The organism is Pseudalkalibacillus salsuginis (assembly GCF_021646685.1).
Classification (GTDB): domain Bacteria; phylum Bacillota; class Bacilli; order Bacillales; family Fictibacillaceae; genus Pseudalkalibacillus; species Pseudalkalibacillus salsuginis.
Genome location: NZ_JAKJHW010000013.1, coordinates 1 through 57,671 on the forward strand (window position 1 = coordinate 1; position 57,671 = coordinate 57,671).

At 42.5% G+C, this 57,671-nt stretch carries 58 protein-coding genes and 2 tRNA genes; 1 reads left to right on the forward strand and 59 read right to left on the reverse strand.

Translation table 11 applies throughout. The features are described from left to right. Window positions 1–375: 375 nt before the first annotated feature. From lysS to metG, 49 genes are all read right to left on the reverse strand, one after another. A complete protein-coding gene (gene lysS / locus L1611_RS19485) occupies window positions 376–1,863 on the reverse strand; it encodes a lysine--tRNA ligase (protein WP_236315346.1) in 1,488 nt (495 codons plus the stop codon). 21 nt (window positions 1,864–1,884) lie between these two features. Continuing rightward, entirely contained in the window at window positions 1,885–2,310 is a 426-nt protein-coding gene (locus L1611_RS19490; protein ID WP_236315347.1) for a GreA/GreB family elongation factor, read from the reverse strand. A 77-nt stretch (window positions 2,311–2,387) separates the two neighbouring features. After that, entirely contained in the window at window positions 2,388–3,380 is a 993-nt protein-coding gene (dusB, locus tag L1611_RS19495) for a tRNA dihydrouridine synthase DusB (RefSeq protein WP_236315348.1), read from the reverse strand. Window positions 3,381–3,393: 13 nt separating this feature from the next. After that, entirely contained in the window at window positions 3,394–3,615 is a 222-nt protein-coding gene (locus L1611_RS19500; protein WP_225066924.1) for a helix-turn-helix domain-containing protein, read from the reverse strand. Continuing rightward, complete coding sequence (gene folK, locus L1611_RS19505) at window positions 3,567–4,094, reverse strand: 2-amino-4-hydroxy-6-hydroxymethyldihydropteridine diphosphokinase (RefSeq protein ID WP_236315349.1); 528 nt, start codon at window positions 4,092–4,094, stop codon at window positions 3,567–3,569. Before folK ends, L1611_RS19500 begins: the two co-directional genes overlap by 49 nt. After that, on the reverse strand, window positions 4,091–4,450 hold the full coding sequence (gene folB, locus L1611_RS19510; RefSeq protein ID WP_236315350.1) for a dihydroneopterin aldolase: 360 nt from the start codon (window positions 4,448–4,450) through the stop codon (window positions 4,091–4,093). Before folB ends, folK begins: the two co-directional genes overlap by 4 nt. After that, window positions 4,443–5,291 carry a dihydropteroate synthase gene (gene folP / locus L1611_RS19515; RefSeq protein WP_236315396.1) on the reverse strand — a complete coding sequence of 283 codons (849 nt, stop codon included), beginning with the start codon at window positions 5,289–5,291 and terminating at the stop codon, window positions 4,443–4,445. Before folP ends, folB begins: the two co-directional genes overlap by 8 nt. Before the next feature lie 387 nt (window positions 5,292–5,678). Next, entirely contained in the window at window positions 5,679–6,518 is an 840-nt protein-coding gene (gene pabC, locus L1611_RS19520) for an aminodeoxychorismate lyase (RefSeq protein ID WP_236315351.1), read from the reverse strand. After that, entirely contained in the window at window positions 6,503–7,096 is a 594-nt protein-coding gene (pabA, locus tag L1611_RS19525) for an aminodeoxychorismate/anthranilate synthase component II (protein WP_236315352.1), read from the reverse strand. Before pabA ends, pabC begins: the two co-directional genes overlap by 16 nt. Window positions 7,097–7,100: 4 nt before the next feature. Beyond that, entirely contained in the window at window positions 7,101–8,534 is a 1,434-nt protein-coding gene (pabB, locus tag L1611_RS19530) for an aminodeoxychorismate synthase, component I (protein ID WP_236315353.1), read from the reverse strand. A 194-nt stretch (window positions 8,535–8,728) separates the two neighbouring features. Then, on the reverse strand, window positions 8,729–9,655 hold the full coding sequence (cysK, locus tag L1611_RS19535; protein ID WP_236315354.1) for a cysteine synthase A: 927 nt from the start codon (window positions 9,653–9,655) through the stop codon (window positions 8,729–8,731). A 98-nt stretch (window positions 9,656–9,753) separates the two neighbouring features. After that, window positions 9,754–10,671 (reverse strand): peptidyl-prolyl cis-trans isomerase, encoded by a 918-nt coding sequence (locus L1611_RS19540; protein WP_236315355.1) that lies wholly within the window; start codon window positions 10,669–10,671, stop codon window positions 9,754–9,756. Continuing rightward, window positions 10,668–11,564 carry an Hsp33 family molecular chaperone HslO gene (hslO, locus tag L1611_RS19545; protein ID WP_236315356.1) on the reverse strand — a complete coding sequence of 299 codons (897 nt, stop codon included), beginning with the start codon at window positions 11,562–11,564 and terminating at the stop codon, window positions 10,668–10,670. Before hslO ends, L1611_RS19540 begins: the two co-directional genes overlap by 4 nt. 15 nt (window positions 11,565–11,579) lie before the next feature. After that, a complete protein-coding gene (locus L1611_RS19550) occupies window positions 11,580–12,353 on the reverse strand; it encodes a type III pantothenate kinase (protein ID WP_236315357.1) in 774 nt (257 codons plus the stop codon). Window positions 12,354–12,677: 324 nt separating this feature from the next. Continuing rightward, entirely contained in the window at window positions 12,678–14,621 is a 1,944-nt protein-coding gene (ftsH, locus tag L1611_RS19555) for an ATP-dependent zinc metalloprotease FtsH (protein ID WP_236315358.1), read from the reverse strand. Between the two features lie 68 nt (window positions 14,622–14,689). Further along, entirely contained in the window at window positions 14,690–15,232 is a 543-nt protein-coding gene (gene hpt, locus L1611_RS19560) for a hypoxanthine phosphoribosyltransferase (protein WP_225066935.1), read from the reverse strand. 15 nt (window positions 15,233–15,247) lie between these two features. Beyond that, window positions 15,248–16,648 carry a tRNA lysidine(34) synthetase TilS gene (tilS, locus tag L1611_RS19565; protein ID WP_236315359.1) on the reverse strand — a complete coding sequence of 467 codons (1,401 nt, stop codon included), beginning with the start codon at window positions 16,646–16,648 and terminating at the stop codon, window positions 15,248–15,250. Window positions 16,649–16,761: 113 nt separating this feature from the next. After that, window positions 16,762–17,754 (reverse strand): protein kinase domain-containing protein, encoded by a 993-nt coding sequence (locus tag L1611_RS19570; RefSeq protein ID WP_322972587.1) that lies wholly within the window; start codon window positions 17,752–17,754, stop codon window positions 16,762–16,764. Further along, window positions 17,726–18,466 carry a VWA domain-containing protein gene (locus tag L1611_RS19575; RefSeq protein ID WP_236315360.1) on the reverse strand — a complete coding sequence of 247 codons (741 nt, stop codon included), beginning with the start codon at window positions 18,464–18,466 and terminating at the stop codon, window positions 17,726–17,728. Before L1611_RS19575 ends, L1611_RS19570 begins: the two co-directional genes overlap by 29 nt. Before the next feature lie 75 nt (window positions 18,467–18,541). After that, on the reverse strand, window positions 18,542–21,028 hold the full coding sequence (gene spoIIE, locus L1611_RS19580) for a stage II sporulation protein E (protein WP_236315361.1): 2,487 nt from the start codon (window positions 21,026–21,028) through the stop codon (window positions 18,542–18,544). A 714-nt stretch (window positions 21,029–21,742) separates the two neighbouring features. Beyond that, window positions 21,743–21,817 (reverse strand) — tRNA-Glu (locus tag L1611_RS19585). Between the two features lie 185 nt (window positions 21,818–22,002). Then, window positions 22,003–22,079, reverse strand: a tRNA-Met gene (locus L1611_RS19590). Between the two features lie 306 nt (window positions 22,080–22,385). Next, window positions 22,386–22,805, reverse strand: a complete 420-nt coding sequence (locus L1611_RS19595; protein WP_236315362.1) for a S1 domain-containing RNA-binding protein — start codon at window positions 22,803–22,805, stop codon at window positions 22,386–22,388. Between the two features lie 70 nt (window positions 22,806–22,875). Next, a complete protein-coding gene (locus L1611_RS20850) occupies window positions 22,876–23,256 on the reverse strand; it encodes an FtsB family cell division protein (RefSeq protein ID WP_236315363.1) in 381 nt (126 codons plus the stop codon). A gap of 14 nt (window positions 23,257–23,270) precedes the next feature. Then, window positions 23,271–23,864 carry a spore cortex biosynthesis protein YabQ gene (gene yabQ, locus L1611_RS19605; protein WP_236315364.1) on the reverse strand — a complete coding sequence of 198 codons (594 nt, stop codon included), beginning with the start codon at window positions 23,862–23,864 and terminating at the stop codon, window positions 23,271–23,273. After that, window positions 23,861–24,178, reverse strand: a complete 318-nt coding sequence (gene yabP / locus L1611_RS19610) for a sporulation protein YabP (protein WP_225066943.1) — start codon at window positions 24,176–24,178, stop codon at window positions 23,861–23,863. The genes yabQ and yabP overlap by 4 nt, the downstream gene beginning before the upstream one ends. A 461-nt stretch (window positions 24,179–24,639) precedes the next feature. Then, window positions 24,640–24,903 carry an RNA-binding S4 domain-containing protein gene (locus L1611_RS19615; RefSeq protein WP_236315365.1) on the reverse strand — a complete coding sequence of 88 codons (264 nt, stop codon included), beginning with the start codon at window positions 24,901–24,903 and terminating at the stop codon, window positions 24,640–24,642. Then, window positions 24,904–25,176 (reverse strand): HU family DNA-binding protein, encoded by a 273-nt coding sequence (locus L1611_RS19620; RefSeq protein ID WP_236315366.1) that lies wholly within the window; start codon window positions 25,174–25,176, stop codon window positions 24,904–24,906. 101 nt (window positions 25,177–25,277) lie between these two features. Next, window positions 25,278–26,762 (reverse strand): bifunctional methyltransferase/pyrophosphohydrolase YabN, encoded by a 1,485-nt coding sequence (gene yabN, locus L1611_RS19625; protein ID WP_236315367.1) that lies wholly within the window; start codon window positions 26,760–26,762, stop codon window positions 25,278–25,280. Beyond that, window positions 26,755–28,353 carry a putative polysaccharide biosynthesis protein gene (locus L1611_RS19630; protein WP_236315368.1) on the reverse strand — a complete coding sequence of 533 codons (1,599 nt, stop codon included), beginning with the start codon at window positions 28,351–28,353 and terminating at the stop codon, window positions 26,755–26,757. The genes yabN and L1611_RS19630 overlap by 8 nt, the downstream gene beginning before the upstream one ends. A gap of 258 nt (window positions 28,354–28,611) precedes the next feature. Beyond that, window positions 28,612–29,148, reverse strand: a complete 537-nt coding sequence (spoVT, locus tag L1611_RS19635; protein WP_236315369.1) for a stage V sporulation protein T — start codon at window positions 29,146–29,148, stop codon at window positions 28,612–28,614. 199 nt (window positions 29,149–29,347) lie between these two features. Continuing rightward, the gene (gene mfd, locus L1611_RS19640) at window positions 29,348–32,884 is read right to left on the reverse strand and encodes a transcription-repair coupling factor (RefSeq protein ID WP_236315370.1); all 3,537 of its coding nucleotides are present in this window, start codon (window positions 32,882–32,884) and stop codon (window positions 29,348–29,350) included. A 140-nt stretch (window positions 32,885–33,024) separates the two neighbouring features. Then, a complete protein-coding gene (gene fin, locus L1611_RS19645) occupies window positions 33,025–33,255 on the reverse strand; it encodes an anti-sigma-F factor Fin (protein ID WP_236315371.1) in 231 nt (76 codons plus the stop codon). A gap of 58 nt (window positions 33,256–33,313) precedes the next feature. Next, the gene (gene pth / locus L1611_RS19650; RefSeq protein ID WP_322972588.1) at window positions 33,314–33,922 is read right to left on the reverse strand and encodes an aminoacyl-tRNA hydrolase; all 609 of its coding nucleotides are present in this window, start codon (window positions 33,920–33,922) and stop codon (window positions 33,314–33,316) included. Between the two features lie 221 nt (window positions 33,923–34,143). Then, window positions 34,144–34,791: a 50S ribosomal protein L25/general stress protein Ctc gene (locus tag L1611_RS19655; protein ID WP_236315372.1), complete on the reverse strand. Its 648-nt coding sequence runs from the start codon at window positions 34,789–34,791 to the stop codon at window positions 34,144–34,146. 87 nt (window positions 34,792–34,878) lie between these two features. Continuing rightward, complete coding sequence (locus L1611_RS19660) at window positions 34,879–35,829, reverse strand: ribose-phosphate diphosphokinase (protein WP_236315373.1); 951 nt, start codon at window positions 35,827–35,829, stop codon at window positions 34,879–34,881. A 7-nt stretch (window positions 35,830–35,836) separates the two neighbouring features. Continuing rightward, on the reverse strand, window positions 35,837–37,225 hold the full coding sequence (gene glmU / locus L1611_RS19665) for a bifunctional UDP-N-acetylglucosamine diphosphorylase/glucosamine-1-phosphate N-acetyltransferase GlmU (RefSeq protein WP_236315374.1): 1,389 nt from the start codon (window positions 37,223–37,225) through the stop codon (window positions 35,837–35,839). A gap of 246 nt (window positions 37,226–37,471) precedes the next feature. After that, on the reverse strand, window positions 37,472–37,762 hold the full coding sequence (gene spoVG, locus L1611_RS19670; protein ID WP_221569249.1) for a septation regulator SpoVG: 291 nt from the start codon (window positions 37,760–37,762) through the stop codon (window positions 37,472–37,474). Window positions 37,763–38,256: 494 nt separating this feature from the next. Next, on the reverse strand, window positions 38,257–38,631 hold the full coding sequence (locus L1611_RS19675; protein WP_236315375.1) for a RidA family protein: 375 nt from the start codon (window positions 38,629–38,631) through the stop codon (window positions 38,257–38,259). Beyond that, on the reverse strand, window positions 38,628–39,464 hold the full coding sequence (purR, locus tag L1611_RS19680) for a pur operon repressor (protein WP_236315376.1): 837 nt from the start codon (window positions 39,462–39,464) through the stop codon (window positions 38,628–38,630). The genes L1611_RS19675 and purR overlap by 4 nt, the downstream gene beginning before the upstream one ends. 68 nt (window positions 39,465–39,532) lie before the next feature. After that, a complete protein-coding gene (ispE, locus tag L1611_RS19685; RefSeq protein WP_236315377.1) occupies window positions 39,533–40,393 on the reverse strand; it encodes a 4-(cytidine 5'-diphospho)-2-C-methyl-D-erythritol kinase in 861 nt (286 codons plus the stop codon). Window positions 40,394–40,529: 136 nt separating this feature from the next. Further along, complete coding sequence (locus L1611_RS19690) at window positions 40,530–40,700, reverse strand: small, acid-soluble spore protein, alpha/beta type (protein WP_225066957.1); 171 nt, start codon at window positions 40,698–40,700, stop codon at window positions 40,530–40,532. Window positions 40,701–40,857: 157 nt separating this feature from the next. Then, the gene (veg, locus tag L1611_RS19695) at window positions 40,858–41,127 is read right to left on the reverse strand and encodes a biofilm formation stimulator Veg (protein ID WP_236315378.1); all 270 of its coding nucleotides are present in this window, start codon (window positions 41,125–41,127) and stop codon (window positions 40,858–40,860) included. 243 nt (window positions 41,128–41,370) lie between these two features. Next, entirely contained in the window at window positions 41,371–42,270 is a 900-nt protein-coding gene (gene yabG, locus L1611_RS19700; RefSeq protein WP_236315379.1) for a sporulation peptidase YabG, read from the reverse strand. Between the two features lie 403 nt (window positions 42,271–42,673). Continuing rightward, a complete protein-coding gene (rsmA, locus tag L1611_RS19705) occupies window positions 42,674–43,552 on the reverse strand; it encodes a 16S rRNA (adenine(1518)-N(6)/adenine(1519)-N(6))-dimethyltransferase RsmA (protein WP_236315380.1) in 879 nt (292 codons plus the stop codon). Beyond that, window positions 43,549–44,109, reverse strand: a complete 561-nt coding sequence (gene rnmV, locus L1611_RS19710) for a ribonuclease M5 (RefSeq protein ID WP_236315381.1) — start codon at window positions 44,107–44,109, stop codon at window positions 43,549–43,551. The genes rsmA and rnmV overlap by 4 nt, the downstream gene beginning before the upstream one ends. A 195-nt stretch (window positions 44,110–44,304) precedes the next feature. Further along, window positions 44,305–45,492 carry a resuscitation-promoting factor gene (locus L1611_RS19715; RefSeq protein WP_407681756.1) on the reverse strand — a complete coding sequence of 396 codons (1,188 nt, stop codon included), beginning with the start codon at window positions 45,490–45,492 and terminating at the stop codon, window positions 44,305–44,307. A 212-nt stretch (window positions 45,493–45,704) separates the two neighbouring features. After that, a complete protein-coding gene (locus tag L1611_RS19720; RefSeq protein WP_236315383.1) occupies window positions 45,705–46,475 on the reverse strand; it encodes a TatD family hydrolase in 771 nt (256 codons plus the stop codon). A 593-nt stretch (window positions 46,476–47,068) separates the two neighbouring features. Next, entirely contained in the window at window positions 47,069–49,036 is a 1,968-nt protein-coding gene (gene metG, locus L1611_RS19725; RefSeq protein ID WP_236315384.1) for a methionine--tRNA ligase, read from the reverse strand. A 581-nt stretch (window positions 49,037–49,617) separates the two neighbouring features. On the opposite strand from metG, the gene abrB reads away from it, so the two are divergent. Then, window positions 49,618–49,902: a transition state genes transcriptional regulator AbrB gene (gene abrB, locus L1611_RS19730; RefSeq protein ID WP_236315385.1), complete on the forward strand. Its 285-nt coding sequence runs from the start codon at window positions 49,618–49,620 to the stop codon at window positions 49,900–49,902. 236 nt (window positions 49,903–50,138) lie between these two features. Here abrB and rsmI read toward each other — a convergent pair whose 3' ends face one another. From rsmI to L1611_RS19780, 10 genes are all read right to left on the reverse strand, one after another. Continuing rightward, a complete protein-coding gene (gene rsmI / locus L1611_RS19735) occupies window positions 50,139–51,014 on the reverse strand; it encodes a 16S rRNA (cytidine(1402)-2'-O)-methyltransferase (protein WP_236315386.1) in 876 nt (291 codons plus the stop codon). Beyond that, window positions 50,998–51,279 (reverse strand): GIY-YIG nuclease family protein, encoded by a 282-nt coding sequence (locus tag L1611_RS19740; protein WP_236315387.1) that lies wholly within the window; start codon window positions 51,277–51,279, stop codon window positions 50,998–51,000. The genes rsmI and L1611_RS19740 overlap by 17 nt, the downstream gene beginning before the upstream one ends. Beyond that, a complete protein-coding gene (locus L1611_RS19745) occupies window positions 51,272–52,006 on the reverse strand; it encodes a tRNA1(Val) (adenine(37)-N6)-methyltransferase (RefSeq protein WP_236315388.1) in 735 nt (244 codons plus the stop codon). Before L1611_RS19745 ends, L1611_RS19740 begins: the two co-directional genes overlap by 8 nt. Window positions 52,007–52,372: 366 nt before the next feature. After that, window positions 52,373–52,729: a DNA replication initiation control protein YabA gene (yabA, locus tag L1611_RS19750; RefSeq protein WP_236315389.1), complete on the reverse strand. Its 357-nt coding sequence runs from the start codon at window positions 52,727–52,729 to the stop codon at window positions 52,373–52,375. Between the two features lie 12 nt (window positions 52,730–52,741). Continuing rightward, entirely contained in the window at window positions 52,742–53,566 is an 825-nt protein-coding gene (locus L1611_RS19755) for a PSP1 domain-containing protein (protein ID WP_236315390.1), read from the reverse strand. Between the two features lie 5 nt (window positions 53,567–53,571). Continuing rightward, a complete protein-coding gene (holB, locus tag L1611_RS19760) occupies window positions 53,572–54,558 on the reverse strand; it encodes a DNA polymerase III subunit delta' (RefSeq protein WP_265738528.1) in 987 nt (328 codons plus the stop codon). 16 nt (window positions 54,559–54,574) lie between these two features. After that, window positions 54,575–55,015, reverse strand: coding sequence for a YaaR family protein (locus tag L1611_RS19765; protein WP_236315391.1), 441 nt, complete (start codon window positions 55,013–55,015; stop codon window positions 54,575–54,577). An 11-nt stretch (window positions 55,016–55,026) separates the two neighbouring features. Continuing rightward, window positions 55,027–55,356, reverse strand: coding sequence for a cyclic-di-AMP receptor (locus L1611_RS19770; RefSeq protein WP_236315392.1), 330 nt, complete (start codon window positions 55,354–55,356; stop codon window positions 55,027–55,029). Window positions 55,357–55,526: 170 nt separating this feature from the next. Next, window positions 55,527–56,162, reverse strand: a complete 636-nt coding sequence (gene tmk, locus L1611_RS19775; RefSeq protein ID WP_236315393.1) for a dTMP kinase — start codon at window positions 56,160–56,162, stop codon at window positions 55,527–55,529. A 28-nt stretch (window positions 56,163–56,190) separates the two neighbouring features. Further along, window positions 56,191–57,603, reverse strand: coding sequence for an aminotransferase class I/II-fold pyridoxal phosphate-dependent enzyme (locus L1611_RS19780; protein WP_236315394.1), 1,413 nt, complete (start codon window positions 57,601–57,603; stop codon window positions 56,191–56,193). Window positions 57,604–57,671 lie beyond the last annotated feature (68 nt).

The window sequence follows — 57,671 nt, forward strand, 5'->3', positions numbered from 1 at the left end:
TTGTTTGATTGCTCATTAAATGTAAATCGAAATTGATTTTGGGTTCTTTTTAAAAAAGACCCGTTTCACGCTTGGCTTTTGTTCAGTTTTCAAAGAGCTAATGGTTTGTTTTTATCCAACCATTTTTGTTTTTGTCGCTTATTGGCGACTTTATTAATGTACCACACCACTTTGCCGATGTCAACAAAGAGTTTTATCGTGTGTTGTCGCGAAAACAGTTTTTCCAACGACGAAAAATAATATACCATCTTTTTGAGTTTCATTCAATACATTTTTCAAAAATAACTTTATCGATTCATTTCAGAGCAATTGAAGAACAAAAATAAAAACAGGGTCCGATCCAATCGTAAAGATCAGCCCTGTCTAAAAAGCATTCTATTTATTTCTCATTTGAGGGAAAAGCAGAACATCCCTGATCGATGGCGAATTCGTCAACAACATCACGAGTCGATCGATCCCGATTCCAAGTCCGCCCGTCGGAGGAAGTCCATATTCTAGCGCCTCGATGAAATCCTCGTCCATCATATGTGCTTCATCGTTTCCTTCTTCACGTTCTTTCAATTGACCTTCAAACCGCTCCCGTTGATCGATCGGATCATTGAGTTCGGTAAAGGCATTAGCATGTTCACGCCCGACGATGAAGAGTTCGAAACGATCCGTAAATCGTGGGTCGTCAGCATTTTTCTTCGCCAACGGAGAAATCGCAACGGGATGACCATAAACGAAGGTAGGCTGGATAAGCTTCTCTTCAACGAAGTGTTCGAAGAATTCATTGACGACATGACCGACTGACATCGTTTCCTGAATCGGAACTTTATGTTCTTTAGCAAGGGCACGTGCTTCTTCGTCACTCATTTCCTTCCAGAAATCAACACCTGTGTGTTCTTTGACTGCGTCAACCATATGAAGACGTGTCCATTCTGGTTTGAGATCTACTTCATCGTCCCCGTAGGTGATCGTCGTTGTGCCGAGAACTTCTTGTGCAACATGGGCGATAAGATTCTCTGTCAACGTCATGATATCGTTATAATCCGCGTAAGCCTCATAAAGCTCCATCATCGTAAATTCCGGGTTATGGCGAGTGGATACACCTTCATTCCGGAATACACGACCGATTTCATATACTTTTTCCATTCCGCCGACAATTAATCGCTTTAAATGAAGTTCGATGGCAATACGCATATAAAGCTCCATATCAAGGGAGTTGTGGTGGGTGATGAATGGACGTGCCGATGCCCCACCAGGGATCGAGTGCATTGTCGGTGTTTCCACCTCCAGGTAGCCATTGTCATCAAGGTACCTTCTCATTGATTGAAGGATTTTGCTGCGAGTGATGAACGTATCCTTAACTTCTGGGTTCATGATCAGGTCGACATAACGCTGACGATAGCGCTGCTCGATATCTTTTAAACCATGGTGCTTGTCTGGCAGTGGACGGAGGGCTTTCGACAACAAGAAAAAGTCTGTCACTTTTACAGAAAGTTCCCCTACCTTCGTTTTGAACGCTACTCCTTTGACTCCAACAATATCACCGATGTCAATCGAGTTGAACAAGTCGTATTGTTCTTCTCCCACTGCGTCTTTCCGTACATAAAGTTGAATTTGCCCGGTCAAATCCTGGATATGGGCAAAGCCGGCTTTTCCTTTTCCGCGCTTTGTCATAATGCGACCTGCAAGGGTTACTTCGTGGTTTTGTTCTGTCAGGTCTTCCTTAGAAACCTCTCCGAAACTTTTTACCATCGATTCTGCAGTATGTGTACGATCGAACCGTTGTCCGAATGGATCAATCCCAAGGTTTCGTAATGTGTTCAATTTCTCTCGCCGAACGAGCAGCTGGTCATTTAATTCGACGTCTTGACTCATCTCTATCACTCCTAAAATTACCTATTTCACATCTAGAATGTTATAACGAATCGTATCCCCATATAGCGTTATACGAACATCATCGCCTTTTTTCCTTAAAAGAAGCTCTCTTCCCAGGATTGATTCGACGGAAATGTATTTTCGTAACGGTGAAGCTTCAACGGGGTGTACGAGTTTATATGTTTCAATTTCATCTAAAAAAGGATCGAAAAGCGTCACCATTGATCCGAGGGTGACCGTTTCGCTCATTTTGTTTTCCGGGATGGGTTCAGCAGAATATAAAAGTTGTTCCAGGTCGGTGATCCGTTGTTTGTAAAATCGCTCTTCCTCTTCATTCATTGAAGAAGCATTTCCGAAAGGGGTCTTCCTGCCTTCATAAACATCGATCAATTCCGTTGCTAACATCTTGATGCCTTCACTCGTGAGTCTGGTTCGTTCTTTACTCATACTCATCCTCCTAATCAATAGGTATTCATGTGCAGACACCAAGAGGTATGTAAACAGTATTCTCTAAGAGAACACTGTTATCCTACTTTAACTTGTTTAGCTTCTACTTCTTCTACATAATCCATAAGGACTTGTTCCATAAGATCACGGGATTCGAGTTCCATAATTTGGTTTCGGACTTTTGCGTTTTTCGGCAGTCCTTTTAAATACCACGCTGCATGTTTACGCATTTCTTTGATTGCGACGTCCTCACCTTTCAGGGAAATCAAGCGATCAAGGTGCAGCATACACACCTTCATTTTTTCACGTGGTGTCGGATCGCCATGCAGCTCTCCTGTTTCAAGGTACTGGACCGTACGATAAAGCATCCAAGGATTTCCAAGTGCGCCGCGTCCGATCATGACCGCATCACAACCAGTCGTTTCAAGCATACGTTTTGCATCCTGTGGTGTGGTTACATCGCCATTTCCGATGACCGGAACGGAGACAGACTCCTTCACATCACGGATGATATCCCAATTGGCTTTACCTTCATACATTTGTACCCTTGTACGGCCGTGCAGTGCAACGGCTTTACCGCCTGCTTCCTCGATCGCCTGCGCATTCTCGACAGCGAGGATATGATCCTCATCCCAACCCATACGCATTTTCACTGTAACAGGTTTTTTCACCTCAGGTACGACGGCCGAGACCATGTCGTAGATTTTTTGTGGATCCAACAACCATTTCGCTCCCGCATCACACTTAGTGATTTTAGGAACTGGACAACCCATGTTGATGTCAATGATATCTGCATTCGTATAATCATCAACATATTTGGCGGCTTCTACAAGGGATTCTTTCTCACCACCGAAGATTTGTAGACTGAGCGGCTTTTCCCGGTCATCTACATAGAGCATCCTCATCGTTTTATCATTTTTATGCAAAATTCCTTTGTCACTGACCATTTCTGCACAAACAAGGCCTGCACCAAATTCTTTTGCTATCAGACGAAAGGCTGGGTTACAGACACCTGCCATCGGGGCAAGCACGACACGATTATTCAGTTTGATGTCACCGATCTGAAACATCTTCTTCACCTCTTTACTTTAAATGTTGTACTTTCTCAGGAGAAAGTTCTTCTACTGATATATCAAGAGTCTCTGCGACTTTGTGGATTTGAGCTTGATCCGGTTTTCGGTTTCCACGTTCTATTTCACCGAGAATCGAAACGGATATGTTCATTTTTCCGGCGAGTCCTTCTTGTGTGTAGCCTTTCAATTTTCGAAAAGCCCGGATCCGCCTCCCCCATTGTTCCGCTTCCATACGTTTACTCCTTTTTTGTCAATTCGCTCTTCGATGATCGTCGAAAAGTTTTTATCCGTATGTGGAAAATGCAAATCTGGTTGCAGCTCATAAAGCGGAATCATCACAAATCCCCTATCGAGCATTCTTGGGTGTGGAATTTTTAGTTCTTCTGTTTGTATATTCTCTTGATTATACAATAAAATGTCAAGGTCTATTGTACGTGGACCCCAGTGTATCTCACGTGTACGCTTTAAAGCGTGTTCAATCGATTGGAGCTTGTCGAGTAATTCATTTGGTGACAGCACTGTCTGAACCTTTGCGACCATGTTCAAAAAGGCTTCCTGATCTTTATATCCTACTGGTTCTGTCTCATAAATGGAGGATATCTTTTCGACATGCGTTCCTTCAAGTCGGTCGATCTCTTTCAGGGCGCTATCCAAAAAGCTTTGACGATCCCCGATATTGGAGCCTAAGGCAACGTAAACATCATTCATCATCTGGACCTCTTGATTTCGATCGCAACAGAATCATAGTGACCCGGAATCGGCGGGTCCGGCTTAATGACTTTGACTGTGCACGTTAAAACCATCTCAAATTTTTCAAGGACCGCCTGTGCAATCTCTTCTGTCAGCTTTTCAACCAATTTCCTTGGTTCTCCTTCTACCAGTTCTTTTGTCAGTTCATATGCTTGTCCGTAATCGACGGTACTCTCGATGTCATCTGATTTTGCTGATTCTGTGAGGTCGCATTCAAGCACAAGATCGACATTGAAGCGTTGTCCAAGCTTTTGTTCTTCAGGATATACACCGTGATAACCGTAAAATTTCATGTTATTGATATAGATCTTATCCATTTTGAACCGCTCCCTTCTTCATTAACATCGCATCCATCATCATTGCCATTCGCTTATTTTCCAGCACATCATGCACACGTACAAGTTGGCAGCCTTTCTGAATACCAAGGCAAGTCGTGGCCCCGGTTCCTTCCATCCGTTCATTCGTTTCTGTCTGAAGAACGCGTCCAATGAATGATTTACGGGAGGTTCCTAGTATCACCGGGTAACCGAGTGTCGTTAACACCTCTAGATTCGACATGACATCGAGATTGTCCTCATAAGTTTTTGCAAAGCCTATGCCTGGGTCCAAGATGATGTTTTCATCTTTCACACCTGCCTCTTTCACAAGGTCAATACTCTCTCTCAAATCCCTGGCGATATCCGCCATCAAGTGCTCGTAATTCTTGTCCTCCCTGTTATGCATCAGAATGATCGGCACTTGATAGTCTGCTGCGACTTGCGCCATTTTCGAGTCTGCTTTTGCTCCCCATACATCATTGATGATATCCGCACCTGCTTCGATCGCTTGCTTTGCTACTTCCGCTTTATACGTATCAATGGAAATAGGCACATCAACCGCTTCTCTTACCGCCTTTATGATCGGAACCACTCGTTCCAATTCCTGTTCAACAGTCACTATGTCAGCTCCAGGGCGTGTAGATTCCCCTCCAATATCAATGATGTCAGTTCCAGCATCGACCATCGCTTTGGCGTGGTCTACTGCGCGATCGAGTGAATCATAGTTCCCTCCATCTGAAAAAGAATCCGGTGTAACGTTCAATATCCCCATGATCCTTGTCCGATCATTGAGGTCGACAGTTGTATCGCGGAATTGGATCATCCATGACTGATGTTTCATATCCTCTGACTTCAAGAGTTGATCGATCTCAGAACCTAACTGGACGATATCCTGCAAGTCACTATCAAGCAATTGCTTCACAGCACTCTCAATTCCATAAGGGTTGCCAAGGATAAGCGCATGGGTCTGTTCCACCTCGAGCTGTTCAGCGTCTTCATGGATGATACAATCCTGCCCATGCGATAACATCGTCTGCTTCATCTGCCAGGCCGTTTTCAAAGGCAGCTCTTCGACACGGATGACCGTTTTGCTTTCGATCAACCGTTTCCGTCGTACGCTTTCGATTTTCGCCCCAACAGACATCAGTTCGTTCATCGCCTCTGTTTCATTTTTCGGATATATGAAAATCGGGTTATGTTTCATTGATAAAAATCCTTTCTAGTGTGTTCATAACTTGTTACGATCCGCTTTGTAACGTTCGAACAATTCGTTCGTGGTCCTTCCGCTCTTCCCTCGATAAGATTTACCATCAATCTTACTGATGGCTATGACCTCTTGGACTGAATTCGTCATGAAGCATTCATCAGCCTCGAGTAAATGGTCAATTGTGAATTCGCCGGTTTGCACGCGGATCCCCAGCTTTTTGCAAATTGCAAGGACATATTGTCTTGTGATCCCGTTTAAAATGCCAGTATCCACTGAAGGTGTATAGAGAGTCTCATCCTTCTGCCAAAATAAGTTCGAGGTCACCCCTTCAGCAACATACCCTTCTTTCGTAAGGAAAATCCCTTCAATTCCATGGTTGTTCAATTCCTGTTTGCCAAGAAGGTTATTTAAAAAGTGATGGGATTTCCAGCGTATTGGACCTTCAGGTGTATTACGCGAAATCCTTAACACTTTCGCTTCTTTATCCTGTAACGTTTCAGGTGCATTAGACAACGCTCCGCCATATACCATGATCGTCGGTTCGACGAACTCGAGCGTCCCTAATGCCGGGGCACCTGGGCCAGCTGATATGTTAAGGCGGATTGACGCATTTGTCCATCCATTCAATTGGAGAAGCTTACTGAGGATGTTTTCCACTTCTGTTTTCCCGACTGTCTTCCGTATAGCAATATTACGTAATGCATTGTTCATTCTCTCCAAATGCTCTTCTAACAAAAAAGGACGTCCATTATAAATTCGAAAGGTTTCAAATACACCAATTCCATATAAGTACCCGTAATCGAAAGGTGAAATCACAGCATCTCTATCTCTTACATATTCCCCATTCAAGTAGATGTACATGCCATTTCACGTCCATAGCTATTCATAAAATTTCGCAAAAGCTGCTTCCCATCAGCCGTCATAATCGATTCAGGATGGAATTGAACCCCTTCGATCGGCAATGATTTATGGCGTATGCCCATTATTTCACCTTCCGCTGTTTCTGCCGTGATTTCGAGACAGTCGGGCAGCGTCTCGCGTTCAACGATCAAGGAATGATATCGGGTCGCGATAATTTCCTCACATAATCCTTCATAAAGGGTTTTGCCATCATGCCGGATCGGTGAGGTCTTGCCATGCATCAAGCGTTCAGCGCGGACGACGTTGCCTCCAAATACTTGCGCAATCGACTGATGCCCAAGGCAAACACCGAGGATCGGAATTTTACCGGCAAAATGTTCGATTGCTGCCAGGCTGATTCCTGCTTCATTTGGACTGCACGGGCCAGGGGATATCATCAAGTAACTCGGAACCAGGTCTTCAATTTCTTGTATCGTTATTTCATCATTACGCCTGACGATCAGTTCTTTCCCAAGTTCGCCTAAATATTGGACGAGATTATAGGTAAACGAGTCGTAATTATCAATCATGACTATCATGGGTTTACACCTTCTTCATTCTTTCTCGTTCGCTAAGTTCTTTTGCATGCCATAATGCTTTTGCTTTTTTCAGACTTTCCTTGAATTCCGCTTTCGGTTCAGAGTCGATGACAATTCCAGCACCAGCCTGGACATGAGCAATGCCATCCTTACAAATCATCGTACGGATCGCAATATTAAGCTCTGTATCTCCATCAAACCCGATCCATCCGATTGAGCCGGTATATACACCTCTTCTGACAGGTTCAAGCTCTTCAATGATTTCCATCGTCCGCACTTTCGGAGCCCCTGTGATCGTACCTCCTGGAAATGCCGCACGGATCAAGTCGACGGTATTCCGGTCAGGACGGATTTCTCCTTTTACATTCGAAACGATATGCATGACGTGGGAATACTTTTCAATCACCATGAATTCATCCACTTCGACTGTTCCATATCGGCATACCCGCCCCAAATCATTCCGTTCCAGATCTACGAGCATCACATGTTCTGCCCGCTCCTTTTCGTTCTCGATCAATGTCTTTGCAAGTGCCGCATCTTCTGCAGGATCTTTCCCTCTCGATCTCGTCCCGGCAATCGGTCTCGTACTGACACGGTCATTTTTCTTTTTGACAAGCAGTTCGGGTGATCCATTGACGAGCTGAAACCCCGGTGTATGGAAAAATCCCATATATGGCGATGGGTTAAAATCTCGTAAGTGCTTATAAATGTCGATTGGAGCAGATTGCAAAGGCTTCGATTGTCGAACCGATAAGTTCACCTGGAATACATCACCGCTGCGGATGTATTCCTGAATCTGACGCACAGCCGACTTGAACTGCTCTTCATCCATTGAATACCGTAATTCCTCAGATTCTAGCTTTTGGAAAGCCCCAGCAGCGGAATCCACCTGTTCACTCTCTACGATCCACCGTTTCTTCATCCCCTCAAGTTTAGTGAGACCAGCCTTGCGTTCCTCTTCAGGGACGTGTGTCACAAACGTAAGCTTGTTCAGCTTTTTATCGATTACAAGGAAGTCTTCAAAAATCATGAAATAGACATCGGGCATCTGTAAATCGTCAATCGTCCCGTTTGGCAGCTTTTCAATCTGGCGTGCGACGTCATAGCTGACATAGCCGATCGCTCCACCTTTAAAATCAGGCAGGTCTGTTTCTTCAGATCCGTTGACAACCTGGTATGTCTGCAAAAACTCGTGGACGAGGTTGAGCAAATCTCCCTCTTTAGTTTCTGTTCCGAGTTTTGATCGGATCACCAGTTCATGTCCTTTACCAGTCAACACTGCTGAAGGAGTAATACCGATTATATGGTATCTTCCACCTCGGCCGCTTTCCAAAAGGACATGGTGACATTCATTCGAACTTATATTTTTATATCGATCAAACCAATCTCTTGGATAATCGTTAATAGTCTTCGTAAACCGCACTCTTTTCTGTTGCATGGAAGTCCTCTCCTACCTTCAATTTCCTCTTTCATTGTACATGAACGAAGGTAGTATGACACGCAAAAACAGTCTCCAGTTCTTTACAATCCGCGGGGGATCCGGAGGACTTTTTGGGGGCCTTTAGCCTGACATCCAAAAACGCCTGAAAACGAAAAAAAGGCCGACAACTCGTCAGCCTTCAGTCCTGATCTCTATTCTTCTTCAAATTGGTAAAGCGGTGTGCTGAGGTAGCGTTCTCCATTACTCGGGATGATCGCAAGCACCTTTTTACCTTTTCCAAGTTCTTTCGCGACTTTTAATGCAGCTGCAATAGCTGCCCCAGAAGAAATCCCTCCTAGCAGACCTTCTTCTCTCGCTGCTTTCCGCGCAAACTCAAACGATTCCTCTGTTGAAATCGTCAATACTTCATCATAAAGGGAGGTATCCAAGATGGATGGCACAAACCCTGCACCGATTCCTTGAATTTTATGAGGTCCTGGTTTACCGCCTGATAGTACAGGTGAGTCCTTCGGTTCTACTGCATAAAGTTTGATTGATGGATATTTCTCTTTTAGGACTTGACCAGCGCCTGTGATCGTTCCTCCTGTTCCGATCCCGGAAACAAACGCATCTAACTGATCACCCATTTGTTCAACAATTTCTTTTCCAGTAGTATTTTTATGAACTTCTGGATTCGCTTTGTTCATAAATTGCTGTGGCATGAAATAGCCATGTTCTTTTGAAAGCTCTTCCGCTTTAGCGATTGCGCCCTTCATCCCTTCAGCTCCAGGTGTCAGGACGAGCTCTGCTCCATAAGCGCGAAGGAGATTTCGACGTTCCATGCTCATTGTGTCCGGCATGACAAGTATAGTGGGATATCCTTTAGCTGCCCCGACCATCGCAAGTCCGATTCCGGTATTTCCACTAGTTGGCTCGATGATCGTATCTCCAGCTTTCAGTGCACCGTCTTTCTCAGCCGCTTCAATCATCGCTTTTGCAATCCGATCTTTCACACTGCTTCCAGGATTCATGAATTCTAATTTTAAGTAAACGTCTGCATCATTCTCCCCTGTCAACCGGTTCAGTTTGACAATCGGTGTTTCTCCAATTAAATCAACAATGGAATTTCCTACTCTCATCCCTTTCACTCCTTTAAATCCTTTAATTCCTAGTATTTTCATAGGAATAACACTAAATCTATAATACCATTATCAGAATTTTAATTCAATTAATGAGATTAATCGTACTCCCATTTGACGCCCAGTTCCTTCCATAGCTGCTCTGGTTCGAAAGTCGTGTCCATTTGTTGGATGGCTAATTGTCTTCTAATCTGGCTTTTCACTTCATCAAATTCGTATTTGTTTCCAGGTTTCATATCATGCAGCAGCACGATTCCGTATCCATCCTCTGTTTGAATGGGGCCGCTCCATTTCCCTTTTTCGAGTTCCGTAATAACATCAAAATAGGCTGGTTCAACATAATTACTGGAAGTATCGACCCATCCCATCGCCCCTCCACTAGGACCTGAAAACTCATCGATCGACCTCTCTCTTGCAAGTGTTGAAAAAGAAGAACCATTTTCAAGCTCCTCTAGTACTTGTTTCGCCTCCTCTTCTGTCTTCACAATGATCTGAGAGATTTGATACAGCGGTTTAAGGTCGTAAAGATGTTGATTCTCTTGATAATATTTACGCAGATCATCCTCTTTAATGATGACATCTTTCGTGATCAATTCTTCCAAAAGGATGGCATGCTCGATTTCTTCCTTCAACTGTTTACCGTCCATTGCCTGGATGTCGGGGTGTTCATGGGCATCCGCTCCAGCCCCGACCATCCTTTGATACAGTTCGATTTCACGAGTCAGCTCCTCATCCGATACAGTAATACCATGTTTATCGGCAAGCTGCTCTACAACCTTTTTGTCGATCATTTGCTTCAATACATCTTTGCCATACCTTTTCTTCAGCATGTCGATCCACTCATTTTCAGAAATGGATTCATCCCCGATTTGAGCTACACTGCCTGAAAGATCCATAAGGAGGTTTCCCCCTTTACCACCTGAAGCATCACTACTGATTTTGGCAAAAAAAATGATCGATCCGATGTTCGTGATTAGAAGTAAAACAATCACACCGATTAAAATTTTTCGGTTCATCCATTCTTCACCCTACGAGCTTCCTCAAGAAGCGCTTCTAAATCCTCTTTCGTATAATGATACGTTTCATTGCAGAAATGACAATTGGCATCTGCTTTACCATCCTCGATGATCATATCTTGAATTTCCTCTTCACCAAGACTGACGATAGCATCTGCAAAACGCTCCCTCGAACAGCTGCAAGAAAATGAAACAGGTGATTTAGATAAGATTTGAACATTTTCTTCACCTAGCACGTTATATAACAATTGTTCAGGTGGATCACCTGCATCGATCATCTTCGAAACAGGATCGGTATTCTCCAATCTTTTTTCGATGAACGTGATCATTTCTTCCTGTGCACCAGGCATCACTTGGATGACGAACCCTCCAGAAGCGAGAATCGAATTATCAGGATTCACAAGGACACCAACGGCCACAGCAGAAGGAATTTGTTCAGAAGATACAAAATAGTACGTGAAATCTTCCCCCAATTCCCCTGATACTAAGGGGACTTGGCCGGTAAAGTTTTCCCGCATCCCTAGATCTTTAACGACGGATAGGTGTCCGTTTTTCCCGACGGCACGCGCTACATCCAGCTTTCCATGCTTGTTCAAGTCAAAATGGACGTTCGGATTTGAAACATAACCTCTTGTTTCCCCTTTGGCGTTCGAGTCCACAATTAGGGCTCCGATTGGTCCACCCCCTTCAATCTTTACGGTCAACTTGTTGCTGTCGCTTTTCAACATCGAAGCCATCATGGTAGAAGCGCTCATTGCACGCCCAAGTGCTGCAGAAGCTGTCGGCAAAGTTTTTTGGCGCCGTTGTGCTTCACTGACCATTTCTGTTGTATCCACTGCATATGCCCGGATATTCCCATCAAAGGCTAATGCTTTTACTAAGTAGTCGGACATGTAGAATCTCCTTCCTTAATGAAGTTCTGTATTCTTGTGATAAATCAATTGCAATCCTTTCAATGTAAGGAAAGGATCGACCAGATCGATGACGGAAGATTCCTCGCCGATCAGCCCGGCCAGGCCGCCTGTCGCTATAACCAATGGTTCCTCTTCAGCTTGCATTTTCATTCGATTGACAATGCCTTCTACTTGCCCGACATATCCATAAAAAATACCGGCTTGCATGGCACTTACTGTATTTTTCCCTATAATGTGGTCTGATTTCATGATCTCGATCCGAGGCAGCTTGGCTGCATGGGTATAAAGGGCTTCAGTAGAGATACTGATCCCTGGTGAAATCGCACCGCCTAAATAGTTTTTGTTTTTATCGATATAGCAATACGTGGTCGCGGTACCAAAATCGACAATGATCAGCGGTGTATCGTATTCATGTAATGCTGCAACAGCATTGACGATACGATCGGCACCAACTTCCCTCGGATTTTCAGTCTTTATGTTCAATCCGGTCTTGATTCCCGGTCCTATGATGAGCGGCTTTAGATTAAAGTACTTCTCACACATTTTTTCAAGTGGAAACATCAGTGGAGGTACAACTGATGAAAGGATGATCCCATCAATGTCATTAAAATCAAGCTCAACATGTGTCAATAAACTTGATATGAACATTCCATATTCATCTTCAGATTTTTTTCGGCTCGTACCAACACGCCAATGATATTTGAGGTCATCCCCTTCATAAATTCCAAGCACGATATTTGTATTCCCTACATCCATTACTAAAATCATGTCATTCCCCACTATCTATACAAATTCTATCTTTAGTTATAACACAATCACCCCATGAAAACACGCCAAAAAAGCCTGAGTGGAAATGCTTTCCCACCCAGGCTCATATCCTATTACTTTACTATGATTTTTTCGAAATTGACTCCTTATCCGAAAAGCGGAAGCGACCCGCTTAGTCACGCAGGCCACTGGAAGACGACGAGGAGGCCGTTGCCGCCGCAGGAGGTCTGAAGTGATTCAAGTGGTTAGGCGATAGGAAAGAATGAATGATTTTTTAGCAAAGAAAAAGATGCCCCTCGTTATGGGCATCTTTTCGATGATATATTATTCTTTATTCTCTGAATCAGAATCGTCCTCAGAAGCATTCTCATCCTTCTTTGTGATGTTGACTTTTACATCATCCTCAGAGGACTCGGTCTCCTCCTTCGGATATTCGAATCCCTCAGGCATTTGACCTGTTTTGAAAAGGGATTTGATTTGTTCGCTGTCAAGTGTCTCAACTTTTTTCAACGTCTCAGCAACCAAATTCAATTTATCCTGGTGTTGGACTAGGATTTCCTTACAGTGGTCATACGCTTCCTTGATGATCTTTTGAGTTTCAAGATCGATTTCATGAGCAATTGCATCACTGTAGTTTTGTTCATTTTGGATGTCACGGCCAAGGAATACATTTCCGCCTTGTCCCTGACCGAATTGCATTGGACCAAGCTTTTCACTCATTCCGAACTCAGTAACCATCCGGCGGGCAATGCTTGTCGCTCGCTGGAAGTCATTACTTGCTCCAGTACTTGATTCATTGAACGTGATTTCTTCTGCAACACGTCCCCCAAGCAATCCAGTGATTTTATCCACCAATTCTGGTTTCGTCATGAAATAACGATCTTCCTTCGGCAAGGTTACAGCATATCCGCCAGCCTGACCGCGAGGAACGATTGTGACTTTATGGACAACTTCTGCATTATCAAGCACTAGACCGATAATTGTATGCCCTGCTTCGTGATAAGCAACGATGTTTTTTTCCTTTTGAGAAATGACACGGCTTTTCTTAGCAGGACCAGCAATAACACGATCTGTTGCTTCATCAATATCTTCCATATCGATTTTCTTTTTATTTTGACGGGCAGCGACAAGGGCTGCTTCATTCAACAGGTTCTCAAGATCAGCACCGGAGAATCCTGGAGTTCGCATTGCGATCGTTTTTATGTCGACTGATTCTGCTAAAGGTTTGTTCCGAGCGTGTACTTTAAGTACTTCTTCACGGCCTTTGACATCAGGTCGGCCGACTGGAATTTGACGGTCAAAACGACCTGGTCGCAATAATGCAGGGTCTAGAATATCTGGTCTGTTCGTAGCCGCTACGATGATGATTCCTTCGTTTGCACTGAAACCATCCATTTCAACAAGCAACTGGTTCAAGGTTTGTTCACGCTCATCGTGACCTCCACCTAGTCCTGCACCACGCTGACGACCTACAGCATCAATTTCATCAATGAAAATGATACAAGGTGAGTTTTTCTTAGCGTTTTCAAATAAATCACGGACACGGGAAGCCCCGACACCGACAAACATCTCAACGAAATCAGAACCACTGATTGAGAAGAACGGAACCCCAGCTTCACCAGCTACAGCTTGAGCCAGCAATGTCTTACCTGTTCCTGGAGGTCCTACCAGCAGGACACCCTTAGGAATACGGGCACCGAGTGAAGCGAATTTACGAGGATCTTTCAAGAATTCGACGACCTCGATCAATTCTTGCTTCTCTTCATCTGCGCCGGCTACGTCTTTGAATGTGACTTTTTTCTTTTCTTCACTGTATAGCTTCGCCTTACTTTTACCAAAATTCATGACACGGCTGCCGCCGCCCTGAGCTTGATTAAGAAGGAAGAAGAATAAAATGAATATGATGACAAACGGAATAATGGAAGTAAAGAAGGTTACCCAACCGCTCGTTCCCTCTGCTTCTTTAACATCTATCTCAACATTAGCCTCTTCCAACTGAGTTAGGACATCCCTGCTCATCTCAGGCGGAATGTTCGTTGTAAATGACGTTTGATCGTTATAACCCGTCAGTTTACCTTGAAGGACCAGTACCTGGTTCTTTGGCTGCATTGTAAGAGACTCTACTTCACCTTTTTGTAGAGCTTCAGTGAATTGATCGTATCTTAATTGTTTAACGTCGTTGTTGTTGCCATTGAAAAAACTGACAATCCCGACAACGACAAGGAATATTAGCAAATAAAATATTGTATTTCTGAAGATGCGATTCATCCCTTACCTCCTCTCGCATACGAGCAAATCATAATTTATAGTATCATATGTGTTCACTAATTCACAACTCATTGGCCTTGGTAGATTTCTGGTTTTAATACACCGATGTAGGGCAGGTTCCGATATCGTTCCGCAAAGTCCAATCCATACCCTACTACGAACGCATCCGGTACGACAAATCCGGCGGTATCCGGTTTCAAATCGACTTTCCTTCCAGTCGGTTTATCCAGCAAAGTGACAATCTTGATCGACTTCGCTTTACGGTGCTTGAACAACTCTACTAAATAATTGAGAGTCAACCCGCTGTCTATGATGTCTTCTACGATCAAGATATCCCGGCCTTCAATCGAGGTATTCAAATCCTTGATGATCTTTACCTCACCAGAAGACACGGTAGAATTCCCATAGCTTGATACATCCATGAAATCAAGTTCCACATGGATATCCATACGTTTTACAAGATCAGCCATGAAAGGCAGTGCTCCTTTTAATACACCGATTACGAGTGGAAAACGGTCTCTGTATTCATCTGATAGTTGAGATGCGAGCTCATGCACCTTCGTTTGGATTTCATCTTCTGAAATCAAGATCTCCTGCATATCACTTCTCATAAGTATGTATTCCTCCTAGACCTCATGCCTGGTATTTTGAAAATATAGAGACATCCATTGATCGTCGGTACCATCAGCTGGCCCTATATCTGCATGCTTCACTCCTGGTATCCAGAGAATCTTTCCAGAAGAGTCAGTAACAATAGGCCAACTATCCCTCAGCTGCTTTGGCAATTTCGCATCAATGAACACATCTTTCACCTTCTTAGACCCCTTTATTCCAGCAGGATGGAGCCGGTCCCCTTCTTCTCGAGTTCGTACGAATAGTGGTAATTGAAGTTGAGAAGGTTGGAAGATGAACTGATTTTTACCCTCCCTATAGCCAGCGTTCCGATCTAAGGAACTGAAGATGAGTTTCCCTACAGGCAATTCATACATTCGGCCTAATTCCAATTGATATGAATATGAATGATCATCCTCTGGCTGCTGAAACGTGAATACACATTTGTCATACTCTCGTCTTGAGAACAGACCACCTGGTAAATGTATGGTTCCAGAAGGGTTTTCCGACTTCATCAATCGTATGCAATCCTTGATATGACTAGACGTAATATTGCTCGGATCCGATTGATAAAGATAGTTTAATATTAGATGAATCCCTCTTCTTTGTAAAGGAATTGCCATCTTCAGAAAGCCTGGTACAGACAATGTCAATTCTTTGTCACACTTTTGCAGAATAACGTTTACAAGTCCCTTTTCCGTTTGTTTATGAAGGTAATCCTCGTCCTCTTTCAAACGGTCACTCAGCTGTTGGAATTTTTCGTGTACAGCCGGGTTTTCTTCTTTCAAGAAAGGGAGGACATTTTCTCTGAAACGGTTCCGTTTATATTTGTCACTCATATTACTAGGATCGATCCGATAAGGAATATTTTCGTCTTTACAATAATGTACAAGTTCGTCCTTCGTTATTCCTAGAAATGGACGGATAATTCGACCAGTTGAGAAAAACCTTGCCACTGGAATGCCTGAAAGCCCTCCATGTCCTGCTCCTCTCACCATGTTCATCAACATCGTTTCAATTTGGTCATCCCCATGGTGTGCAAGGGCCAAACACTCAGCATCGTACTGCTGCATGACAGCTGCAAAGAATTCATAACGTACTCTTCGTGCTGCCTGTTGAGGCGACTCTCCAGTTCGCTCTATATATAACGGAAGGTTTTTTTGAATCCGTTCAATAGATATGCCATGTGATATACAGTATTGTTGCACAAAATCAGCATCCTCAGCCGATTCCTTCCCTCGGAACATATGATCCACGTGTGCAACAACGAGTTGCAAATCCATCCGGGTCCGCTTTTTCATGAAATAATCAAGCAAAGCCATCGAATCAGGACCTCCGGAAACGCCGATGACGACCGTAGCACCCTCAGTAAAAAGTTTGTTTTGTCGGACAAATTGATCAACTGCTTCGAACATGGAATGATCCCCTTCAATAGATAGGTGTAATTTAATGCAGCTTGAAAAAAGAAAATCACTGCCATCATAGAAGAAGGAGTTAAGGATGTCAATGTTTCCCTACTAGGGGAACTTTACAAAGTCTGCCCCATCAAGTAAACGACATAAAAGACAAACAGGAATATGAAAATAAGCACGGTTTCCATGAAATGACGGCGTTTTTTGATTTTCTTTTGCTGGGTACGCCCTGCACGTCCAGACTGCGATTGTTGATAGGCTTGTGCGGCTGGTTTTCCTGTGGGCGTATTGGTTGTTTTCGCTGCTGATTTCCCCGAATAAAGCTCCAGTAAATCCTGCCTCATGTCAATCGCATTTTGATATTGCCCATGGAAAACCTTATAGAGGATCGGTCGATATTTTCCTAATATACGATTCCGATCGATTAGTTTTTTTAATTGGGTCCATCCACCCTCTTTTTTATCAAAACGCTTCGGATAAGCATAGTTCATAATGATCATTCCAACTGCAAAAAGGTCGTAAGACGGCTCCGCCCGTCTAGAACCCATCCCCCAAAAACCCCGATCGAAAAACTCTGTATATTCTTTCACCGCCCTTCCTACCATCGTGGTTCCGCCAACATCGAGCCAACGAATTTTCGGAGGAGGACCTGAAATGAGCAAATTATCAGGTTTAAGGTCACCGAATACCCATCCGGCATTATGAAGCTCTGCCAGATCGCCCAAAAGCTGTAAAAGGAGGATGCCGAACCATTCATCTTTACGCTGTCTCATAAACACGAATAATGATTCACCTTGCACATATTCCATTACATAGAAAGGTACCGTCCCTGAAGACGTCACCCAATCATCCATCTCGATAAAAGAAGGTCCAAGTGTCTTCCCCTGGACCTTCGATAAATGTTTGAGCACATTCACTTCAGAGGTAATCGAAAGTGTATCGCGACTTACCTTGACAGCAACCTTACTTTGATCATATTTTGCAAGATAGACCGTTCCTGTCGCCCCCGATCCTAGTTCACGGAGGATTAAATATTGCTTCTGGTTCCATTTTCCAGAAATAATTGATCCGATCGGTACATTAACTTCCTGATTCTTCGACGTATTCATCATAATCACCTAGCAGTTTCCGCTTAGATCGTTTATCTGAAAAGAGCCCAAGAGCTTCTTTCAGTGCAGGCCCTGTTGGTGTGATCCCGCCTGTGGAAATTTTCTTGAAGGTCTTCGCCAATGTATCAAGCTGCGGCGTCCAATCCTGCAGTTTTTCAATGGACTGTTTTTTGCCAGGAAATGCATAAATCGAAAATTGATTGTTACCTGTCCTTGAATTTAAGGAGATAGATAAATCGATCAATGATTCTTGTACGGTCGGGAGTTTATCATCCATGCTTGCGGAAATATCGACCAGGATCAATACTTCAAGATTGACAGTCTCCCCGATTTCATCGACGACCTCCATGACCTGGCCACGTTTTTCAGGAGGCAAATCTTCCATTTGCTGCTCATCACCGAGAATCTGTGTCAGTTCCTTGTTGATCATCCCATGTATGGTTTGTGTCATCGCCTTCTGTGTCACCATTTTGACAGTTTGTGCGAGTTGGGTCGCGTACACGATTTGACTGACCCCTCCACCGCTCATCGCAATATCTTCAACTTCTTTCAAACCATGTTCGCCATAGGCCTCATTTTGAGATAGAATCCCGATAACATTGATTGCAATCCCTTTTTCTCTTGCCAGAGCGGCAATGGCGACTGGATCTTCACCGTGATTCGAACACCCGTCTGTTATTAATAGAATTTGCCGTAATGTACCCTTATTCATGCCAAAAATCCCCTCTCGAATTTTGTTATTACCATGATAGTCAAGGTAGAGGGGATTTATACTAGATTTGATAGACTACGCTTGCTTTCGTACCTTCTTCTGCTGATGTGGAATGGTCGACCATTTCGGGATGTTTCGATTGATCTTTGTTACGACAACGGTCATATCATCTTCAATCTGTCCGGAATCGGCTCTGATCACTTCTTCTAATAGAAGGTCGGCAATGATTTGCGGATCATCCGAATTGATTTCCCGTATTTTTCTCTTGATCCATGCATCTTTATTCTCAACATTCTTCGGCCCTTCATAGATTCCATCACTCATCATGATCAGATAATCACCCGCCTTCAACTGATCACTGACAACATCAACATCAAAATCTTCAATGATGCCCATCGGCAGGTTGCTTGCCTCGATCATCCTCACTTGATCACCTCGTTTTACGAAGCTTGGACTGGAACCGATTTTTAAAAAGCGTACTGTAGCATCCTGTAGATCGATCATAGCAAGGTCAAGTGTCGAAAAGATTTCGTCTGTCGTTCGCAGTGATAGAATTGAATTTACGGACTTGATCGCTGTCGTTTCATCTATACCGGATTGAAGGATTTTCTGAAGCAGTTTCAATGTTTCATTGCTTTCCGAATGGGCACGTTCCCCGTTACCCATTCCATCACTGATCGCAACTGCATGCTTTCCTGCTCCAAGCTCTATCGTGGAATGACTATCTCCGGAAAGCCATGCACCTCCCTTGGCAGCACTCGCCATCCCTGTTTCGATGACAAAGTTTTGCGAAGAACGGAATACGACATGGCAATAACCATTAGGATAGGCTGCACACTCTTCCTCTTTTACTACGATTGTTTCATCTAATATGTCCGACAATAATGGGGCGATAACTTTTTCTGATTCTCCACGTCCATTACAATACGGAATACTCATTTCGATATCGATACTACCTTTATCTAGAGAATAGATTTCTATATTTCCGACTTCAAGCCCGATATCATCAAGAGCTTGCTTTACGTTTTCTTCTTGGACTTGATGGTTTTCCCGCTCTCTTTGGATCTCCTTCGCGAAATTGTCCATCACTTGTGAAACACCATGAAGCTGTTCAGCAACAAGACGCCTGCTTTCCTTCACCTGCTGCTTCAACTTGATGTTTGCATGGTATTGACCAAGCTCGTATTGAATCGTATCAATCACTTTTTGAGAACGGACACAATGCTTTTCCCAATCCTTTTGCAGCCTGCGATCATTCAACTTGCCTTGCGGGTTCGTCTCCGCCATGATTTGGGCCATGAAATCATACGTCTTATCGAAATTATTCACCCAGCAATGTCGTTTTTTAAAGCAGTTTTGGCACGTCTTTTCTGTAACGTTGCCCAGGAACATATCCAGCTCTCTCTTATCTTCATCTTCGATCAGACTCGTCGCACTGACCGTGGAAAAACTGTTGGATAAAGCCTGGAACAGGTTGGAAAACTGCTCTACACGACTCGCTGTGACATCTCGGACTTTCCGCAGATACTGCTGTTGCTCTTGTGTATACTCTTTGGTTCCCGGTATATAGCGGGAGATTTTAGAGATCGCGTTATTCGGCGTCAGCAAGAATAATCCTACTGCTGCACAGGATTCCAACAGACTGGTTACAAGCAGGCCGTTCTCTGAACCATATAATCCCAAAAGCAGTGTTCCAATGAATAATCCGATACTCACCCCGATTTTTCTACCTTCTTTTAATAGGCCTCCTAATAGACCTGAGAATGCCAGGAGACTCATCTGATAAAGACTCGCAATATTTGCAAGACCAAGAATAAGGCCTGTAACTACCCCGACTGTCGATCCAATCGCTGCGCCACCTACGAAGGCGAATATTAAAACAAGGTACCGGGACAAAACATGTTCAATTGATAAATCATAGAGTTGCCAGCCTATCGTGCCTGTCATGACAGAAGCTAAAAGAATAATGAAGCATATAATCTCTTCATTTTTCAATGAATGCTGAATCTTTTTTAATGATAGAAGCGGAATACTTTGCAAGAAAATCAATGCTAAAATGCTGCTTAACCCAGATTCGATCACAACCATTAAAAGGTTTCCGGTTGTAATTGGTTCAGATGTGAAAGACAGAAGACTCATGCGGGTGACGAAACTAGCAACAAAAACCGTGATTGGTAGAATTTTATACGATTGTTTGATGAAATTCACAACAATTGAATGGATGACGAAGAAAACTGCCAGACCGATCGAAACGAACAATCCAGTTACCTCAAACGTTGTCAGCGCTCCTGCTAATAATGCAACGGCCGCCACACCAGCACGCTCACGTTTAAGAAATAATACCGCTCCAAAAAATGGAAGCGCAAATGGAGACAGCTCTGATAGTATAAGTGCCCTTCCTAACAGAAAGCCCGTACAAAACAATAGTACACTCCAATGAAGAAGAAACCGTTTAACACCTTGGAAAATTCCTTCCACTTGCAAAGAAACACCCTTCTTCAACCTTTCAACCATCGCAATTTTCCGAAGTAGATGGCCGCTTTCAGATCCTATCTTTTGCATGAACCCCACCCCACTCGTTAATAGTTTCGTGTTTTTCTATTAAAACATAGGGAATTTCAATTTTTTGTCAAACCATCAGATGCAGAGATAAAAACTTCTCGACGGGTTACGATGTCGAGCGCCAATAAGATTCAATTTTCAGATAACTGATGCGAGAATCATTTCTATAGGAAGAAGTACGCCTGTATGCTCGGTATGCTTTCTGGCTATTCGGTATCGAAAGTAAAATTATGGCGAAGTATCCATAACCAAGGTGAAAGATTTGAGGATTCTACATTAGTTGAGATGGGTGGAACTCGGATTGCATATAGGGAGATATTCTGAGTACCCCTTTTCTAGGCGGAAACCTCTGCTGAGTTCCTCAATATCCTTTTTTCGTTTTTTCAGGGTCTCATAAAGCTCTTATGAGTGCCTTATTTCCCGATTTTTGTGTCTAAACGTCCTCATTGAGCTTATATGAGTACCTTACTTCCCGGTTTTTGTTCTTAAACGTCTTCATAGAGCTTATATGAGTACCTTACTTCCCGGTTTTTGTGTCTAAACGTCCTCATTGAGCTTATATGAGTACCTTATTTCCAGATTTTCTCCTGAAACGGCCTCCTAAAGCTCTCAAGATACACTTAAACATTGTCGCTTTTTCGCATACTTAGGCCGGAAATCTTTACAAATTAAAAAACTGTCCATGCTTAAGCGGGACAGTTGTCGTTTGTCATATGGTGACCCCTACGGGATTCGAACCCGTGTTACCGCCGTGAAAGGGCGGTGTCTTAACCACTTGACCAAGGGGCCTTATTTTTGATTGTAGCAGTTGATCATTCGTCGTGTTTTTTAAAATCAGCGGATTGGAAAAAGTTCGAGGCACGACAGATTTGAGGATCGGAGTGTATGTCATTGATACATGAGAACCGCAAAATCCGTGTAACGAAGAAATCCTTAGTCGATTATCCGTCGTAGTTTTATAACATCCTATTAAATGGTAGCGGCGGAGGGGATCGAACCCCCGACCTCACGGGTATGAACCGTACGCTCTAGCCAGCTGAGCTACACCGCCAAAATTGAATAGCTTTTAAAGACACAACAAAAATAATACAAGATATCGAGAAATCCGTCAATAACTTTTTCGACATTTCTTTGGGTTGGTTGTATATGAGTTACAAATCATATCTTGAAGATAAAGATGCTAGTGAATATCTCTGACTCTAGAATACTCGCTAAACAAAAATTCTTATCGTATTATTCAAAACACATAAAAAAACACCCATTTTTGGTACAATAGGTGTTTTAAATATATAGGTTTGCTTGCGTTTTCCGATTTAAGGCAATTTTTACTTACAATCGGTAAGCAGCAGATATTTCACTATCCCCGGCGGGCTCCACGTCCTCCACGTTTAGATTCAGTCTGCCTTTTCAGTGTGGATAAACGGTCTTCACTGTCCTTCAGGAATCGGCTTAACTTATCTTCGAAAGAAACGAATTCATTGCTTGGTCGTCTGGGCTTACCTCCCCTTCCGCGCGGGCGGTCTTGCCTCGGACGGGATGGTTGATCTTTCGCTTTCTTTATTGAAAGTCCGATTTTTCCATCCGATTCTACATTGATGACTTTGACCTCAACTTCGTCTCCAACGGAAAGATGTTCGTTAATATCCTTCACGTAATTATCGGCAACTTCACTGATGTGGACTAAACCGGTGATACCATCTGGCAGCTCGACAAATGCTCCAAAATGGGTAATACCTGATACTTTTCCCTTTAATTTGCTGCCTACTTCAATTGTCATTGTAAAAATTGCTCCTCCTTAAAATATGAAAATCTAATTTACTTTATTATACATGCCCTAAAATCCAAGGTCAACGTGACTCTTCTTTGTTATCAGGGAGTTTGAAGATCGTTTCCCCCGGTTTAGACATATTATAATCCCTTCGCGCGACCTCACCAATATAATCCGGGTCTTGTAGTTTATTCACTTCATCACTTAATTGTGCCTTCTCAGCTTTGACTTCTTCCAGGCGCTGTTCGACTGCTTGTTTCTCTTCCTTCTTTTCAGCAATCTGGGCTGCTTGGGAAGTCAGGGTAGCAATCATGACGGTAAACATGATGACGACAAGTACACCAAAAACCGTTAAACGTCTCAATAGACCTTGCTTTCTCCGACGCGCTCGTTCTTGTTTCTTCTTTTCTTGAGTTACATAGTTTTCGTTTAAGGCTGTCACTTTGTCATGACGTTGCACCATCAGAACCTCCTTTACCTTCTAAGCTTTCCAATCCATCCTTTCACCTTATTCGTTGGCTTTTTTAAAATTCCTGCTTTTTCCTTTAGCTTTGTCATCATTTTGGTCCTTACTTTTTCAAATAAGGCCGTAATGCCAAAAACTTTAAGGGGAAAAAGAAAAATTCCGGCAATGAATAGGGGGATTGAAATAAGAAGTCTACCTATCATTTTACTCAAGGAAAGAAGGAGATTCAATATGAGTTTCACAGGTTGAATAAAAAAAGCATAAAATATGTTTTTGATCATTTTTCCGATCCAAACCACTACCGAAATTATGATTTCCAGCAATTTTTTGTAAGCAGACTGAAGCAGGCTTCGATAGCATGCGAATCCGCAAAGGAGGGCCAGGAAGATGATGACACGGAGTTCACCCTGGTTGATCTGGAGTAAAACATAGAAAATGATCAAAGCTTGGAGGAACCAGAAAATGATGTCATTGATGAACCTTAACCAATTCCATCGTTTCTTTCCCGTTTGGAATCTTTGATACGTATCGAGAGCTATCCCGATCCAGATGCCACCCCCTACCATGGTTAAAATCGTGTAAAGTTGTACATCCAGACTCATTTGAACAGCTTGCTAAAAAACCCTTTAGCCTTATCTCCCTGTTGCTGATCTAGATAAACAAGGTCGAATACTTTTCCTTCGATTGAAACCATACCTTGTTCAAGGTTCAGGTTCTTCATTTTCAAGTTATATCCCCGTACTGCAAGGAACCCCATTGAGGTTTCCAAAAGGAATTCCTCGTTGTCAAAACTCTCAACCTGCTTTACTCCTGTGATATCAAGGGATTTTCTTCCTCTCATCTTAATGTCATGGTCTGGTGCTGCAGGGGATTTATTATCGTATGATGATCCATTGTAATCGTAATATTGGTCCATAGAGACTCCTCCCATACATGGTTTGTACCAATGTATGAGCTGCTCGGCCTGTTTAGAACAAGCTTTATTTTGTCCTGCCTCCTACCAAGAAAAGCGAAAACGCCCTGATCAGCCACGAAGGTCACTGGAAGTCCGACGAGGAGGCTCGAACCAAACAAAGTTCGGTTCTGCGTTGGCAACACTTCGACCTGAATCAGTGTGTCGACCGCCGCAGGAGACTGAAGTGATCCAAGGGTTGGGCGGTGGAGCTGGACATTTCTTCAGCGTACCCAAAATTTTTATACTTTCTTATCCTTTAAAAAAAGATCGACCACGTATGTTCGGTTTCCCGGTGCTTACCCATTTCAAAAACTTGCTGGCCTTGAAATGAGATCCGGTCTCCCTCACAATTGGTGTGATCGATCTTTCTTATATGAACCCCTCGTAATAAATTACGGTCAGAAATGCTGTTCCGGCGGTGATTAAGCTTCGTCCACGCGCTTTTCATTGACGACTGTATACATGGATGCAGCATCTTCTTTTTTTGTTGTCTCTTTTAAGTCTTCTATTTTTACTGTAACGATTTTCTGTCCAAAACGGATCTGAAGTTCATCTCCAGGCTGGACGGTTGAGGACGCCTTCCCGGCATTCCCGTTAATGAGGATTCTTCCTTGATCAGAAATCTCTTTGGCGACAGTACGCCGTTTGATCAGGCGAGAAACCTTCAAGAACTTGTCGAGACGCATTTATTTTACTGCTTCTTTCAATTTGTTCCCAGCACGGAATGCAGGAACTGTTGATGCTGGAATATCGATTGTTTCACCGGTTTGAGGGTTGCGTCCTGTGCGGCTTGAGCGTTCTCTCGTTTCGAAAGTGCCAAAACCGACGAACTGTACCTTGTCGCCTTCCTTTAGTGCATCTGTAATTTCTGTTAGTAGGCTGTTCACTACAGCTTCAACATCTTTTTTAGTCAAGCCTTCTTTTTCAGCAATATTGTTGACTAGATCATTTTTATTCATTTTATGTACCTCCTATTATTATTCGTTTCCTTGGGTTGATAGACAAATTCGCACGGATTGTGCCATCTCTGTCCATTCCACAGAAATAAAATTCTCTAAAACTAATGAGAATCCTTCTTTTTAGACATTTTTTTTGCTTGTTCCCAAAAAAAGTCCATTTCCTCTAGGGAAGCATGCTCAAAAGAGACGTCATTCTTTTTCAGCTCTTCTTCAATATAGCGGAATCGGTTGTAAAACTTGCGATTTGTACGCGAAAGAGCCAACTCAGGGTCAATCCCATAATACCGGGATAAATTGACGAGTGCAAATAAACAATCTCCAAGCTCATCTTCCATGTCATTTTGGTTGGCAGATTTCGCTGCTTCTTCAAACTCAGCCAGTTCTTCATTGATTTTTTGGAGAATCGGTTCGATGTCATCCCAATCGAATCCTACTTTTGCAGCTTTTTCCTGTAATTTTTGTGCTCGGATCAAGGCTGGGAAGAGGTCTAATCCATCTAGGATTGATTCAACATTTTGTTGAGGATCCTCTGCTTTTTCTGCTTTTTTGATTTCATCCCATGTCTGTTTCACTTCCTCCGCCGTATCGAGTGACTCATCACCAAAGACATGAGGGTGGCGTCGGACCATTTTATCCGTCAATGATTTTACGACGTCATCGATTGAAAAATAACCGTTGTCTTCACCGATCTGTGCATGGAGCATCACCTGAAGCAAAACATCCCCGAGTTCTTCCGTCAAGTGTTCATCATCCATGTTGTCGATGGCTTCGATCACTTCATAGGCTTCTTCGAGCAAATATTTACGTAAGCTTTCATGAGTTTGCTTTTTATCCCATGGGCAACCGTTTGGACCTCTCAATGTTCGGATGACGTTGCGTAATTGGGAGAATTCCCTGCTTAGCAGAGTTGAATCCCTGACAGGCTCTACATAAACAGCAGTCAAATTATTCACTTCCACATGGCGATCCATTTCGAAAAGCGGGACTGATACGATCGATTCACCTTCAGATCCAGCTGCCGTAACAATATGTACTGGTTGGTCATCAGGATAACGCTCCATCAACGACAATTTCACATCTGATGCGATCATTGAATCATATATCTGGGCGATGATGACATGCTGCTGGATATTAGGCTGTTCTGCTGTCAGCACTGTTCCATCAAGGAGTTGGAAACCCTCGATCGGATCTATCCTCAGCGCTTGGAACATAGCGTCAAGAAAGCTTTGCCCGCCTCGCAATTCAATCGAGGTATCCCTGTCTTTCTCTCCCTCTAAAAGAAGCTGCACCGTATGTTCAGCAACCAGAGGGTGACCAGGCACGGCGTATATAAGATCCCGGTATTCTGATTCCCTCCACAAATGATGTACGATTTCTTCATATACATTTTCGAATTGCTCTTCCTGTTCATAAAGGTGATCGAAACTCTGGAATTCCAACCCCTCTTTCTTTAGTTCTTCAACAACAGGATGTTCCTTCGTACGAAGAAATACATGATCGGTTTCTTTCAGCAATTTATATACGCCGTACGGAATCTGGCCAAGGTCCCCTGCACCCAATCCGACTACTGTAATCGTATTAGCCATTTTCATTGCTCCTTTCTTTGTAAAGCCATTTCACTAGATGCTTTCCTTTAGGAAGCATGATGATTTCTTCGTATTTCCACACATTCAAATAAACAAGGGAAACCATATACACAAGAGCTCCTAATAATGAACTCGAAACAGCTGCAAAACCGGCAGCCACCCTGCTTCCCTCTGGTTGGAAAAAGAACCATAGCTCCTTCCAAAGGAACGTCGAGATGGCCATTAAAATTAATGATAAAAGGACCTTCCCACTGTAAAATCGCTGAACATGAAAAACATTTGTCATACGGTGGACAACGATCAAATTACAAAAGGCTACAAAAGCGGTGCTGATCACCGTCGTCACCGCTGCACCAGAAATACCGAACATCGGCAGCAGGAATATGTTCAAAACGGCTTTTAAAACCATAGCTGATAAAATGAATAGGACAGGATAACCGATCTTACCAAGTCCTTGCAGGATCGCCGATGACGTGATCGCGAGTGAACCGAAGAGGATAGCCGCACCCAAAATCCCGAGAGCGGCGGATCCATTACCATCCTCATATAAAAAAAGGTTCGTAGGGACGATAATCACAGCCAGTCCTACAGCAGCCGCGCCTCCGATAATGAAGCTGAATTTCAATGATAAGCCTGTAAATGTATGAATGCGTTCATGATCTTCGTCCCGTTTCGATTTAGCAATGAAAGGAATCAATGGAAGTGCCATTGCAGTCGCAATGACTGTACCTAACTGCAGCAAGGGCTGGCCACGGTCGAAAATACCCTTGTTCACCTTTGCATCTAGAACTTCCATGCCGCCCGCTTGTAATCCTGGCACGACTTGCAAAGCATCAATCAACTGGAACAAGGCAAGCATGACAGCGGTGATGCATATGGCAATGCCGCCCTTCAGCAATGAACCCATCATTTTCATAGTTATACGAAGAGGTAGTCTACCAGGAGCTTCAAGCCGGACCCTTTGTTTTCGAAGAAAGAGGATCAATACGATTACGGACATCAGACTTCCAGTCAACCCGCCGAAAACGGCTGCAGTACCGACCAAGTACTGATCAGCCCCAGCAGAAACAAGCCAGACCGTTAAAATCAATATCGCTGCTACTCGAACGAATTGTTCAGCTATTTGGGAAATGGCTGTCGGGCCCATGTTCTCCTTACCCTGGAAGTACCCCCTTGCTACGGATAGAAACGGAACGAATAAAAAGGAATACGACGCCATTTGTAACGGTTGGACAAGTAATGGATCATTCATGGCCTCTGCGATCATTGGCGAAAAGCGATGTAATAGAAAAAAGACCAGTATGAAAAAACTGCTCAATCCGATCAGGATGGTCGTCAATGTATTTTTCAATTGATTGTTTTCACCTTCCGAAACCATTTTCGAAAGCATGAGCGGAAAACCGTACATGCTTAAGGCGAAAGCAATCGCATAGAAAGGATATACTTGCTGAAACACATAAAGTCCAAGATCCCCTGCAATATTCTGATAAGGGATCCGGTAAAAGGCACTTAACACCTTCACAAATAATGCAGCCCCTGAAATGACAAGGGTCCCTTTCCAAAATGTTTTCTGGACATCAATATGATTCACTCGTTCACACATCCTTAAATTCCGCAAACGTCCTGATGATATCCCTTTAGACCCAAGCACGTTTGAACTGGACAAGTACACATCCCTGCCATTATAGCACGAAATCTACTGCATCTGACGACCCTCCGTATCAGTTTGATTCGAGCAGACCAATATTGGCGGATTATCGTTATACGGAACCCAAATCAGAAATTCAACGTACAGCTCGATATTTCACAAAGCCAAATGAAAAAGAAGCAGGTCAACTGCTTCTTCCTCTCATTGTTCCATTTGTTTGGCTAAGAACCCAGCAGCGGTTTCCGCTACCTTCTGTTCGATTTCTCCGACCTGCTTGTCCGTTTTAGAAAGTAATACGACTGCTCCGATCGGATCTCCGTTTGCTACTATGGGTGCGATGATATGAGAAACTGTCTCACTATTGCCGTCAACAACTTCTACAGAGGTCGCCTGGCTCGATAAGACAGATTTCCTGTCATTCATCGACGATTCAATCACTTTTCCGATATTCTTATTCAAGTAATCCTTTTTCCCACCACCAGCTACGGCGATGAATGTATCACGATCTGCAATCAATGCAATATGCTGAGTATTTTCGTACAAGGATTCAGCATACTCCTGAGCAAAATCACCAAGCTCGCTGATTGGTGAATATTTCTTCAGGATGACTTCCCCTTCTCGATCAACAAAAATCTCTAAAGGATCTCCCTCGCGAATTCGCAGGGTTCTTCTGATTTCTTTAGGAATGACGACCCGACCCAGATCGTCGATACGACGTACGATACCTGTGGCTTTCATTCTTGTTGCCCTCACTTTCCTAACGTTGCAAAATAATGGAGATACAATTGCAATCATGGTATTAATGAGTAAAAATACCATTCATTTGCCTTTAGTATCCGTACGTTGTCCTAATCTATTCACAGAATAAGCAAAATTCTCCTAAGAAATTCAGAAAAGCACTCATCTCACGAATTGGATAAAAATGAGCATCTTTTTATTAAGCTTGAACGGTTTCTTTATTTGCTTTTGGAAATTGCTGCAGCACTTCTTCGATGACCCCTAACAATTGATCATCCGAAAGCCTTTTGTGATTGATGATCACTTTGATTTGATCTTGTACCATTCCTAAATTCACATGTCGGCCTATTTTATTGACGATATCGAATAGTTTACTGCCATCAAGCTGTTGGGTCATTTCTTTTGAAATCAGGATATGGACTTCATTCGTTTTATTTTGCTCGATCTTTTCAATTTTTTCTTGCTCAGCATATAGTTTGATCCGAGCTACAGCTAGCAAATTGGCCACTTGTTCAGGGTATTCTCCAAACCGGTCCATCATTTCATCATTCAGATCGATGACATCATCAAAGCTTTCCAAACCTTTGAATCGTTTGTATATATCAATCTTCTGCTTTTCATCATTTATATAGGAAGCTGGAATGTATGCATCCACGTTCAAGTCGAACTCCAGGTTAATTTCTTTCTTTTTCGGTTTTTCGCCTTTTCGTTCTTCTATCGCATCCTTCAACATCTGGGAATACAGATCGAATCCGACCGAATCGATGAACCCATGCTGCTGGGCACCTAACAGATTGCCTGCTCCACGGATTGAAAGGTCCCGCATGGCGATCTTGAACCCCGAGCCAAGTTCAGTAAATTCTTTGATCGCTTGCAGGCGTTTTTCGGCTATCTCGGTCAGTACCTTATCACGTTGATACATGAAATAAGAATAGGCGACACGATTGGATCGTCCTACGCGCCCTCTAAGCTGGTACAGCTGTGACAGCCCCATTTTATCTGCATCATGAACGATAAGTGTGTTTACATTCGGAATATCGACACCCGTTTCAATGATCGTTGTACTCACAAGAACATCATAATTTCCATCCAAAAAGTCGATCATTACTGTTTCAAGTTCATTCTCGCGCATCTGTCCATGGGCGTAGGCGACTCGGGCATCAGGTACAAGCTGGGAGATCTGTTCTGTCATTTTCTGAATGGTTTCAACCTTATTGTATAAAAAGTATACTTGCCCACCCCTTGAGAGTTCCCGTTCAATTGCTTCCCGAATCATACTCCCGCTATATTCGACTACATAGGTTTGGACAGGGAATCGATTCTCAGGTGGCGTTTCGATGACAGATAAGTCCCGGACTCCAAGCATCGACATGTGCAGGGTCCTCGGAATCGGAGTCGCTGTCAAAGTCAGTACATCGACCGTTGTTTTCATTTGTTTGATTTTTTCCTTATGCGTAACACCGAACCGCTGTTCTTCATCAATGATGAGGAGACCGAGCTCTTTAAACTGGATGTCCTTCGAAAGCAGCCGGTGGGTACCTATGACGATGTCCACTGTGCCCTGTTTCAACCCTTTTGTCGTTTCGGTCTGTTCTTTACGGGTACGGAAACGACTTAACGATTTTATTGTCACCGGAAATTCAGCAAAACGCTCCTGCAAAGTTTCAAAGTGCTGTTGCGCTAAAATCGTCGTCGGGACTAGGAAGGCAACTTGCTTGCCATCATTGATCGCTTTAAAGGCTGCCCGGATTGCTACCTCTGTTTTCCCATAACCGACATCCCCACAAAGCAACCGGTCCATCGGTCTTTCTTTTTCCATATCTTCTTTTATTTCGTTGATCGCCCGAAGCTGATCCTCTGTTTCCTGATACGTGAACACACTTTCAAACTCCTGTTGTAAGGCCCCATCCTTCGAGAAAGCGTATCCTTTCGTCGCTTCACGCTCTGCATACAATTTGATCAAGTCATCAGCAATATCCTGGACGGACGATTGCACCTTGCTTTTTACCTTTTTCCACTCGCTGCCTCCGAGCTTGTAGACTTTAGGGTCCTTAGCTTCGGATCCTACATATTTTTGAACTTGATCGATTTGTTCTACTGGGACGTAAAGCTTATCATCTCCGGCATATCTTAAATGCAAGTAATCCTTGTGCACCCCGTTGATTTCAAGCGTTTCAATACCCAGGTACTTCCCGATTCCATGGTTGATGTGCACTACATAATCCCCGACTTTCAATTCGGAGTAGCTCTTGATCCTTTCCGCATTGGACATTTTTTGTGTCCTGCGAGGTTTCCGGGAAGCTTTCTTAGTGAAAATCTCTTCCTCTGTCAACACAACGAGCTTTCGTAGTGGTAGCTCAAACCCACCGTTCAGATCACCGATCATGATATGGTTCTTTCCGGGTGTCAATGGTGTTTCTGCTTCAACTAGAGAAGCATCGATTTTATAATCTTCCATTACACGTTCCAGACGTTTTGCACGCTCTTTGTTTGCTGCAAGAAAGACGACGGCATCCTTGCTTTTGCGCCATCTTTGCAGCTCGGACTGCAAAACATTCATCTGCCCATGGAAATTCTGCATCGCTTTACAACTCATATTGATGATGTTCTGCGGATTAGTATGTGGGACATGTCTTAAGAACAAGGATAAATATAAAAACTTGATTCCAGGCTTATTAGCGATTTCATCATATTGATGAGACAACGTCATCCCTGTCAGGATCTCCCCCTGGTTCAACAATGTCGTTTGCCACTCTGCTTCTTCCTTCTCGAGGTGGGAAGATGTCTCTTGTATGCGGCTGATTTCATCCATGATGACCATTGCACTGTCAGGTAAATAATCTAGTAAACTAGCAGGCTGAACATAGTAATAGGAAATGTACTTATACATCCCTTGAAAAGTTTGTTTTTGTTTAAGCTGCTCAATCTCATATCCGATATGTTCTGCAAGCTTCTCTTTTACACCTTTGTCTTTGATCTTTCGCAAAGATCTGGAGAGACTGAGTTCAATATTTGAAACAGCCTTTTCAAAGTGTTCCGGAAACAAGACGATCTCTTCTGCTGGACCGACTCTGATCTCCTTCAACTGTTGTTCAGAACGTTGTGTTTCAACATCGAAATAACGGATGGAATCCACTTCCGTATCGAAAAGTTCAATTCGAATCGGATTCGTTTCGGTTAGCGGAAAGACATCCATAATTCCACCGCGGATACTGAATTCCCCAGGTGAGGTGATCATTTCAGCCCGCTCATATCCCATTGCAATCAACAGGTTTTTCACTTCATCCAGATCGATATCCGTACCCCTTCTAAAGTTTACATGGCTCTCACGCCATACATGGGGGGGTGGAATCATTCTTCGAAGTCCGGCGATTGGTGTGATGATTATTCCCTTAGCATCCTCACTTAAGTGATTGAGGACATCGATCCGCTGGGATTTCAACTCTGGACTTGCAATCGCGATTTCTGCAGAGGTCAATTCATTGACTGGATATAGATGGACAAAGTCTTCCCCGATCAAAGCGGTCAAGTCCTCATAAAGTTTCTGTGCCTGAAAAAGATTATGTGTAACGACGAGTTGTGATCGTTCCTCTGACCGATAAAGACAAGCCATCAACAACGTTCTTGCCGAACCGGAAAGCCCTGAAACAAGTTGTTCACGAAGGCCTTCCGATAGTCCTGTGGCAAGGGAATGGAAATCATCGTTATCACAAAAATAATTAAGTAAACCTCGCATGCCATTATCTCCTTCCCGTCAGGAATCCCTAAACTTATCTATCTTGATTATTGCTGATTGTTTATTACCAATTCTCTCAGCACATTCATCTAAAAAAACGATGGAAACAGAAAATGCCTTGGTCTTAAAACCAAAGCTGTTTACTGTATAAATGTATCCAATGCGTGTAAATCTGGGTTTCTCCTTAGCATTTCATAACAATCCTCACAAATTGATTTTACGCGAACATCTCCCTGATCACCATATGATATATATTCTACACGTTCTTGATCAGAAAGTTGGTCAAAACCGAGACTGGTTGAATCTACTGAAGCTACATCTAATTTCCCGATATGTACACCACAGTGCTTGCATGAATAATAGATAGCCATCCTATACCTCCTTGGTGACTCATTTACTATCATTATGGTCGCAGAGGCAGGTTTCTATTCATCCATTATATCGGTTCATTACTTGCGTAAACGGGGTGTCTATCCAACTTTCGCATGCATCAGCAGATCGTTGTAATGCCTCCTTGATTGGAGCTTGTTGATCTGGGCGGAAGGTTTTAAGCACATAATCCGGTACCGCTTCTCCAGATTCAGGGCGGCCGATCCCAATGCGTATGCGTTTGAATTCCTGACTGCCAAGATGTTGAATGATCGATTTCATTCCATTATGCCCCCCTGCACTTCCCTTTTCACGTAAACGCAGCTTTCCAGGAATTAGGTCCAAATCATCGTAAATGACAAGCAGATCATCAATCTCTACTTTATAATATTTCATCAGCGGGATGATGGCGTCACCGGACCGGTTCATATACGTCAAGGGTTTTAATAAACATATTTTATGCCCATTGACTTCGCCTATGCCAAATAGCCCGTTGAATTTTTGTTTGTTCAATGGGATTGAAAGGTGTTTCGAAAGATGATCGATGACTTTGAATCCCACATTATGTCGTGTACTTTCATATTTATCCCCCGGATTACCTAGACCGGCAATAACCTTCATTTCTTCATATCCTTCCTTTTTAAACCTCCGCAGAAATCTGTTCAACATGATATGAACTCCTCATATATAAATTCTTATTTTATATAGTCTCTGTTAATCTTCATCGTTGATTTCTGTGAAAACCACAAGATTTAAACACCTTTATTAAAGAAGATATGGTTTAATCTTTTTAAGTGTTCTTTTCCATATCGTACATATACGTAGAAAAAGGCGCAACCAAAGCGGCTACGCCTCTCATGAAAAAGTATGTCAAATTACTCTTTTGTTTCCTATTTAGGTGCCTCTTCGTTATCATCGCCTTCAGAAGCTCCTTTTTCACCGACGAGTTCTGGCTCTTGATCTTCTTCATCTTCAACTTCTTCCTCTGGCTCTTCTGTCGGCGGTGCAATTGAAACGACGACTTCTTCTGGGTCAGTCATGATTTGATAAGATGAATTTTCTTTGAGGTCGGCGACAGTAAATGAATCACTGATGTTCAGCTCCCCGATATTCACTTCTATTTCACTCGGAATTTCGGCAGGTAATGCCCTAACCGTAATCTCATGTAAGAAATGCTGGACCACGCCGCCTTCTTTCACGCCTGCTGCTTCCCCAGTAAGATGTACAGGGACATCCGCATCTGTTTCCTTATTCAAGTTGATTTCTCTGAAATCAATATGAAGGATCAGATCTTTCAAATGATCCATTTGTATATCCTGAACCATCGCAGAATGCTTGTCCTTGCCGATTTTCAAGTTGATGACAGTGTTAATCCCGCCTTCACGGATGGATTTTATGAAATTGATACGGTCGAGATAGATCGGCTTACTGTCCCCCTTACCGTAGAAAACGGCCGGAACATGCCCTTCTTCACGTAGTTTTCTAGTATTAGAACGAGTAAAATCATCTCTTACTGTTGCATCTAAATCAATAGCCATAACGATCACCTTCCTGTATCAGTTACTATTTTAAAACTATACCCGAAATCAGTCAGGTTCAAACATCATGTTGGTGAATTCTGAAAATCAATCAAAGAGTTTACTGACAGATTGCTGTTCATGGACTCGGATGATCGCTTCTCCGAGAAGTGGAGCTACAGAAAGCTGAGTCAGCTTATCAATGAACTTTTCTTCTGGTAACGCGATCGTGTTGGTCACGACAAGTTCTTTGATTTTCGAATTCTGGATCCGTTCAATAGCAGGGCCTGATAAAACTGGATGTGTACAACAAGCATAGACATCAGTGGCACCGTTTTCAATTAAGGCGTTGGCAGCTAATGTGATTGTACCTGCTGTATCGATTATATCATCGATCAAAATCGCTGTCTTACCATCGATGTTACCGACGATATTCATGACTTCGGAAACGTTAGGGCGCGGTCTTCGCTTATCAATGATCGCGATTGGTGCTTTCAAACGATCAGCTAATTTACGGGCTCTAGTTACACCACCATGATCAGGGGATACAACGACAATGTCATCAAGACTTTTGCTTTCGAAATAATTTCCTAGAATTGGAACACCTAGCAATTGGTCAACCGGAATGTCGAAGAAGCCTTGGATTTGCGGTGCGTGCAGATCCATCGTAATGACACGTGCTGCACCAGCTGTTTCCAATAGGTTTGCGACAAGCTTAGCTGTAATCGGTTCTCTTGAACGCGCTTTTCGATCTTGTCGGGCATATCCATAATAAGGGATTACGACGTTGATCGTTTTAGCTGATGCTCTCTTCAACGCATCAATCATGATTAGAAGTTCCATCAAGTTTTCGTTGACTGGTGAAGAGGTGGATTGAATCACGTATACTTCACTGCCACGGATGCTTTCTTCGATATTGATTTGGATTTCCCCATCACTGAACCGTTGAACAGAACATTTCCCCATATGCACACCAATATGTTCTGTTATTTCTTCTGCTAGGTCTTCATTTGAATTCAAGGTAAATACCTTCAATTTCGAATTCTCGTACTTAGACATTGATCAATTACCCCCTGTGGTTGTTTAGCTTTTCTTGTATTTTGGAAACGTATCCTTCTTTGTTCATTTGGCGAGCTCGAGCAATGGACAAGGCCTCTCCGGGTACGTTATCCGTAATGGTCGAACCTGCAGCAACATAGGCATTTTCACCAACAATGACCGGCGCGATCAGATTGGAATTGCATCCGATGAATGCCCCATCTTCAACCTTTGTGAGATGTTTATTCTTGCCATCATAATTAACAGTGATCGATCCGCAGCCAAGATTTACATTTTTACCTATTTCCGCATCCCCGATATAACTTAAATGGGACGCTTTGCTTCCATCATCCATCTTGGATTTTTTGATTTCTACAAAATTACCGACTTTGATATCGTTTCCTAGTGTAGATTGCGGTCTGATGTGGGCATAAGGTCCAATAGCAACGTTGTCCCCAACTTTACTATCGTGGACGACGGATTGCTTGATGACTGCATTGTTTCCTATATGGCTGTCTTTAATTTCACTGTTCGGACCAATTTCGCAATCCTCTCCGACTGACGTGCTCCCAGTTAAGACGGTACCAGGTAAAATGACGGAATCCCTGCCAATCGTGACATCAGCGCTGATGTATGTTTGTTGAGGGTCGACCATTGTTACACCATTTCTCATATGTTTCGTGTTGATCCGTATCTTCATCAGCCTTTCTGCTTCTGATAGAGCGACACGATCATTGACACCGATTGTTTCATCGAAGGAAGGTGTTTGGTAAGCAGCAACTATTTCAGATTTGTTTTTTGCTATTTCTATGACATCAGGCAAGTAATATTCACCTTGGACATTATCGTTATTCACCTGTTTAAGTGCTTCGAACAACGTATGATTGTCAAAGCAATATGTGCCTGTGTTGATTTCTTGGACTGCCAATTCATCCACAGAGGCATCTTTATGTTCAACGACTTTCGCTACCGTTCCGTCCTCATTTCGGATCACTCTGCCATAACCGGCAGGATCGTCTGCATGAGCAGTAAGCAGCGTCACTTTTGCGTTTTCTTTTTCATGGTGCTCAAGGAGTGCTTCCATCGTTTCAGAAGAGATCAAAGGTGTATCGCCGCACACCACGAGGGTCGTTCCTTCCAATCCTCCAAGTTGTTGTTCTGTTTGTATGACTGCATGGCCCGTTCCAAGCTGCTCCTCTTGAAGAGCGTATTCTACTTCCTCCCCAAGCTGGGATTTTACTTTTTCAGCCCCATGACCAATTACAGTCACAATCTTTTCCACGCCAACTTTCTTGATTTGATCGACGACGTGCTGGACCATTGGTTTTCCAGCAACAGGGTGCAGTACTTTATATAAACGAGATTTCATCCGGGTACCTTGTCCAGCTGCTAAAACAACCGCATAACGTTTCGTCATAAATATCCTCCAATGCTCGTTATCCTGTAATTCCATTATGAATATATCTCATAATGCTGTCATATTCAAGGAAACGAGGCTTTTGTCGCTATATTGAAACATTCTGTGAAATATGTACCATCCCATTTTCCATCACAGTATGCTTTGCCAATGGATACCTACAACCTAAAAACATTCATCCCTTTATACTTTCTTATCCTTAAATAAAAGAACCTAATCGGTTGATCAGGTTCTTAGATGCGTAGATTAGGATGCACCTGCTTCTTCTAAAGCGGACTCCAATTCCCCTACACGATGGTATTCTGTTAACACAGCAGTTTGAATCTTTTCACGGGTGTTTGAGGTGATCGGATGTGCAATGTCACGGAATTCTCCATCTGGAGTCCGTTTACTAGGCATGGCAACAAACATCCCATTATTTCCATCAATCACCCGGATATCATGAACAACGAATTCATGATCGATGGTGATTGAAGCAATGGCTTTCATACGTCCATCTGTGTTAACTCGTCGAAGTCTTACATCTGTTACTTCCATTTTGTAAAAACACACCACCTTTTTAATAAATACCAGCGTACTATTACTTTCAACACACTAGTAACATTTTCCTTCTCCAAATATAAAAAATAATTGAAAAATTAAATAATTTTAAAGAGGATTGAATTCGTAATGGTTTTAATAGAATGGCCCTGTTAATACTTCAATAGTTTTCTGCGAACTTCACAAAAGAAAAGCGGAAGCGGCCTGGTAAGTCACACAGGTCACTGGAAGACTGACGAGGAGGCTGTAGCCGCTGCAGGAAGTCCGAAGTGATCCAAGTGAATGGTCGCTGAGCTAGACATCAAGAAAAGCGGAAGCGGCCAATTTAGTCACACAGATCATTTAGAGATCTCGCCTGGCTCACTTTTCCCGCAGGAGTGTCGTGAATTTCGTTTAAACCATTACAAATCTACATTAGAAATGAATCAAAGCCAAAAGCTAAATAAATACAAAAGACATGCGGCATAAGACTGCTGCATGTCCATGTGAGATTATTTTACAAGTGCAATCACTTCAACTTCGATTTTTACATCCTTTGGAAGCTTTGAGACTTCAACACAAGAACGGGCAGGTTTGTGTTCGACAAAATAGCTTCCGTAGATTTCGTTGACTTGGGGAAAATCGTCCATGCTCTTAAGGAATACTGTTGTTTTGATGACTGTATCCAATGAAGCCTCGGCTTCTTCTAAAACAGCTTTCAAGTTTGCAAATACTTGATGTGTTTGAGTGGCAACATCATCTCCAGATAAATCCCCATCTGGAGTCAATCCGATCTGCCCCGAGCTATAGAACATGTTGTTAATGATTACACCTTGGGAATAAGGGCCTATTGCCTCAGGTGCGTTAGTTGTGTGGACGTATTTCACGATTGATCATCCTCCATCCGATCTAGATAATTACCTGCTTGAACTTGAATTTTTTTCTCTCTTGCATCAACATTTGAAAGCCTTGCGATGGAAATGTAATCATCGACAAGCCTTTCTTGGACTTCTTCCGACTCGACAAGTACGCCAATCCCGACCATATTCGCTTCGAACTCTTGCAGGAGATCCATCATCCCCTTGATTGTCCCTCCTGCCTTCATGAAATCATCAACAATCAGAACATTTGATCCAGATTGCAGGCTTCTTTTTGCTAATGCCATTGTCTGGATCCGTTTTGTCGAGCCAGAGACATAATTAATACTCATGGTTGAACCTTCTGTAACCCTGCTGTTGCTGCGCACGATCACCACTGGGACATTCAGATATGATGCTACTGCATAAGCTAATGGAATCCCTTTTGTGGCGACAGTCATCACGACATCAATTTTTCGGCCTGAAAAGATAGAAGCAAACATTCTCCCAACCTTATCAATGATCGAAGGATTGCCGATGATGTCCGTCATGTAGAGATATCCGCCAGGCAGCACCCTTTCTGAAGAACTTAATAATTCCTTTAGTTCCTTGATGACTTCCTGTGCTTCCTTTTCGGATACTCGAGGGATGTACCGGACGCCTCCTGCAGCACCGGGAACTGTGACAAGCCAACCTACACCTTGTTCTTCAAAATTCTCTTTTATAATCAACAAGTCTTCACTGATCGAAGACTTTGCTGCCCCGTATCGCTCACTGAAAAATGAAAGGGATACAAGTTGATGTGGATGCTGGAGGAGATATCTCGTCAAGTCCACAAGCCTTCCGCTACGCTTTAATTTCATGCTTGATTCCTCCAAAACCGAATATTTTAAGGTTAATATACCACTTTTGTACGTGTTTTTTCAACCTGCTATTCTGATTCGCCTAACATCCGCACCATGTAGACTTCATTACAGAAGCCCCGAAGTCCGTTATAAATTCTCTGGGCTCTGCTTTCGTACATCGTTAAACTGAAAACGGTAGGGCCACTGCCGCTCATCAATACACCTTCTGCACCAAGACGCTGCATCTGTTCTTTGATATGCCTGACTTCCTGGTATTGCTGCAATGTCACCGATTCCAACACATTCCATAGCGAAGCACAAATCTTATTGTAATCCTTCTCCTCAATGGCATTAAGCATTGCTGCCGTGTCAGGATGTTGAACATCAGCTAACTTCAGCATACGGTATACGTCTGCCGTCGATACACCGATCGAAGGCTTAGCCAATACGACCCAGCAAGGAGGTGGTGAAGGGATCTGACGGATGATTTCACCCCGTCCTTTTGCCAGTGCTGTGCCACCATACACACAGAATGATACATCTGAGCCGATTTCAGCTCCAAGAGTAGCCAGCTCTTCTATTGAAAGGCCCAAATCCCATAGTTGATTCAGTCCTTTCAATGTAGCGGCTGCATCGCTGCTTCCGCCTGCTAATCCGGCCGATACAGGGATCTGTTTATCAATATGAATTCGTACGCCTTCCTTACGCTTGAAATTCTTTTTGACCAAATCAGCAGCCTGGTATGCCAAGTTACGCTCATCTGAAGGAACATAACCGCCTGTTGAGTCGATTATGATCACATTACGCTCCATTGTAGTCAGCTCGATTCGGTCAGCAAGGTCGATTGTCGTCATGACCATCTCTACCTCGTGATAACCGTCTTCCCTTTTATGTAGAACATCCAGGGATAAATTGATTTTAGCCGGAGCTTTGACTGATATCTTCATATCTTTCACCTACTTTTCCAAAACGGACAATACCCTGATTCAATTATGTATTCTCATTGCTTCTCTTGCAAATGTCAATATTGAAAACAATAAAAACGGGACGGCCCATTGTAGAGTCCGCCCCTGAACGTAGTAGTTATTTCGTCATTTGTTCCTGCGCTTTTTCAATTGCGCGTCTTACCATGTTTCCAGCGTCTCGTGATCGGATTGCTCCCCAGCCTTCTTTTTGCACGGTATCATAGAAGCCTAACTCTTTTGCAATTTCTTCTTTCAATTGCTCTGACATCATGCCGCGTCTTCTGCCCATAGTGTTAGCAGCCCCTTTCAAATACTTAATCACTACTACGTATGATTAGTATTAGGCCGCTGGTAAGGATTTATAATTTCCTTATGTATCCTTAATTGCAATATTTTCTGTGTTCTTCTAGTCCTAAAAAAGTGAAAAAGCAGTTAGACATGGATGCCTACTGCCCACTTACCATCATTCCACTCGCTGCATCCTCATCAAAAGTGAGTTCAACGGTTTCAGTCAATACATCAGCATAGCTGTATGATACTCTTTCAAATGCATTTGTATCCTGGTCAAGTTTTACGATGAAGACTGCAGGATACGTTTCTTCCAAGGTGCCGCTTCGTTCGATGGTTTTACGCCTTCCACCATTAGCTTTCAATGTAAGTCGTTTACCTACTTGCCCTTCTAACACGCGTTTTATATCAGGAATTGTTTTACCCATTCTACTACACCTCACTTAGACAAATTATATCATCATTTGATGCTTTTTGTCAAAATAAATCTAAAATTATAGCAATCCTCCTTTGTCCTTGTCAATGGTAATGTATCATTTTTTTCTAGTTTACCTTAAATTTTATACATTATGTGGACTTGTACAAAAATCTGGAACGGAGAAAAAGTGAACAGCTTTCATGATTTTATCGAAAAATGCTTTAAATAAAGCAGTTAAATAAAAAAACTGTCCTTATACCTCTGCTGAAGTAGACGGGCTCGTACTGTTCCCATGACTTTTGATCGGCATACCTGTTCGTAGAAAGCCTGTCGTTTCAACTCCCCCTAAGCCTTCATCCCCTGATATTGTATTGCGTAGAACTTCCCATACATTGATTCTGTCTATAAAGGAAGTAAAACTCACTTTCGAAACGATATATACCGGATCAAGTGCATGGATGTTCACACGGGAAGGCGAACTGGCGAAATTAGCCCCAGCTCTTATAAGGGACTCGAAATGAGATTGGCATGCTCCCGCAAAGATCATCAATTGATCAAGATTAGGGTTCTTCTTCCTTGCATCTTTCACTGTTCTTACAAAATATTTAGAATGCCGATAGGCCTGCAAATCATTTTTATCACCTTTAGCACTTGAGTAAGCATCATGTCCAGTAATGACCAAAATATCCGGGCCAACTTCCTTAAGGAGGGAAGGAACTTTTTCAGGCATCTCCGTTTCCTTCATATGGATGCCGTATACGGGTACGTTCAATTTTTTATACAATTCCAGACATTTGTTCAAATAATATGGATCCCCGTCAACATGCAGCACTTTTCCAGGAAGCTTGAAGTACGAGTTATTCTTGTCATAGCCTCCTGTAGCGGAATACTCCATTTTATGGCGCAGCAACTGATAATCCTGTCTGAATAAACGGAACGATGATTTTTCCTTTTCTATGATCTTTCTTTTGATTTTTTGCTGCTCATCACGATTCATGACTACAAGATCGTCCATAGGGGCATCAGCAATCAACCTCATATCTTCCCCTGCCAGCTCTACTATCGATTGATCTTCCGATATAGTGACAACACGAAACAAAAGGTCACATTGATAGGAGCGTCTTCCTACGATATCCCCTACTTGAATAGACATACAATTTCCCCCTCGGGCGAAAGTGATAAAATGGAATCCGAACTTACATTGTGGTACTGGTTATATCTTTTAAAGAACAATGCAACCGGCAACTGCCTAATTACTTTGGCTGAGCCATGGTTGCACAGAAGAAATAACAATCCCCTATATTCGGATAATTACATTACCTTTCTACCTTATGTTCATCGATAAAGAAAAATGATAAAGAATACTCCGGGCAGCCGCGAAGGTCACTGGAAGTCCGACGAGGAGGCTCGAACCAAACAAAGTTCGGTTCTGCGTGGGTACACTTCGACCTAAATCAATGTGCCGACCACCGCAGGAGGAACTGAAGTGACCCTGGTGGTTGACACCACATAAAAAAGATCTGACATTCTGGTATATGTCAGACCTAGTTGAAAGGTTACCCATTCTTAAGTTGAAGTAAAGCATTGGACAGCCTTGCAAACTCTCCTATGGATAACGTTTCCCCCCTGCGTTTCCCATCAATCCCGGTATCATTCAATGCTTCTACAATCAAAGACTTCTGTTCTTTTGTAAACAAATTATGTTGTAAGTTATTCAGCAATGTTTTTCGTCTCTGTGCGAAACTTGAGCGTACCACCTCAAAAAAGAAACCTTCATCTTCTACATGAACGGACGGTTGTTCTCTTAATGTCAGGGATATGACAGAAGAATCGACGTTCGGCTGAGGTACAAAGACAGTTTTTGGCACCTTCACCTCTGATTTCGCCACTGCATAGTATTGTACAGCAATTGATAAAGATCCATAATCTTTCGTTCCAGGCTGTGCAGCCATCCGGTCTGCTACTTCCTTCTGGATCATTACAACGATACCTCTGATCGGCAAGCGTTCCGTCAATAATTTAAGGATAATCGGTGTCGTCACATAATAAGGAAGGTTGGCAACAACCATCAAATCCTCAATTCCACTGAACTCTTGAGCGATAACTTCCTGAAGGTCAGCTTCAAGTACATCTTGGTGAATGATTTTTACATGCGGGTAATCAGAAAGTGTATCCTTCAAAATCGGAATAAGACGCTGATCGATTTCAAACGCCGCCACTTTTCTTGCCTTTTTAGCAAGCTGTTCCGTTAAAGAACCGATTCCAGGTCCTATCTCAATAACACCTGTATCTGCCCCTACACCGGCTGTGGCAACGATTTTATCCAGTATATTTCGATCGATCAAGAAGTTTTGACCGAGACTCTTTTTAAAAGTGAACTTATGTTTATCCAGTATCGACTTCGTATACTGAGGTGTTGCGATATCCTTTCTCATGACTGTTCCTCCTCAAGGACCTTCTGCATCGCCTGCCTGAACTCTTCCTGGCTGATTTGAAACATTTTCAACCTTTTATGCAGCTGTTTCCCATTACTATATCCTAGCTTCAAATAAGCACCAAGCTTCTCACGCCTTGCACGTGCATGATTTCCCCCAATTAAACCGGCATCGATAAGGTCCTGCCAGGAGATCCATTCAACACCTTCATTAAAATGGTCTTCGTACGCATCCCTCAAGGCTGATCTTATCGACTCATCCGAGGCATGTTCGATTCCCACACCGCTTTTATTCAAGGCAATCGCTTCTTTTTTTGGGAGAAAAGCGTGTTTGCAACCGGGTACTTCATCACGAATGATCCGCCTGATCCGCTCCCCAGGAAAATCCGGATCTGTAAAGACGATAACACCTCTTCGCTCTTGAGCAAGCCTTATTTTATCTATTGTAGAAGCACTGATTTCAGAGCCATTCGTTTCGATTGTATCTGCATGGACTGCCCGTTTTATCGCAATTGTATCGCTTTTCCCTTCAACTACGATAATTTCTTTAATTTTCATGAAAAACCTCCGAAAAAATTGAAACCTTTTTGTAACATAAGCGTCTATTAAGTAAAAGCAATTATTTTATCAGTATACCCTATCTGAAACAGATAGATAAAGATTATAAATTTGGGTGAACGGGTATTGCTCCTAAAAAGACCAAACAGAAAAAGGAGCCGACTCAAGGATAAATTGAGTCAACTCCTGTTCCTATCAATCGACTACTTTAACACGGACTGTCTTCCTACCCCAGCTGTAAGCTGCCGACTTACTACTGAAAAAGACGTCGATCTTATTACCATTGATTGCACCGCCTGTATCTAGAGCCGTTGCATAACCGTACCCTTCAACCCATACCTTACTGCCGAGAGGTATGACGCTTGGGTCAACCGCAATGACTTTAGCATTAGGGTTTGCCTTCAGGTTGTATCCAGTAGCCGTAATTCCCGAGCACCCAGAACAATTCGCTGTGTATGCAGTGCTTGAAACATAAAACTCACGGCCTGAAGGCTCTGATGATTTACTACGGGATACCGTTTGAGTTTGTACTTTCGTACCCACTGCTACGATTTTATCTTTACTATCAGAAACATTTTCCGTTTTCACAAGATCTCTAGAAACTTCTTTTCCATTTTCCATAATCACTTCGTAATGTTTCTTGACTTTCCCTTTTTTCCCGTCAGAAACAACTTTTTCTTTACCTTTTGCAAGGTTGTTATCCTTGCGTTTGACGACTGCGAAGTCTATGGATTCTTCCACTACATCGGTGACCTTTTCTATTCGTGTGATATTAACCTGTTCACCCTTCTTGACAAGGGCATCTTTACCAGGTTCTACTCGATCCATTTCATTTAATTCGATCTTATTATGTTTTAAAAGGTCAGCGACGGTAATCGAAGTGGTCCAAACATCTTTTTTCTTTCCACCGTCATTCAGTTTTACCTGGAACGCTTTTTCAAGGTTGACAGCCAATCCGTCTGAAATGTTCGCATTCATGTCAGGTGTAAGTTTATCATGTTCCCCGACTTCTATATTTTCTGATTCTAACAGTTCTTTAACCGTATCTGCTGTCGTCCAGACCTTTTCCTCTTTTCCATCCACGTTCACCTTTACCTGGAGTGCTTCGGTCCAAGAGATCTTCATCTGGTCTTTGATTTTCGAATCCAACCCAGGTTCGACTTTGTCATGTGAACCGACCGCTATATCATTTTCTTTCAGTAACCCCTTAACGGTATCGGCATGAGTTTGCACCGTCTGATCCTTCCCGTCGATTGAGAGAGTCACCGTCTTTTTGGTCATTTCATATGCTCCGACACTGACGGCTGTCCCCAATACAAGAAGTCCTGCAATTGATACCAGAAGCCACTTTCCCGTAAACTTTCTGGTCAAAACAGTTTTCAGGTGAGTCATGTTCCGACCCCTCCTTTACGTATTGTTTTCAACACCTGTTGCCCCTCTGTCAAACATCCCCTCCTTTCGCACTTGGTCCCCATTATGCAAGTGTAAATTCCAAAAAGAAAGAAAAACTGCTCGACATTTTTTATTCAGTTGACACTGAATTTTGTAGAATTTCGCGTTCTCGTTTGTATATTCTTAAACTTCGACATAACTCTTCAGCGATTGATGCCGAATAAGCGAAATGCGTTGTCGGAAGTTTTTTCCGCGATTTCTTCTACTGACATTCCTTTTAACTCAGCGATTTGTGCTGCGATATATTTGACATAAGAGGATTCATTACGCTTACCTCTTAATGGATGCGGACTTAAAAACGGACAATCTGTTTCGATCAGAATGCGGTCCATTGGTATTTCGGCTGCTACCTCTTTAGGTTTTTTAGCATTCTTGAATGTGACTGGCCCACCAAATGATATGTAAAAATTCATATCCATACATTTTTTTGCAATTTCGAGACTGCCACTGTAGCAATGCATAATACCGCCGACTTCTTCTGCATTTTCCTCTTCTAAAATCCTGACGACATCCTCTGTCGCTTCCCGGTTATGAATAACGATAGGAAGGTCCACTTTTTTCGCAAGCCGGATTTGTTTCCTGAAGACTTCCATCTGGATGTCTTTCGGTGACTTATCCCAATGATAATCGAGACCCATTTCACCAAGAGCGACCACTTTCGGATGTGAAGCCAATTCTTCAATCCACTTCAAATCCTGTTCTGCCATATCGATAGCATCTACAGGATGCCAACCGACTGCCGCATAGATGAAATCGTATCCTTCTGCTAGATCAAGGGCTCCTTTGATCGTTTCTCGGTCAAAACCGACGACGACGATGTGTGAAACCCCTTCATCAAGAGCACGTTGTATCACTTCTTCTCGATCCTCATCGAACTGTACAGCATTCAGATGAGCGTGCGTATCAAATAACATAGTTCCATACACCTACTAAAACTGTAGTTTCTGATTCAGAATCCCTAGTCTCTGAAACACTTTCCTAGTTTATCACATTTATTATAGGAATTGCTAAGTCAAATGGTTGTCATTACGGTTACAAATCTATTACAAAGAAAAATCGTTCTAAAGAAGAAATCGAGCATAAAAAAAGAAGAATGACCGTCCATTCCCTCAAACACTTGATCTGCTAGTATTTACCTGCCTTCAAAAGATAGGTGAAAAATAGTCAGACAAAGTGTCCATTCAGATGGTTTTGGTCAATCTTCTTTTAAGATTTTATTAAAGTTCATTATTTATTTATGCAAAATTCACTCCCTTTCCGCGGGAATGGACCCACTTAGTCACGTAGGTAGCTTGAAAACTGACGAGGAGGCTCGAACCAAACAAAGTTCAGTTCTGCGTGGGTAATACACTTCGACCTAAATGGAGCTTGACATCACTACTCTGCATCCCCGCTGTAGATCTCGTCTGGTTTGCTTTTCCCGCTGGAGTGTCGTGAATTTCACTATAGAGTCTTCCTAAATTTAACATCATCTTTAACAAAGCCTCTTTTAAAACTATTCTATTTATTACTTTACAATGGTTCCATTTGGTAGAGATTGATCGATTGTAGCGAGCTTTAGTTGTCCATCTTTACTTCCTGCAAGGATCATCCCTTCGGACATTTCACCTCGAAGTTTTACCGGTTTCAGGTTGGTGACGCAAATGACCTTCATCCCGACTAATTGTTCTGGCTGATAATAATCCGCAATGCCAGATACGACCTGGCGTTTTTCATCACCCAGGTTCAATTGAAGCTTCAACAATTTATCAGCTTTTTTGACTTTGCCGGCTTCAATAACCTCTGCAACCTTCAATTCCACTTTCATGAACTCATCGAAGGTGATCTCGTCTGTACTTCCCTTATTCTCATCCTCTGGCTCTTCTTCACGTTTTTCTTCTGTTTGCCCTGTGCCAGTCATAGATTCCTTGATGTACGTTACTTCTTCATCATTTTCAAGTCGAGGGAAGATCGGCTGTCCTTTTTGGACTTTCGTTCCCCCTGGGATTTGGCCGAATTCATGCAAACTTTCCCAATCCGTCAGGAAACCTCTTTCGATTCCAAGTTGCTCCCAAATCTTAGACGGCGCTTTAGTCATGAATGGTTGGATCAAAATAGAGATATAACGTAAAGATTCTGCCAAATGAGACATAACAGACGCAAGCTGATCCCTTTGGTCTTCATTTTTCACGAGAATCCAGGGCTGTGTTTCATCGATATACTTGTTCGTTCGACTGACCAGCTGCCAAATAGAAGACAATGCAACTGAAAATTCCATGTGATCCATCGCATTTTCTACTTTTTCAACTGTCGCATCGACCAACTCTTCCAAGGAGCCATCAAACGAAGTAATCGTTCCTTGATGAGAGGGGATCTCCCCATCAAAATACTTACTGATCATTGCAACGGTACGGTTCAATAAATTACCTAGATCGTTAGCCAGATCGTGGTTCACACGGTCCACGAAGCTTTCTGGTGTAAAGACGCCGTCGGATCCGAATGGGACTTCCCTAAGCAGATAATAACGAAGTGCATCCAGGCCGTAACGATCAATCAACGTAACAGGATCCACTACATTTCCTTTAGATTTCGACATCTTTCCATCTCTCATCAACAGCCAACCATGCGCGAAAACTTGTTTTGGCAACGGTAGATCAAGAGCCATGAGGATGATCGGCCAGTAAATAGTATGGAATCGGGTAATCTCTTTTCCTACCAAATGCACATCAGCTGGCCAATATTTTTGGTAGCGTTCATCATTACCGGAACCATAACCGAGTGCCGTGATGTAATTGGATAGCGCGTCGATCCAAACGTAAATGACATGCTTCGGGTTCCCGGGCACTTTAACACCCCAGTCAAAGGAAGTCCTTGATACTGCTAAATCCTCGAGGCCCGGCTTAATGAAGTTATTGACCATTTCATTCTTCCTTGTTTCCGGTAAAATGAAATGCGGGTTTTCTTCATAAAATTCAAGCAGGCGATCTGCATACTTACTCATCTTAAAGAAATATGATTCTTCCTTTACCTTTTGCACAGGACGGCTACAATCCGGACAATTTCCTTCTTCTAGCTGCAAGTCTGTAAAAAAGGATTCACAAGGGGTACAATACCACCCTTCATATTCATCCAGGTAAATATCCCCCTGGTCCATCAGCTGCTGAAAAATCTTTTCGACAACATTTGTATGACGATCTTGAGTGGTTCTGATGAAATCATCATAGGAAATATCAAGCTTGTCCCAAAGATCTTGGATCCCTTCTACAATTTCATCTACATAGTTGATTGGGGCAACACCTTGTTCTTCTGCTTTATCCTGGATTTTTTGACCATGTTCATCCGTACCAGTCAGATACATGACATCATAACCGCGCAAACGTTTATAGCGTGCCATTGCATCACCGGCGACAGTCGTATATGCGTGCCCGATATGGAGTTTCCCGCTTGGGTAATAGATTGGTGTAGTGATATAAAAAGATTTGTTTTCCCCTGACATCTTGCAACCTCCTTGGATTTCCAAAAATTGTTTCAAATTAATAATATAGGGGTATTTGTTTTTTAAATCCTCTATTTTCTCATTCGTTTTCCCGATTTAATTCTATCATTAATCAAAGAGTTTTTCTTATCTTAGACATAAAATGACACAGAGGTACGAAAACAATATATGTAAATACTACAGTATTCCTGTATTTCTTAAAAAATATACCTGAAATACGGGTTTCCTTCAAGTAGACGTATAATCATTTCGACACACTTTTCACGTTTTTGTCGAATTATGGCGAATTATCGTTGAAGTATAATACTTTTAGGTTATTAGTAATTTTAAAAAATGATTAAGTTTTTCCTGGAAATGACTTCTTTTTTTGTAAGTCCCAAACAGTCTTTGCTTTATAGAACCCGTTAACTTAAGGTTTGTGTCGAACTTACAGAAATTGAAAACTTTATCACAAAAGAAAATGATTGACGAGTTTGGGAATCGCTGGTATTATTAGTGCATAATAGTTTTTGTCGAATTATGGCGATAAACATAGAGTCAAGTCAAAAAACACAGGAAAACAAGAGAGGAGATTTGTTAGTATGAAATCTACAGGTATTGTTCGTAAGGTTGATGAATTAGGTCGGGTGGTGATTCCGATTGAACTTCGCCGCACACTAGGAATTGCAGAGAAGGATGCACTAGAAATCTATGTTGACGATGACCGTATTGTACTTAAGAAATATAAGCCGAACATGACTTGCCAAGTCACTGGAGAGGTATCTGACGACAATCTTTCAATTGCTGAGGGCAGAATCATTCTAAGCCGTGAAGGTGCAGAGCAAATCATGAAGGAATTGGAAAACTACGTTTCAAAAGCAAAATAAGAGGATAACGAAGGGTTGGCCCATCAAGGTCAACCTTTTTTCATGAAAGAGACGAACGTGAAGGTCTAGCTCCATCGCCCAACCACTTGGATCACTTCAGCCCTCCTGCGGGGTCGACACATTGAAGTCCTACTTAAGAAGTTACCCACGCAGAACCGAACTTTGTTTGGTTCGAGCCTCCTCGTCGGACTTCCAGTGACCTTCATGGCTGATCAGGGCGTTTGCGCTTTTCTTAATCATTCAACGTGATACATTTGATACACTTCACGTTTTGGCAAACCACGATCTACGGCTACTTGTTTAATTGCAGCCTTACTTGACATATCTTCTTCCTTTAAATAGTGCTCAATATGTTCAATCACAGAAAGTTTCAGCCACCATTGATCTTTCTCTTCAGGAAGTTCCCCTGTCCCTTCTATTATTAAGCAAAATTCACCTCGTATTTGTACCTTCTCACTCCATTGGTGTAATTCTTCCAAACTACCGCGGATGATTTCTTCATATTTCTTTGTCAACTCTCTGCAGATCGAAGCTTGTCGATATTTTCCACAGGCCTCAGACAGTTCTTTCATGGTTTCTTTGAGCCGGTGGGGGGATTCATACAAAATGAACGTATCCCGAATTGAAGCTATATACTCGAGTTCATCTCTCCTTGTTTTCTTGTCTCTCTGAAGAAATCCATAAAAATAAAAATGATCAGTCGGTAAGCCTGATGAAACGAGTGCAGGCAATGCAGCGTTTGCCCCTGGTAAAGGGATGACAGGAATCTGGTTTTCAACACATTGTTTCACCAATTCAAAACCAGGATCAGAAACACCTGGCATTCCAGCATCGCTGACAATTGCGATCGTATGACCGCTTTGAAGCAAACGAAGCAATTTTTCTCCGCTTTTCCTTTTATTATGTTCATGATAACTGACAAGTGGTGTAGAAATAGCAAAATGATTGCATAACTTTTTCGTTTGTCGGGTGTCTTCACATGCTATCAAATCTGCGTCTTTCAAATTTTGAATGGCCCGAAATGTCATATCTTCCAAATTGCCGATTGGGGTTGGAATGATCACTAAAGAACCTTGCTTGTTTCCTGGTTGGTAGCTATGTTGATTCCACATGATTCATTTTCTCCTTCGCATCGATCAGCCGCTGCTTTTCCTTTTTGTTCAGCTGCTTGATTTGATATTCAGCTTTCATCGCATCGGACTTTGTCAAGTGAAACTCCATATACACGAGTTCGACTGGTGTTCTTCCTCTCGTGTATTTCGCCCCTTTACCCTGCTGATGGGCGATCAACCTTTTATCGATATCGTTCGTATATCCTGTATAAAGGGTTCCGTCGCAGCATTCCAATATATATACACAATGCTGGAAGTCACTCATAAGCTTTCTTGACCTCCTCCGTATACTGGTCCGATTGATTGTAGACGGTCAGTGGCGATAGCAGTTTCAGATCAGGCTTCCCACCTTTGGCCCCCTCGACGAGCACCATATTGGCATTTTTTCCCTGTTTCGGATAAACGAACTGCAGACGCTTCGGTTCCACTTTAAATTTACGCATCAGAAATAACAAGTCCATCAATCTTTCCGGGCGATGGACAAATGCAGCTTTTCCACCATTCCGAAGATTTTTAGCTGCAATCCTTACAACGTCTTCAAGTGAACAATAAATTTCATGACGTGCTACCGCAACGTGTTCGTTTTCATTATGATCGAATGGGTTTTTCGAATCAAAATAAGGGGGATTACATGTGACAATGTCAAATTCCTGATTGGAGCGCTTTTCATAATTTAGGATGTCTTGATGTACAATTTGAATACGCCCTTCCAGACTGTTCAGTTTAATGCTTCGTTCCGCCATGCTTACAAGCTTTTCTTGGATTTCCACTCCTGTGATCGATCCCTTGGTGCGTCTTGACAAAATTAAAGGAACGGCGCCGGTCCCAGTACATAAATCTAACAACTTTCCTTTCTGGATTGGCACATATACGAAGTTGGCTAATAAAACAGCATCTAATGAAAAGGTGAAGACAGACGGGCTTTGTATGATCTTCAACTGATCTTTAACAATATAATCGATCCGTTCATCATCAAATAACTCAATCGACATCATGGATAATTCCTTTCCTATAGTAATGAATTATGAAAAGGCTTTGTTCACTTTTTGAGTGAAATTTGTGACACTCTTGCGGGATAAGCGAGCTTGGCTAGAACCCGTAGTTTGGATGTAGAAAAGTGTTGGTCCACCTTTATCGCCCAACCACTTTGATCACTTTAGACCTACTGTGATTTACGTGACTTAACTGATCGCTTCCGCTTCTCTCTTCCATAGAAAGGGAGTGAGCCTATGTAAAGAAAACTTGGCTCAGCCAAGCGCTGAGCCTTAGTAGACATATACTTTCTTACAGTGTAAAAAAGAGGCTGAACTACGAAAATCACAGCCCAGCCCCTCATAAAACTTCAGAGGAATCATCATTTATTTCTTGTTAAGAAAGGACAGACAAAACAGGCAATCCCCTTCAGTCCGTATACTCCCGTAGTGAAGGTTGCAAATATGGAATCCTTCTTGATACAAACGTGCCAATGTATCAAAGCCCTCACCGATATCAGGAACATGTTTATGCGAACCGCTTTTTTTAGAAGAAGCTTGATCACCGGCTGGCTGCTTTTCCCTCTCCAGACGGCTCCTCAAATTACGATTCTCAATTTCTAAATGATGATTTTCTTCTAATAGAGTAGCCAATTGGTTTTTCAGATCTCCCAATTGCTTGTATAAACTTCCGATTTGCTCTTCCATTTCACTTACTCTTGAGAAGATTTCTTTTTTATCCACGGCTTCACCCCGTTACTCTGTAGCTTGTGAAACGGAGCCTTCCTTTATAAGTTCATCGAGGGTATACTCAATCACACGTTCACGTTCGTAAAGGTCTACTTGTACTAACCGCTCTAAAATATTCAGACCGACAACTTTCCCGTTACCATGCACTGTGTGAATTTCTTCTCCAATGTCTGGAAGCTCCTTTTTTGCAGTCTCATAATCATCGTTTTCATATTTCAAACAACACATCAATCGCCCGCATAATCCAGATATTTTTGCTGGATTCAATGATAAGTTTTGATCTTTGGCCATCTTGATCGATACAGGTTCAAAATCACCTAAGAAAGTCGAACAGCAAAGCAGGCGTCCACACGGGCCAATTCCGCCAAGCATTTTCGCTTCGTCCCTGACACCGATTTGGCGTAATTCAATCCTTGTCCGGAAAATGGATGCCAAATCTTTTACTAATTCACGGAAATCGACACGACCATCTGCGGTGAAGTAAAAGATGACTTTATTTCGATCAAATGTATATTCTACATCGATAAGTTTCATATCAAGATCATGCTCATCAATTTTCTTGACACAAACATCGAATGCTTCCTCCGCAGCCTTTTTGTTCTCTTGCACTGAAATTTGATCCTTCGTGTTTGCTACCCGTACAACCTTCTTCAAGGGTAGAACAACATCATTTTCATCTACTTGCTTTCTAGCAAGAACTGTTTTGCCATACTCTATGCCTCTGGCTGTTTCCACAATGACGAATGTATTGACATCTATATCAAGGTCACCCGGATCAAAATAATATATTTTACCCGCCTTTTTAAAGCGGACACCAATTACTTCATACACTTGGGTTATCCCTCCTGCAATCTAAGCACTAATTGCTCCATTAATAACTGGAGATTCATATTTGCGTTCAAACGTCGTTTCGCCTCAAGAATATGCAGCATCTGAGTCCGCACTCGGCTTTGAGAGCTTTGTAGCGCTTGGACGGATAATATATTTTGTTGATCGTTGTAAACGATCGAATGTTCTTCTTCCAATTGTGTGAGAAAAACGTCTTTATACAAAATCAACAACAAATCCAAACCGATCTCGACCTGTTGTTTCTCTTTGAAGTGTGGATTCCAATGTTCATGAAGAGCAAGGAGTGCACGCTGGGGCCTTTCAAAAAGCTCTTCTCCTAATTTTAACACGTTCTTTCTAGCTTGTACAAACCACTCATCATTCAAATACTCTTCGGCTTCTGCCTGATCATTTGTCAATGCAGCAGCAGTCCGGGCAAGCTGGACAGGATAGTTCTCCTCTGTAAGTGACTCTATCAATTTTCTTTGTGACTGTGGTGCAAAGGTCAGGATTTGACATCTCGATCGGATCGTGTCTAATAGTTGTTGAGGATTTTCAGTCAGCAGTACGGCGATTGTTTCTTGGCCAGGCTCTTCTAAAAACTTCAATAGACTATTTGCAGCTTGGCTCGTCATTCGATCCGCATGTTCAAGAATATAGGCCTTCGACTTGGACTCTAACCCTAAATATGAAAATTCCTTTTGAAGCTGACGAATCTGTTCGATTTTGATCGATTGACCCTCTGGTGCCACAAAGTGGACATCCGGATGATTTCCAGAATCAATCCGCTTACAATCCGGACATTCACCACAAGGTTCACTATCTTTCTTGACCCGACAAAAATACGCTTTTGCCAAATGGATTGAAATTTTCCTTTTTCCGGTCCCTTTATTGCCTTTGAATAAGTAAGCATGAGCTAGACGGTCTTTTTTTAGACTGTTGGTCAATAGTTTGACCACATAAGGCTGTCTATCTGCGAGTGTATTCCAGTTCATTGCAATCGACTCTTTTCTACGTATACAAATTCACGAGCAAACCTTTTATTTCACCAATCCGGCCTAATATACCAATGGATTTACCTTCCCGGGACACTAGTTCATCAGTAAGCGCCATCAATTCCTTATCGATTTGTTCGACCAGGTGCATCGTCTCTAAATTCCCGTGACCATTCCAGCTTCTCGACTTTTTCAGATTCATTCCGAATTCCACGGTTTCTTTCACGAACCGCTTCACAAGTTGTTTATATTCTCTAAGGTCACTTAGAGTCTGGGATTTCAACAATCGCTGACCTTGGCGATCTATTTTATTGAGTAATTGGGTCATTTGGTCGCTCTGAAGTTTCTGTTGCTGAGCCTGTACCACTGATTCGAACTTACCTGCTTTGATTTGAGGCTTCACATTTTCCTGAAGCCGTTGTTCAACAGTTGTACGAAGCTCTTGTCCGACTTTCATAACTATGCCTCCTAATACTGCATAAACTGTTCAATAGGGAGGACAAACACCGTAGCACCTCCGACTTCTACCTCCACTGGATACGGCACATAGGAATCTGCGTTCCCACCCATTGGAGATACTGGAGCGACGAGCTGGTCCCGACTTTGACAATTTTCTTTGATGATATCAAGGACACGCGAAACATGCTGGTCCTCGACACCGACCATGAAAGTCGTGTTTCCGGACCTTAAAAATCCACCTGTACTTGCCAATTTTGTAGCACGAAAATTACTTTTTACAAGTGCATCCGATAGACGATTGCTATCTTTATCTTGAACCACCGCCACCACAAGCTTCATAAGTGAAAGCTCCTTTCAAATGGTTTACCTTTATGTTAATACTATTCTCTCTCTAATCTATTTTCTTTCTTTAAAATCTGTGCTAAAAAGTTAATATAGATGTTCTTAAAGTCTGTTTAAGGAATCAAAGAACATAGAAAGGTCATTTATAATATTATAACAGGTACAACCTATTTTATCTCACCAAGTTTGTTTTCAATGTTGCTTAAAACCTCTTGGTAGACCTTTTCGATAGGTTGTTCAGCATTCACGCTCACAATACGATCCGGAAACAAACTTAGAACCCGCTTGTAGCCTTCCTGTACCTGTCTATGGAATTCCATTTTCTCTAAATCGAGTCGATTCTTTTCCCGTTGATCGTTATCTGCAATCCGGCTCAATCCGACCTCAGGGGATAGATCGAAATAGATGGTCAAGTCCGGTGTGCGATCTTCGGTTGCAAAACGGTTGATTGAATAGACTTCTTCTATGCCTAGCCCTCGTGCAAATCCTTGGTAAGCTAGACTGCTGTCAATGAAACGATCGCATAGGACAAGTTTCCCTTCTTCTAGGGCTGGAATGACTTTTTCTACCAGATGCTGTCTTCTAGCTGCTGCATAAAGCAATGCCTCGGTACGACCATCCATTTTGGTATTTTCCGGATTCAAGATCACTGAACGAATTTGTTCTGCAATATCAATACCACCTGGCTCACGAGTACAAAGAACAGACATCCGTTTGGATAATTCCTTCTCGATTTGTTTGATGATCGTTGTTTTTCCAGCCCCCTCCGGACCTTCAAATGTAATAAATAATGCGTTATTCATGCTCCTACCTCCGACTTTCCTGGTTGTTTCATCCGATAACCTGTATATCTTCAGGGTTCGTTCCCTGGAACCGCGCCCCTTTTTCAATTAAGAAAAGACATTGATCGATATGGGACTGTGAGATCCTCTCACCTTTCATGATGAGTGGAATGCCCGGTGGATAAGGGATGAGTGTTTCTGCGCTGATATGGCCCACTGCCTCCTTTAAGGGAACCCCTTTTGTTTCAAGACCTTGTAATTCCTTATATGTCATCGTCAATTCCGTAATCGAAGGGAATCGGTCGATTTTCACGCTTTTACGCTCGCATGGTTCATAAGGGCTTAATTGCATTTCAACAATAGAAGCAAACTCATCAATACGATCGAGCGTTGCGAGCGGTAAGATGAAAAGTACATTGTATGGATCGGCAAGTTCTGAAAAAATTCCTGCTTTTTCCAAAACCGATTGCAACTCGTAGCCTGATAATGATGTTTTAGATTGTACGACCACTTTCAGCGGATCAACCCAGTCACAGCTGTCTGTACTATCAATGACTTCAATTTGAACAATTTTATTGAGACGTTCAATTAGTTTCTTGATTTGTCCTACTATACGATCGATATCGTGTATTTCCAAACTCTCAAGGTATGAACGGGCATAATCCAACGAGGCCATCAACATATAAGATGGACTGCTGGACTGTAACAGCTGCAGGTTCTCTTCCAATCGCTCAACATCAACAATAGCAGAGTTGATATGAAGAAAGGAAGCCATCGTCATTGCTGGTAAAGTTTTATGCGCCGATTGGACGACCACATCAGCCCCCATAGAAAGCGCAGAAGGCGGAAAGGGTGCTCCAATGGAATAATGTGCCCCATGTGCTTCATCAACGAGAACAGGAACGTTTTTTTTATGTACGAACGAAATGATTTCGCTTAAATTCTTCGTCATCCCGTAATAATTAGGGTTTGTCAAAATTATGGCATCCATCGAGTCATATTTGTGAAAAGCCTTTCTCACTTGTTCTAATGTCACACCTGTCGCTACCCCAGTCAGTCTATCAATTTCTGGAGAAAGCATCACAGGACGGGCACCAGCTAACTGTATTCCATTTATGACAGACTTATGGCAATTTCTTTGAACAAGTACCCTTGCATCAGGTTTACAGGTAGTTAAGATCATCGCCAGGTTTCCGACCGTCGTTCCATTGATCAGAAAGTAGCTCTTGTCTGCCCCATAAAAGGAAGCCGTCAGATCCTGAGCTTCTTTAATCACATCGGTCGGATTATGCAGATCATCCAATCCTTTCAGTTCAGTTGCATCCAGTGCAAGTAGGTTTTCAGCCCATTTTTGATTGGACATCAGCTTTCCGAATTTATGGCCAGGTACATGAAATGGAAATTCCTGCTCTTCATAATGTCTAAGCAATTTATTGATTAAAGGTGTGTAGGTATTTTTCAAGTTAAATCCATCCGATTCTTTGATATGATCCTCACTTCATTTTATCAGATATCCTGCTACTTTTCCTT

Bases quoted from the DNA above. Each gene is read 5' to 3' on its own strand.
- L1611_RS19570 (WP_322972587.1), bottom strand. From the start codon at position 17,754: ATGAATACGTCGAAGAATCAGGAAGTTAATGTACCGATCGGATCAATT.
- glmU (WP_236315374.1), bottom strand. From the start codon at position 37,225: ATGACGAAACGTTATGCGGTTGTTTTAGCAGCTGGACAAGGTACCCGG.
- rnmV (WP_236315381.1), bottom strand. From the start codon at position 44,109: ATGAAAATTAAAGAAATTATCGTAGTTGAAGGGAAAAGCGATACAATT.
- L1611_RS19615 (WP_236315365.1), bottom strand. From the start codon at position 24,903: ATGCGTCTCGACAAGTTCTTGAAGGTTTCTCGCCTGATCAAACGGCGT.
- pabB (WP_236315353.1), bottom strand. From the start codon at position 8,534: ATGCAACAGAAAAGAGTGCGGTTTACGAAGACTATTAACGATTATCCA.
- L1611_RS19595 (WP_236315362.1), bottom strand. From the start codon at position 22,805: ATGACAATTGAAGTAGGCAGCAAATTAAAGGGAAAAGTATCAGGTATT.
- hpt (WP_225066935.1), bottom strand. From the start codon at position 15,232: ATGAGAAGTGATATGCAGGAGATCTTGATTTCAGAAGATGAAATCCAA.
- pabA (WP_236315352.1), bottom strand. From the start codon at position 7,096: ATGATAGTCATGATTGATAATTACGACTCGTTTACCTATAATCTCGTC.
- holB (WP_265738528.1), bottom strand. From the start codon at position 54,558: ATGAACTGGAATACACTCGCAGATAGACAGCCTTATGTGGTCAAACTA.
- rsmA (WP_236315380.1), bottom strand. From the start codon at position 43,552: ATGAGAAAGGATATCGCAACACCTCAGTATACGAAGTCGATACTGGAT.
- L1611_RS19575 (WP_236315360.1), bottom strand. From the start codon at position 18,466: ATGAATAAGGGTACATTACGGCAAATTCTATTAATAACAGACGGGTGT.
- abrB (WP_236315385.1), top strand. From the start codon at position 49,618: ATGAAATCTACAGGTATTGTTCGTAAGGTTGATGAATTAGGTCGGGTG.
- tilS (WP_236315359.1), bottom strand. From the start codon at position 16,648: ATGTTCGAAGCAGTTGATCAATTTGTCCGACAAAACAAACTTTTTACT.
- ftsH (WP_236315358.1), bottom strand. From the start codon at position 14,621: ATGAATCGCATCTTCAGAAATACAATATTTTATTTGCTAATATTCCTT.
- dusB (WP_236315348.1), bottom strand. From the start codon at position 3,380: ATGTTTCAGATCGGTGACATCAAACTGAATAATCGTGTCGTGCTTGCC.
- L1611_RS19500 (WP_225066924.1), bottom strand. From the start codon at position 3,615: ATGGAAGCGGAACAATGGGGGAGGCGGATCCGGGCTTTTCGAAAATTG.
- tmk (WP_236315393.1), bottom strand. From the start codon at position 56,162: ATGAATAACGCATTATTTATTACATTTGAAGGTCCGGAGGGGGCTGGA.
- spoIIE (WP_236315361.1), bottom strand. From the start codon at position 21,028: ATGCAAAAGATAGGATCTGAAAGCGGCCATCTACTTCGGAAAATTGCG.
- L1611_RS19770 (WP_236315392.1), bottom strand. From the start codon at position 55,356: ATGAAGCTTGTGGTGGCGGTGGTTCAAGATAAAGATAGCAATCGTCTA.
- rsmI (WP_236315386.1), bottom strand. From the start codon at position 51,014: ATGTGGAATCAACATAGCTACCAACCAGGAAACAAGCAAGGTTCTTTA.
- pabC (WP_236315351.1), bottom strand. From the start codon at position 6,518: ATGTACATCTACTTGAATGGGGAATATGTAAGAGATAGAGATGCTGTG.
- purR (WP_236315376.1), bottom strand. From the start codon at position 39,464: ATGAAATTAAAGCGTAGCGGAAGGCTTGTGGACTTGACGAGATATCTC.
- L1611_RS19490 (WP_236315347.1), bottom strand. From the start codon at position 2,310: ATGAGTAAAGAACGAACCAGACTCACGAGTGAAGGCATCAAGATGTTA.
- metG (WP_236315384.1), bottom strand. From the start codon at position 49,036: ATGTCAGGGGAAAACAAATCTTTTTATATCACTACACCAATCTATTAC.
- L1611_RS19550 (WP_236315357.1), bottom strand. From the start codon at position 12,353: ATGATTTTAGTAATGGATGTAGGGAATACAAATATCGTGCTTGGAATT.
- pth (WP_322972588.1), bottom strand. From the start codon at position 33,922: ATGTTGAACAGATTTCTGCGGAGGTTTAAAAAGGAAGGATATGAAGAA.
- L1611_RS19765 (WP_236315391.1), bottom strand. From the start codon at position 55,015: ATGAAAGTCGGACAAGAGCTTCGTACAACTGTTGAACAACGGCTTCAG.
- folP (WP_236315396.1), bottom strand. From the start codon at position 5,291: ATGAAACATCAGTCATGGATGATCCAATTCCGCGATACAACTGTCGAC.
- lysS (WP_236315346.1), bottom strand. From the start codon at position 1,863: ATGAGTCAAGACGTCGAATTAAATGACCAGCTGCTCGTTCGGCGAGAG.
- L1611_RS19660 (WP_236315373.1), bottom strand. From the start codon at position 35,829: ATGTCTAAGTACGAGAATTCGAAATTGAAGGTATTTACCTTGAATTCA.
- yabN (WP_236315367.1), bottom strand. From the start codon at position 26,762: ATGGCTAATACGATTACAGTAGTCGGATTGGGTGCAGGGGACCTTGGC.
- L1611_RS19690 (WP_225066957.1), bottom strand. From the start codon at position 40,700: ATGGGCAGAAGACGCGGCATGATGTCAGAGCAATTGAAAGAAGAAATT.
- yabG (WP_236315379.1), bottom strand. From the start codon at position 42,270: ATGTCTATTCAAGTAGGGGATATCGTAGGAAGACGCTCCTATCAATGT.
- yabQ (WP_236315364.1), bottom strand. From the start codon at position 23,864: ATGAGTCTGGATGTACAACTTTACACGATTTTAACCATGGTAGGGGGT.
- spoVT (WP_236315369.1), bottom strand. From the start codon at position 29,148: ATGAAAGCCACAGGTATCGTACGTCGTATCGACGATCTGGGTCGGGTC.
- folK (WP_236315349.1), bottom strand. From the start codon at position 4,094: ATGATGAATGATGTTTACGTTGCCTTAGGCTCCAATATCGGGGATCGT.
- L1611_RS19745 (WP_236315388.1), bottom strand. From the start codon at position 52,006: ATGTCGATTGAGTTATTTGATGATGAACGGATCGATTATATTGTTAAA.
- fin (WP_236315371.1), bottom strand. From the start codon at position 33,255: ATGGCTATCTATTATTCATGCAAGCACTGTGGTGTACATATCGGGAAA.
- veg (WP_236315378.1), bottom strand. From the start codon at position 41,127: ATGGGTAAAACAATTCCTGATATAAAACGCGTGTTAGAAGGGCAAGTA.
- ispE (WP_236315377.1), bottom strand. From the start codon at position 40,393: ATGAAGATATCAGTCAAAGCTCCGGCTAAAATCAATTTATCCCTGGAT.
- L1611_RS19720 (WP_236315383.1), bottom strand. From the start codon at position 46,475: ATGTTATTTGATACGCACGCTCATCTGAATGCTGTACAGTTCGATGAG.
- L1611_RS19740 (WP_236315387.1), bottom strand. From the start codon at position 51,279: ATGAGTGACTTCCAGCATTGTGTATATATATTGGAATGCTGCGACGGA.
- cysK (WP_236315354.1), bottom strand. From the start codon at position 9,655: ATGAGAGTAGGAAATTCCATTGTTGATTTAATTGGAGAAACACCGATT.
- L1611_RS19655 (WP_236315372.1), bottom strand. From the start codon at position 34,791: ATGGCTATTGATTTAGATGCAACAGTAAGAGATGATTTTACTCGTTCT.
- yabP (WP_225066943.1), bottom strand. From the start codon at position 24,178: ATGGACCAATATTACGATTACAATGGATCATCATACGATAATAAATCC.
- folB (WP_236315350.1), bottom strand. From the start codon at position 4,450: ATGGATAAGATCTATATCAATAACATGAAATTTTACGGTTATCACGGT.
- hslO (WP_236315356.1), bottom strand. From the start codon at position 11,564: ATGTCCGACTACTTAGTAAAAGCATTAGCCTTTGATGGGAATATCCGG.
- L1611_RS19620 (WP_236315366.1), bottom strand. From the start codon at position 25,176: ATGAATAAAAATGATCTAGTCAACAATATTGCTGAAAAAGAAGGCTTG.
- spoVG (WP_221569249.1), bottom strand. From the start codon at position 37,762: ATGGAAGTAACAGATGTAAGACTTCGACGAGTTAACACAGATGGACGT.
- mfd (WP_236315370.1), bottom strand. From the start codon at position 32,884: ATGCGAGGTTTACTTAATTATTTTTGTGATAACGATGATTTCCATTCC.
- L1611_RS19540 (WP_236315355.1), bottom strand. From the start codon at position 10,671: ATGAACCGAAAAATTTTAATCGGTGTGATTGTTTTACTTCTAATCACG.